The organism is Clostridioides sp. ZZV14-6154, from assembly GCF_020657785.1.
GTDB lineage: Bacteria > Bacillota > Clostridia > Peptostreptococcales > Peptostreptococcaceae > Clostridioides.
On the sequence record NZ_JAGWCY010000001.1, the window covers coordinates 748,452 to 806,122 of the forward strand.

General features: G+C 27.9%; 53 protein-coding genes, 2 pseudogenes, 1 riboswitch and 3 other annotated features (2 of these 59 cut by a window edge). Of the genes and pseudogenes, 9 read left to right on the plus strand and 46 right to left on the minus strand.

Annotated features, from left to right (window positions below):
- Both KGF45_RS03760 and KGF45_RS03765 read left to right on the plus strand, forming a co-directional pair.
- Nucleotides 1-503 carry the 3' portion of an ABC transporter ATP-binding protein gene (locus KGF45_RS03760; protein WP_227840905.1) on the plus strand. 460 nt of this gene lie to the left of the window's left edge, so 503 of the gene's 963 nt are visible here — the last part of the coding sequence; the start codon falls outside the window, past its left edge; it ends in the stop codon at nt 501-503.
- Nucleotides 497-1,246, plus strand: a complete 750-nt coding sequence (locus KGF45_RS03765; RefSeq protein WP_227840906.1) for an ABC transporter permease — start codon at nt 497-499, stop codon at nt 1,244-1,246. Before KGF45_RS03760 ends, KGF45_RS03765 begins: the two co-directional genes overlap by 7 nt.
- 195 nt (nt 1,247-1,441) lie before the next feature.
- Here the strand turns inward: KGF45_RS03765 and KGF45_RS03770 are convergent, their stop codons facing one another.
- The 11 genes from KGF45_RS03770 to KGF45_RS03820 all read right to left on the minus strand — a co-directional run bounded on the left by KGF45_RS03770 (nt 1,442) and on the right by KGF45_RS03820 (nt 11,879).
- On the minus strand, nt 1,442-2,497 hold the full coding sequence (locus KGF45_RS03770) for an SIS domain-containing protein (RefSeq protein ID WP_227827460.1): 1,056 nt from the start codon (nt 2,495-2,497) through the stop codon (nt 1,442-1,444).
- A gap of 48 nt (nt 2,498-2,545) precedes the next feature.
- Nucleotides 2,546-3,346 (minus strand): PTS system mannose/fructose/sorbose family transporter subunit IID, encoded by an 801-nt coding sequence (locus tag KGF45_RS03775; protein WP_227827459.1) that lies wholly within the window; start codon nt 3,344-3,346, stop codon nt 2,546-2,548.
- Nucleotides 3,339-4,130, minus strand: coding sequence for a PTS mannose/fructose/sorbose/N-acetylgalactosamine transporter subunit IIC (locus KGF45_RS03780; protein ID WP_227827458.1), 792 nt, complete (start codon nt 4,128-4,130; stop codon nt 3,339-3,341). Before KGF45_RS03780 ends, KGF45_RS03775 begins: the two co-directional genes overlap by 8 nt.
- A gap of 28 nt (nt 4,131-4,158) precedes the next feature.
- The gene (locus tag KGF45_RS03785; RefSeq protein WP_227827457.1) at nt 4,159-4,581 is read right to left on the minus strand and encodes a PTS sugar transporter subunit IIA; all 423 of its coding nucleotides are present in this window, start codon (nt 4,579-4,581) and stop codon (nt 4,159-4,161) included.
- Nucleotides 4,582-4,596: 15 nt separating this feature from the next.
- Nucleotides 4,597-5,076 carry a PTS sugar transporter subunit IIB gene (locus KGF45_RS03790; RefSeq protein WP_227827456.1) on the minus strand — a complete coding sequence of 160 codons (480 nt, stop codon included), beginning with the start codon at nt 5,074-5,076 and terminating at the stop codon, nt 4,597-4,599.
- 131 nt (nt 5,077-5,207) lie between these two features.
- Nucleotides 5,208-7,964 (minus strand): sigma 54-interacting transcriptional regulator, encoded by a 2,757-nt coding sequence (locus KGF45_RS03795; protein WP_227827455.1) that lies wholly within the window; start codon nt 7,962-7,964, stop codon nt 5,208-5,210.
- A 608-nt stretch (nt 7,965-8,572) separates the two neighbouring features.
- Nucleotides 8,573-8,875 (minus strand): PTS sugar transporter subunit IIB, encoded by a 303-nt coding sequence (locus KGF45_RS03800; RefSeq protein ID WP_227827454.1) that lies wholly within the window; start codon nt 8,873-8,875, stop codon nt 8,573-8,575.
- Nucleotides 8,876-9,011: 136 nt separating this feature from the next.
- Nucleotides 9,012-9,644, minus strand: coding sequence for a thiamine phosphate synthase (gene thiE, locus KGF45_RS03805; RefSeq protein WP_227827453.1), 633 nt, complete (start codon nt 9,642-9,644; stop codon nt 9,012-9,014).
- 21 nt (nt 9,645-9,665) lie between these two features.
- Complete coding sequence (thiM, locus tag KGF45_RS03810; RefSeq protein WP_227827452.1) at nt 9,666-10,457, minus strand: hydroxyethylthiazole kinase; 792 nt, start codon at nt 10,455-10,457, stop codon at nt 9,666-9,668.
- Nucleotides 10,458-10,483: 26 nt separating this feature from the next.
- Complete coding sequence (thiD, locus tag KGF45_RS03815) at nt 10,484-11,278, minus strand: bifunctional hydroxymethylpyrimidine kinase/phosphomethylpyrimidine kinase (RefSeq protein ID WP_227841877.1); 795 nt, start codon at nt 11,276-11,278, stop codon at nt 10,484-10,486.
- Nucleotides 11,279-11,381: 103 nt separating this feature from the next.
- A riboswitch (TPP riboswitch) is annotated at nt 11,382-11,474 on the minus strand.
- Nucleotides 11,475-11,567: 93 nt separating this feature from the next.
- Nucleotides 11,568-11,879: a GIY-YIG nuclease family protein gene (locus tag KGF45_RS03820; RefSeq protein WP_227827450.1), complete on the minus strand. Its 312-nt coding sequence runs from the start codon at nt 11,877-11,879 to the stop codon at nt 11,568-11,570.
- A 291-nt stretch (nt 11,880-12,170) separates the two neighbouring features.
- Here KGF45_RS03820 and KGF45_RS03825 point away from each other — a divergent pair, with 291 nt between their 5' ends.
- Together KGF45_RS03825 and KGF45_RS03830 are read left to right on the plus strand one after the other, a co-directional pair.
- Complete coding sequence (locus KGF45_RS03825) at nt 12,171-13,424, plus strand: anthrax toxin lethal factor-related metalloendopeptidase (RefSeq protein ID WP_227841878.1); 1,254 nt, start codon at nt 12,171-12,173, stop codon at nt 13,422-13,424.
- A 142-nt stretch (nt 13,425-13,566) separates the two neighbouring features.
- Nucleotides 13,567-14,436, plus strand: a complete 870-nt coding sequence (locus KGF45_RS03830) for a methionyl aminopeptidase (RefSeq protein WP_227841879.1) — start codon at nt 13,567-13,569, stop codon at nt 14,434-14,436.
- A gap of 50 nt (nt 14,437-14,486) precedes the next feature.
- Here KGF45_RS03830 and KGF45_RS03835 read toward each other — a convergent pair whose 3' ends face one another.
- The 9 genes and pseudogenes from KGF45_RS03835 to KGF45_RS03875 form a co-directional block, all read right to left on the minus strand.
- Nucleotides 14,487-14,678, minus strand: coding sequence for a ferredoxin (locus KGF45_RS03835; protein WP_227827447.1), 192 nt, complete (start codon nt 14,676-14,678; stop codon nt 14,487-14,489).
- Nucleotides 14,679-14,838: 160 nt separating this feature from the next.
- Nucleotides 14,839-15,429 carry a serine O-acetyltransferase EpsC gene (gene epsC / locus KGF45_RS03840; RefSeq protein ID WP_227827446.1) on the minus strand — a complete coding sequence of 197 codons (591 nt, stop codon included), beginning with the start codon at nt 15,427-15,429 and terminating at the stop codon, nt 14,839-14,841.
- A gap of 26 nt (nt 15,430-15,455) precedes the next feature.
- Nucleotides 15,456-16,364 (minus strand): cysteine synthase A, encoded by a 909-nt coding sequence (gene cysK, locus KGF45_RS03845; protein WP_227827445.1) that lies wholly within the window; start codon nt 16,362-16,364, stop codon nt 15,456-15,458.
- A gap of 236 nt (nt 16,365-16,600) precedes the next feature.
- On the minus strand, nt 16,601-17,227 hold the full coding sequence (locus tag KGF45_RS03850; protein WP_227827444.1) for a K(+)-transporting ATPase subunit C: 627 nt from the start codon (nt 17,225-17,227) through the stop codon (nt 16,601-16,603).
- Between the two features lie 18 nt (nt 17,228-17,245).
- On the minus strand, nt 17,246-19,303 hold the full coding sequence (gene kdpB / locus KGF45_RS03855; protein WP_227841880.1) for a potassium-transporting ATPase subunit KdpB: 2,058 nt from the start codon (nt 19,301-19,303) through the stop codon (nt 17,246-17,248).
- 24 nt (nt 19,304-19,327) lie between these two features.
- Nucleotides 19,328-21,004, minus strand: a complete 1,677-nt coding sequence (gene kdpA, locus KGF45_RS03860; RefSeq protein WP_255287884.1) for a potassium-transporting ATPase subunit KdpA — start codon at nt 21,002-21,004, stop codon at nt 19,328-19,330.
- 45 nt (nt 21,005-21,049) lie between these two features.
- On the minus strand, nt 21,050-21,142 hold the full coding sequence (gene kdpF, locus KGF45_RS20435) for a K(+)-transporting ATPase subunit F (RefSeq protein WP_413894737.1): 93 nt from the start codon (nt 21,140-21,142) through the stop codon (nt 21,050-21,052).
- Nucleotides 21,143-21,551: 409 nt separating this feature from the next.
- The gene (locus KGF45_RS03870; protein WP_227827442.1) at nt 21,552-22,184 is read right to left on the minus strand and encodes a YitT family protein; all 633 of its coding nucleotides are present in this window, start codon (nt 22,182-22,184) and stop codon (nt 21,552-21,554) included.
- A gap of 368 nt (nt 22,185-22,552) precedes the next feature.
- Nucleotides 22,553-22,912: pseudogene (locus KGF45_RS03875) on the minus strand (sugar ABC transporter substrate-binding protein); the annotation flags it as partial.
- A 377-nt stretch (nt 22,913-23,289) separates the two neighbouring features.
- On the opposite strand from KGF45_RS03875, the pseudogene KGF45_RS03880 reads away from it, so the two are divergent.
- Nucleotides 23,290-23,418, plus strand: a pseudogene (locus tag KGF45_RS03880) (helix-turn-helix domain-containing protein); the annotation flags it as partial.
- Nucleotides 23,419-23,507: 89 nt separating this feature from the next.
- Here KGF45_RS03880 and KGF45_RS03885 read toward each other — a convergent pair.
- From KGF45_RS03885 to KGF45_RS03935, 11 genes are all read right to left on the minus strand, one after another.
- Nucleotides 23,508-24,893 (minus strand): APC family permease, encoded by a 1,386-nt coding sequence (locus KGF45_RS03885; RefSeq protein WP_227827441.1) that lies wholly within the window; start codon nt 24,891-24,893, stop codon nt 23,508-23,510.
- Between the two features lie 323 nt (nt 24,894-25,216).
- Nucleotides 25,217-26,482, minus strand: a complete 1,266-nt coding sequence (gene hisD, locus KGF45_RS03890; RefSeq protein ID WP_227827440.1) for a histidinol dehydrogenase — start codon at nt 26,480-26,482, stop codon at nt 25,217-25,219.
- 224 nt (nt 26,483-26,706) lie between these two features.
- Nucleotides 26,707-27,309, minus strand: a complete 603-nt coding sequence (locus KGF45_RS03895) for a hypothetical protein (RefSeq protein ID WP_227841881.1) — start codon at nt 27,307-27,309, stop codon at nt 26,707-26,709.
- A gap of 113 nt (nt 27,310-27,422) precedes the next feature.
- Nucleotides 27,423-28,640: a homoserine dehydrogenase gene (locus KGF45_RS03900; protein WP_227433002.1), complete on the minus strand. Its 1,218-nt coding sequence runs from the start codon at nt 28,638-28,640 to the stop codon at nt 27,423-27,425.
- A gap of 84 nt (nt 28,641-28,724) precedes the next feature.
- Nucleotides 28,725-28,963 (minus strand) — a binding site (T-box leader).
- A gap of 69 nt (nt 28,964-29,032) precedes the next feature.
- Nucleotides 29,033-29,273, minus strand: a binding site (T-box leader).
- 81 nt (nt 29,274-29,354) lie between these two features.
- Nucleotides 29,355-31,190: an ATP-binding protein gene (locus KGF45_RS03905; protein ID WP_227827438.1), complete on the minus strand. Its 1,836-nt coding sequence runs from the start codon at nt 31,188-31,190 to the stop codon at nt 29,355-29,357.
- Between the two features lie 148 nt (nt 31,191-31,338).
- The gene (locus KGF45_RS03910; RefSeq protein ID WP_227841882.1) at nt 31,339-32,274 is read right to left on the minus strand and encodes a sugar-binding domain-containing protein; all 936 of its coding nucleotides are present in this window, start codon (nt 32,272-32,274) and stop codon (nt 31,339-31,341) included.
- 116 nt (nt 32,275-32,390) lie between these two features.
- On the minus strand, nt 32,391-32,702 hold the full coding sequence (locus KGF45_RS03915; protein WP_227827436.1) for a hypothetical protein: 312 nt from the start codon (nt 32,700-32,702) through the stop codon (nt 32,391-32,393).
- Nucleotides 32,703-32,751: 49 nt separating this feature from the next.
- Nucleotides 32,752-33,636 carry a 3-hydroxy-5-phosphonooxypentane-2,4-dione thiolase gene (gene lsrF, locus KGF45_RS03920; RefSeq protein ID WP_227827435.1) on the minus strand — a complete coding sequence of 295 codons (885 nt, stop codon included), beginning with the start codon at nt 33,634-33,636 and terminating at the stop codon, nt 32,752-32,754.
- Between the two features lie 23 nt (nt 33,637-33,659).
- Nucleotides 33,660-34,661: a dihydroxyacetone kinase subunit DhaK gene (locus KGF45_RS03925; protein ID WP_227827434.1), complete on the minus strand. Its 1,002-nt coding sequence runs from the start codon at nt 34,659-34,661 to the stop codon at nt 33,660-33,662.
- A 55-nt stretch (nt 34,662-34,716) separates the two neighbouring features.
- Entirely contained in the window at nt 34,717-35,337 is a 621-nt protein-coding gene (gene dhaL / locus KGF45_RS03930) for a dihydroxyacetone kinase subunit DhaL (protein WP_227827433.1), read from the minus strand.
- A gap of 116 nt (nt 35,338-35,453) precedes the next feature.
- Nucleotides 35,454-36,293 (minus strand): YihY/virulence factor BrkB family protein, encoded by an 840-nt coding sequence (locus KGF45_RS03935; RefSeq protein WP_227827432.1) that lies wholly within the window; start codon nt 36,291-36,293, stop codon nt 35,454-35,456.
- Between the two features lie 632 nt (nt 36,294-36,925).
- On the opposite strand from KGF45_RS03935, the gene KGF45_RS03940 reads away from it, so the two are divergent.
- Nucleotides 36,926-37,120, plus strand: a complete 195-nt coding sequence (locus tag KGF45_RS03940) for a DNA-directed RNA polymerase (RefSeq protein ID WP_227827431.1) — start codon at nt 36,926-36,928, stop codon at nt 37,118-37,120.
- Between the two features lie 135 nt (nt 37,121-37,255).
- On the opposite strand, the gene KGF45_RS03945 is transcribed toward KGF45_RS03940, so the two are convergent.
- Nucleotides 37,256-37,684: an HTH domain-containing protein gene (locus tag KGF45_RS03945; protein WP_227841883.1), complete on the minus strand. Its 429-nt coding sequence runs from the start codon at nt 37,682-37,684 to the stop codon at nt 37,256-37,258.
- Between the two features lie 255 nt (nt 37,685-37,939).
- Between KGF45_RS03945 and KGF45_RS03950 the strand changes: the two genes are divergently transcribed.
- Nucleotides 37,940-38,140, plus strand: coding sequence for a hypothetical protein (locus tag KGF45_RS03950; protein ID WP_227841884.1), 201 nt, complete (start codon nt 37,940-37,942; stop codon nt 38,138-38,140).
- Between the two features lie 71 nt (nt 38,141-38,211).
- Nucleotides 38,212-39,186, plus strand: a complete 975-nt coding sequence (locus KGF45_RS03955) for a type II CAAX endopeptidase family protein (protein ID WP_227841885.1) — start codon at nt 38,212-38,214, stop codon at nt 39,184-39,186.
- Between the two features lie 279 nt (nt 39,187-39,465).
- On the opposite strand, the gene KGF45_RS03960 is transcribed toward KGF45_RS03955, so the two are convergent.
- The 7 genes from KGF45_RS03960 to KGF45_RS03990 all read right to left on the minus strand — a co-directional run bounded on the left by KGF45_RS03960 (nt 39,466) and on the right by KGF45_RS03990 (nt 48,544).
- Entirely contained in the window at nt 39,466-41,163 is a 1,698-nt protein-coding gene (locus tag KGF45_RS03960; RefSeq protein WP_227827427.1) for a phospho-sugar mutase, read from the minus strand.
- Between the two features lie 62 nt (nt 41,164-41,225).
- Nucleotides 41,226-41,816: an SGNH/GDSL hydrolase family protein gene (locus tag KGF45_RS03965; protein ID WP_227827426.1), complete on the minus strand. Its 591-nt coding sequence runs from the start codon at nt 41,814-41,816 to the stop codon at nt 41,226-41,228.
- A 111-nt stretch (nt 41,817-41,927) separates the two neighbouring features.
- The gene (locus tag KGF45_RS03970) at nt 41,928-42,725 is read right to left on the minus strand and encodes a 3D domain-containing protein (RefSeq protein ID WP_227827425.1); all 798 of its coding nucleotides are present in this window, start codon (nt 42,723-42,725) and stop codon (nt 41,928-41,930) included.
- 304 nt (nt 42,726-43,029) lie between these two features.
- The gene (locus tag KGF45_RS03975; RefSeq protein WP_227841886.1) at nt 43,030-44,241 is read right to left on the minus strand and encodes a helix-turn-helix transcriptional regulator; all 1,212 of its coding nucleotides are present in this window, start codon (nt 44,239-44,241) and stop codon (nt 43,030-43,032) included.
- 225 nt (nt 44,242-44,466) lie between these two features.
- Complete coding sequence (locus KGF45_RS03980) at nt 44,467-46,545, minus strand: FtsX-like permease family protein (protein ID WP_227827423.1); 2,079 nt, start codon at nt 46,543-46,545, stop codon at nt 44,467-44,469.
- Nucleotides 46,535-47,302 carry an ABC transporter ATP-binding protein gene (locus KGF45_RS03985; RefSeq protein WP_227827422.1) on the minus strand — a complete coding sequence of 256 codons (768 nt, stop codon included), beginning with the start codon at nt 47,300-47,302 and terminating at the stop codon, nt 46,535-46,537. Before KGF45_RS03985 ends, KGF45_RS03980 begins: the two co-directional genes overlap by 11 nt.
- A gap of 306 nt (nt 47,303-47,608) precedes the next feature.
- Entirely contained in the window at nt 47,609-48,544 is a 936-nt protein-coding gene (locus tag KGF45_RS03990) for an alpha/beta hydrolase (RefSeq protein WP_227827421.1), read from the minus strand.
- Nucleotides 48,545-48,825: 281 nt separating this feature from the next.
- Here KGF45_RS03990 and KGF45_RS03995 point away from each other — a divergent pair, with 281 nt between their 5' ends.
- A complete protein-coding gene (locus KGF45_RS03995; protein ID WP_227827420.1) occupies nt 48,826-49,392 on the plus strand; it encodes a MarR family winged helix-turn-helix transcriptional regulator in 567 nt (188 codons plus the stop codon).
- Nucleotides 49,393-49,573: 181 nt separating this feature from the next.
- On the opposite strand, the gene KGF45_RS04000 is transcribed toward KGF45_RS03995, so the two are convergent.
- The 7 genes from KGF45_RS04000 to KGF45_RS04030 form a co-directional block, all read right to left on the minus strand.
- Nucleotides 49,574-51,610 carry a thioredoxin domain-containing protein gene (locus tag KGF45_RS04000; protein ID WP_227841887.1) on the minus strand — a complete coding sequence of 679 codons (2,037 nt, stop codon included), beginning with the start codon at nt 51,608-51,610 and terminating at the stop codon, nt 49,574-49,576.
- A gap of 177 nt (nt 51,611-51,787) precedes the next feature.
- A complete protein-coding gene (locus KGF45_RS04005; protein ID WP_227827418.1) occupies nt 51,788-52,465 on the minus strand; it encodes a manganese catalase family protein in 678 nt (225 codons plus the stop codon).
- 220 nt (nt 52,466-52,685) lie between these two features.
- On the minus strand, nt 52,686-54,374 hold the full coding sequence (ilvB, locus tag KGF45_RS04010; RefSeq protein WP_227842012.1) for a biosynthetic-type acetolactate synthase large subunit: 1,689 nt from the start codon (nt 54,372-54,374) through the stop codon (nt 52,686-52,688).
- Nucleotides 54,375-54,424: 50 nt separating this feature from the next.
- Nucleotides 54,425-55,444 (minus strand): ketol-acid reductoisomerase, encoded by a 1,020-nt coding sequence (gene ilvC, locus KGF45_RS04015; protein WP_304521577.1) that lies wholly within the window; start codon nt 55,442-55,444, stop codon nt 54,425-54,427.
- A 296-nt stretch (nt 55,445-55,740) separates the two neighbouring features.
- Complete coding sequence (locus tag KGF45_RS04020; RefSeq protein ID WP_227432962.1) at nt 55,741-55,980, minus strand: ACT domain-containing protein; 240 nt, start codon at nt 55,978-55,980, stop codon at nt 55,741-55,743.
- Nucleotides 55,981-56,084: 104 nt separating this feature from the next.
- Nucleotides 56,085-56,343: a binding site (T-box leader), on the minus strand.
- Nucleotides 56,344-56,503: 160 nt separating this feature from the next.
- The gene (locus tag KGF45_RS04025; RefSeq protein WP_227841888.1) at nt 56,504-57,265 is read right to left on the minus strand and encodes a SprT family zinc-dependent metalloprotease; all 762 of its coding nucleotides are present in this window, start codon (nt 57,263-57,265) and stop codon (nt 56,504-56,506) included.
- Nucleotides 57,265-57,671: the end of an XdhC family protein gene (locus KGF45_RS04030; RefSeq protein ID WP_227827415.1), read on the minus strand. It continues 421 nt past the right edge of the window; the window shows 407 of its 828 coding nt (coding positions 422-828); its start codon lies off the right edge, out of view — the gene reads right to left on this strand; its stop codon occupies nt 57,265-57,267. The genes KGF45_RS04025 and KGF45_RS04030 overlap by 1 nt, the downstream gene beginning before the upstream one ends.

A 57,671-nucleotide genomic window follows, 5' to 3' on the forward strand; every position in this document is an offset into this window, starting at 1 on the left:
CTAAAATTCTATTTTTAGATGAACCTACTGTTGGTATGGATGTAGATTCAAGAAAAGCTATGTGGGATATGCTACTAAAAATTAGAGATGAATATGGTACAACTATTTTTCTAACTACTCATTATCTTGAAGAAGCTGAACAACTAAGTGATAATATCTGTATTATGAAAAATGGAAAAGATTTGGCACAAGGAACACCATCTAGTTTGCGTAGTTATATTAAGCAAAACATACTTCGTATCGTATTTCATGATAATGAAGATATAAAAAAATATAAAAATGATATTAAAAATACTTGCTTAGTTAAATTTATGAATGTACGAGGAAATTCACTTTTTATAAGTGTAGAAGATAGTAGAACTGCACTTACTTCAATAAATAAATTTCTTTTAGAGCATAATATAAAGTTTGATGCAATAGAAATTGTAGAACCAAGTCTTGAAGATGTTTTTTTAGCATTAACAAGTTCTAAAAAGGATTCAAAGGAGGAATGGAAATGTTAAATATCTTATGGCGTAATATGAAATGGCGTTTTAAAAATCCAATTTCATTTGTAGTTACTATATTACAACCTCTTCTTTGGCTTGTACTTTATAGCTCTGTCGCAAACCAAACTATGAGTGATATGAATATTGATAATTATACAGCTTTTATACTTCCAGGTATAATTGTATTGGTTATCTTTTCATCATGTAGTAGTGGTGGTATCATCAATTTTATAATGAAAAATAGCGGAAGTTTTTATAGAGTTTTAATTGCACCTATTAGTAGATATTCCATTGTCTTTGGTCAGTTACTAGAAGCTATCCTAGTGTCTTTTATTGAAGTAGCAATTTTATGCATAGTAAGCATATTCTTTTCAGTAAAAATAGCATCTGGTATTGGTGGAATTGCTATAATGATAGTATTGATATTTATGACAGCCTTTTTTTTATCAAGTCTTGCTTATGCTATAAGCCTATTATTACCAAATGAAATAATTTATGAAACAATTATGACTGCCATTGTACTTCCTATTTTCTTTTTAAGCTCTGCTCTCTTCCCTGTTGAAGATTTATCTGGAGGATTAAAAATAGCAGTTATGCTCAATCCATTTACCCATGTTATTAATACTTTACGTAGCCTAATATTTGGTAAAACTATTCTGGTTGGAGATATACTACCTGTTATAGTGTTATTTTTAATATTATGTTGTGGAAGTTTCGCACTTGCTATGTGGAGACTAAAAAAAGAAATGGTAAGTTAATTTTTGAAGATAATGTGTGTAGATTTGTAAAAAACTAATCTATTATATATACACTAAAGATACACTAAAAAAGGTGGTGTTCCAAAATGATTAATTAAAATCATTTTGAGACACTACCTTTATAATTCATGCTACTTAAGTGTATATTTATAAATTTATACAAGAAACTATAAACTAAAGTACTTATATGTATAATTACTTATTAAACTTCTTACTACCTAACTTCATGTGGAACTTAGTATCTTTTGGAATGCTTGGGTTTATACCTCTTAATGTAGGTATTTCTCCACATATCAATTGTATAGGTACTATGAAGTTAAACGTTTGATAGTAAGGGTTATCTATAATATTTGCCTTTAAATTTTTGTCTTCTTCTGCAACATCTCTACCTATGACAAATACATTGTCTGTCCATCCAGAAAGTACTTCAACCATCTTAGTTACTCTAGGCTCTTTCCCTGTATCTAGTATAAATATAGTAGAATCACTATTTATAGCATTGTACACACCATGTATGAACTCTTCAAACTCATATCCAGTTACAGGTATTCTCATTGTCTCTAATAATTTTAATGCTGACTCTAATGTATCTCCATATATATCAGAGTTGCCTACTATTCTTATTTCTTTAGCGTTAACTAGCTTTTCTTTGTTTCTTTCAATCCATTGTTCAGATGATTTATATACTGATTCAAATCTATCTATTGCATCTAATATCTTATTTATCTCTTCATTGTACTTTTCACTAGATATTATTCCTTTTTCTCTAGCTATTTGAAGACCTAATAACATTAAATTTAACTTTGTGCAATAAAAGCCTTTTGTTTTCGCACCAGATTTTTCTTCACCACAATTCACTGTTAATATATAGTCAGAAATCTCATCTATCAGAGCATTTTTACAACCCGCCATAGATGCTATTTTACAACCTTTGTCTTCAGCTAACTTCATAGCATTATATACAGAATAACTACTTCCACCTTGAGATATTCCTACTACCAAAGTATTTTTATTATCAAATTTAAACGTATCTTCAGTTATCATAAATGGATACTTTTCTACAACATCTATGTCTAATAAATTTTGTAAATATGGTTGTACTTGCAATCCTGAGTGGTAACTAGTACCTGAACCTGTTATTATAATCTTTTTTATATCTTCTTTCTTAATTTCATTAAATAAATTATCTGCATTAGATATCATTTCTCTCATTTTAACTGGTGTTTCTAACATATAATCTTGTATTCTCATTTTGTATGCCTTCCTTATTCATATATTCAATAAATTATAATTTTGTTTCTATAATAATCCTATTGCATGTAAAGCAATTCCTCCCACTATAATGCCTAGAGTTAACTTTGTTACACTTACCTTTCGCTTTAACATGTAATATATTACAAATGCAAAAGTTAAAGGCAACATATTAGGTATTATTTTATCTAATATATCTTGTAAAACCACTTCTGCACCATTTAAATTAAATTTTAATGGAGTGGTTATACTTAACATTGTTGCAACCATTCCTCCTACAACAAATAAACCAACAGTTGTAGCCATAGACATTATTTTCTCCATAAGCCCTTCTCTTTGTATTCTTTCAAGGGAATTTACCCCGACTTTATATCCATATTTAAGTCCAAGTATTCTTAGAGCAAATGCTGGGATATTGTACAATAGTAAGAATAATAGTGGTCCAAATATATTTCCTTCTTTTGCAAGTGATACTCCTATTCCAGCCGCTATAATTCTAAATGTTCCCCAAAACAGCGAATCCCCAATTCCTGCAAGAGGTCCCATAAGAGCTGTTTTAACAGCACTAATTGAACTTTCATCAAATTCTGGATTATTAGCATTTTCCTCTTCCATAGCTGCTGTTATACCTAATATAGCAGGAACTACTACTGTGGTTGTATTAAACATCTCTAAATGTCTTTCTATTGCTTTTGCTTGATTTTCTTTTTTATTATATAACTTCTTTATTGCAGGTAACATTGCATAGCAGTAACCTAAGTTTTGCATTCTTTCATAATTGAATGCACCTTGAAGAGCAAATGAACGCCAAAACATACTTCTTAATTCTTTTTTTGTTAGTTTATTCAAAGTCAATCTCTCCTTCCGTTAAAATATTAGTTGCTACTTGAGGATTTTGACTATTTTCTTTGTTATTAATATAAAAGTTTAATATAACTGCTACACAGACTCCAAACAACGCTATTGCAGTTATATCTAGTCCAACATAAGATGCTAGGAGGAATCCTATAAAGAAAAATACAGACATCTTTTTTGAAAGTAACATATCCATAAGTAGTGCAAATCCTACTGCTGGTAACAATGTTCCTGCAACACCTAATCCGTCTAGTATAACTTTAGGTATTGCATTTATTAATGTTGTAACTTTATCAGCACCAATCATAATTGCTAAAAATGTTGGAACTGATGTACTTAAAAAGAATAATACTACTGGCACCCACATCATTATGGTAACCTTTTTAAAGTCAGCTTGTTTAGCATAGAAAACTGCCTTTTGAGAAAAATATGAGTTTACTATTCTAACTAATACTCCAAGAGATTGTGCTAAGACTGCTACTGGCACTGCTACAGCTAGAGCAACTTCTGCACCATTTCCTGATAATATAGCAAAAGCTGTACCTAATACACCACCTGTTACTACATCTGGAGGAGTAGCTGCACCTATTCCTGCAATTCCCATCCAAATTAATTCAAGTTGTGCACCAATCATAATTCCTGACTTTATATCTCCTAAAACTAATCCTACTAATGCCCCTGTAACTATTGGTCTATCAAACATAGATTGACCAAATATACGTCCATCTAATATACCAAAGCCTGCTATAATAGCTAACATAATAGCTTGTACTAACATAGTGAACCTCCCTCTTAATTTACATTAATTACATCACATTCTTGATTTCATTTTTATTTTCTAATAATTCATTTACATGAACAATTCCATTTCTCGCTTCCTCTAAACCCGATTTAGCTAATAGCTTTACATCCTCTTCTGGTGATAAAAGAATAGCCAAAAGCATTGGTAAATTTACTCCTGTTAATAACTCAAATTTAAACCCCTGCAAAAGTAAATTAGTACATATGTTTGCTACACTTCCACCAAATATATCTGTTAGTATGATAAGTTCTCCATTATCTTTGTTATTTGATAATATACTTATCATTTCTTTCTCAGCATCGTCTGCTGATTTATCTTTTGTCATACAAAAGTACTCAACATTACTTAATGAACCAATTATTAATTTACTTGTCTCAACAAGCTCCTTAGACAATTCTCCATGTGTTGCAATTAAAAAATTTTTCATTTTCTTTCTCCCAAATTATTTTATTAAGTCTGATAATTTTTTCTTTTTGTCTCTAGGTAACATTCTAAATTCTATATCAATTCCTAAATCAGCTATTTCTTTAAAATTTTTTATATCATTATCATCAACAGCAACTAAGTCTGTCAGCTTCTTCTTTCCTTCTTCGTATCTTAATCCACCTACATTTATTTCTTTTAAAACTCCTCCTGAGTTTTTAGCTACATCTAAAGCATCTTTTGTATTTTTTACCAATACTAATACATTACTTTTCTTTGAAGAAGCAAATTTTTCTACTATTTCTCCAGATTCCTCTATCCCCCTTATATATAAAGTTACATTACTAGGCTTAGCTAAATTTAATGACATGGCTTTCATTTGATCGTTTTTTGCTTCATCATTTGCAACTAATATTACATTTATACCTAGTGATGTTGTCCATCCATATGCCACCTGCCCATGTATTAGTCTGTCATCAATCCTCATTAAAGATATCATTTTCCTCAAATCCTCCATTATATATTAAAATTTTTATTTTTTATCCTCTTGTTTACTTATAAAAGCAAAAAGCATGCCAACTAGTGGCATACTTTTTTTAATTTTATTTATTTATTTTTTAATACTGTATTTTACTGAAGTGGTCCATAAATAATATTATAGATGTATCCTATTTCTGAAATAGATATATGCACACTATAACTCTTTTCTAGCACACTAAATGCATTTTTTATTAGTTTAACTTCACTGTGATGGTTTTTAATTAATAAATTCATATCAGTATACTCTTCAATCTCAGCTTGTCTAACTAATCTTTCAATCATACAACTTAAGTGAACATATAAAGCAATTTTTTTATCATTAGGAAGCTTTTTCTTTTGATTATTTTCTATAGCGTTGATTCCTTCTTCTATTCTCTCTATTATTTTTTTTGAGTCTAAAATAGTCAGACTATCTATTACTCTAGTCAAAGAAAAATTCTTTATGATAGAATCATTTATGTTTTTGATTTTTTCACTTTCTACTACTTTACTAAATATTCTAAAGACATCCTCTTCTCCTTTTCCTGATATTATATCCTCTAACAGTATGAAATCTACTCCATTTACATTTGGATTAGCAGTTCCTACTATGGCCAATACATCATACATCTTAAAAATTGGATCTTTACCTCCCATAAAAACAAGACTCTCATAATCATGAGGTATTATCTTAACATCGACTATACCAATTAAACTTTCTGAAAGTAGATGTTGGATTTTTATAGCAGTACCTATCCCAGTAAAACAAGAAGATACTATAGCATACTCCTTATTTTTTTGAGGATAATACAATTGTATATTGGGTTTAATTTCTTCATCCATAATTTCTGCAATATCTTCAATATTTTTACCTTGCATTAGTAAGTTGCCTACCTCTAATGCAGAAATAGTGGATATTTGGTCTATAAACAACATTGGACTATTTATTTTGCTCTTTAAATCTTCATATATCAGATTAAGAGAGCCCATATCAAATAACACAACTAGTCCATTTTTTATCCTATCTCCTTCCAAGTATCTAGACATTTGATTTGATACATCAGCAATTGTCGAATCTATTGGCATATCAATAGCTGTAAATACATTTTTACCCAACATACGATTACATACATTTGCCATACTACTAGCAGTAGCATACCCATGTGCTATAATCATTGCATTAACTTTATTAGACTTCATTCTTATAACGGTTGACTTAATAAATATAATCATTATAATTATATCTACATTATTAAGGTACATATCCAATCTATTTGCTATTAATGTCGATACTTTATTTACTATAGAGTATTCTTTGTAATTCTCTTTTTTTAAATATGTTAGTAATTTACTTTGTAAGATTTTACATTCATCAGACAATTGATAAGACTCATCCTTCAAATAAAGATACGAAGAAAATGCTAATACATTATTCCCATCATATTTTATATTGTTGTTAACTTCTAAATTTCTAAATATGTCCTGCATTATAGATATTATAAGCTCCATAAGTACATTTTTATTTTCATCATTATTTGAAAAAACTAAGTTATCCATTAATCTAATCATTAAGTTGGAGCTCTTTTCACTAAATAACTCTTTCGTTATTTCTTTTTTTTCTAGTCTATCAAAATAATCTAAACACTTTATAAGACTTTGATATATTATATTTCTTTTATTTCCTTCATTTGATGTCTCAATATTAAATTGTTTAGGAGAAAACACAATACTTTTGCTTTTAGCACTTTGGAACTGAAATATATCTACATTTTCTATATAAATATTTCTAGGAAGGTCTTGAAGTGTAACAAAAATATTTCCATTTCTTTTTTGATTTTTTGCATATGCCCTTCCACATGCATATTTTATTACATTTTTACATTCACCTATATTACCTTTGAATTTTATCTTTAAAATTGTATTTAATGTAATTTGAGTTATCTCTATGGGTAAACCAAGCACCTTACTTTCCTCATATATAAAATGTTCTATAATCTTCCTTTTTTCAATAGTTCCTCTTTCCTCTATATTTGGAACATAAATATTTATAGGTATTCTTCTTAAAAAAGTCTGCAAAAACTCAGATAAGCTTTCTGTTGTAGCAAATACTAGTCTTACCTTAGCACTTCTATTTACTCCATTCTCTCCAATTCTAGAAAATGTACCTGTATCCATAAATGTAAATAACTTTTCCTGACCTTCACTGTTTAATCTATGTACCTCATCTAAAAATAATATACCACCATCAGATTTCTCTATTAACCCAGCTCTAGATTCATTTGCTCCAGTATAAGCTCCCTTGACATGTCCAAATAGTATACTTGATAATAACTCTGGATTATTATAATATTGTGCACAGTTTAGTACATTATATGGAGAATTTTTTTCTAATATATTACTACTTACACTATATTTATATATTACCTTCGCTAAAAAAGTTTTACCTACACCACTTTCGCCTGTTAGCATTATTGTAAGTCCATCATTTGGATAAAGTACAGCGGTTTTTATTTGTTCTATTGCCTCTTTTAGGCTACTTTCATGACCTATAATACTGTTAAATACAATTTCCTGCTTTAATAATTTACACTCATTATTAAGTTCATCAACACTTTCATAAATACTTTTTTTTGTAGGACCTATTGCATCATTTATCTTATTTTTTGGTAGAAAGATAACAGGTCTACTATTTATCTTTATAAGATTATCAGACTTTACCAAGTCATTTAATAATCGACTTGATTGAGTTCTACTTAAATTAAATTTTTTTACTATATCTTCTGTTACTATACCACTCTGGTTTTTAAGTTCATCAAAATTGTTAAATAATACCTTTTCATTTATAAAACGTAAAATCTCATTCTTCATAATCAACCTCCAATATAAATGTCAATAATACCAATGTATCATTTATATATTAGTGCAAATTTAGGAATAAAGTACATATAAAAACAACTCTATCTTTTTTAAGTAAGAGTAAAATTTTAAAATACTATACACATAAATATTATAGATAATGATAACATCATATTCTCCTTTATTAATTTTTCATCTAGAAATAATTTTTTCTAAGTTAATTATATATTAAGAATCTATAAAGATGAATAATTTAAATCAGCCTTGTTGAAAATAAAAAATTAGAAAAAAATTTCGATATATTTTTTTATTAAGAATATTCTATTAGACTTAAATTAATGATTTTAAATTTTATTTAGTATATAATAAATAAAAAGAATATTAATAGTTGATTAGAAAAAATTTGTAAAATCTTAAATTTTGATAGAAATATAAAAAGCTATGATTTTTATAAGGATAATATTTGTAACCTTAACATTAATAAATTTCAATTCTTCAAATTTTAATTCGAATATTATATCAGGATGTTTAATTTTTTCTGTACTCCTTTCATCATTTATTTTTGCTAAAGAATATAAAAAGTGAACTCTATATCATAGAGTTCACTATAGATAATTGATTTAATTTAGTATTTCTAATACTGTATTTAATACAGCATGACCATTACAAGTACCATAGTTTACCATATCTATTATAGCTACTGGAGCCTTATCTCCAACTATAGACTTTACATCATCAAACATAAATCTAAGCTGTGGTCCAAGAAGTAAAATATCAAAATTACCAAGTTCTGATTTTATATTTCCTTCTCCAACTGCCCATATTTTACAGTCTATATCTCTTTTCTTTGCATCTTTCTCCATTTTATTTACTAATAAAGTAGAAGACATACCACCAACACACACTAATAATATCCTAATCATTTACATCTCCTTTTAATCAAATCTACATATATTTTGATTAAAAAGTATATGTAGAAAAGTTTACATTTATAACTTCCTGTATTTTACTTTTAAATTATATCAAATTTTACCAATTTTTTCACTACCATAACTCATTTTATATTTCTAATGTCCACTTTTCTACTTCTTTAGATATATTTTCAGATTTTAATATTGCAGATATTATAGCATATCCATCACTATTTAAACACTTAAGTTTATCTATATTATCTAGTTTTATCCCACCAATCAATACAAATGGTATATCTACCTTTTCTTTAATTTCTTTGACAGTTTCAAATGATGCAGATTTAGCATCTAATTTAGTAGATGTTGTAAATATAGCTCCTATACCTAAATAGTCTGCACCATCATTTTTTGCACAGATAGCTTCTTCTAAAGTTCTTGCTGATACACCTAGTATTTTATCCTTCCCTATAAGCTTTCTAACTTCCTTGGCATCAATGTCACTCTGTCCTACATGTACTCCATCTGCATCACAAATAATTGCTATATCTACTCTATCATTTATTATAAACTTAACACCATGTTTTCTAGTTATTTCCCTTAGCCTCATAGCCTTTTTTAAAAATTCTTTTCCAGAAGCATTTTTTTCTCTAAGTTGCACAGTTGTTATTCCAGAAGCTATTGCATCTTCAATACATTTATAAAAATCTCTACCTTCTAGCATTTCAGAATCAGTCACTAAATATAACTTTAAGTCTTTTTTTAAACATTCTTTATCTATCATTTACAGCCTCCTGTTGAGCATTTATTCATTTAAAAATTCAATATTAGAGTATTTACTTATAATCTCTTCGTCCATTTGATAAATAGAATTCATTAGCTTTTCTTTAAATGTACCTATTGGTGGATTATTTAAATTAGCCAGCTCTCCACTTAATGACATTGTAAGTACCCCCATTGTAGCTGCCTCTAATGTATTTTTAGTCACAGCCATAAAACTTGCAATCAAGCTAGCAGTCATACATCCTGTACCTGTAATACCTTTTAGTTTATCAGTTCCATTATTTATTTTATATGTATTCTTACTATCAGTTATTATATCTATTTTTCCAGTTGCGGCAACTATACATTCAAGCTTTTCAGAAACTTTTTTTATTATATCAGTAGAATCTTCTTCATCATCAAAGGAATCTACCCCCTTACCCATTACATCAAAACCACCTATAAATTTTATTTCTGCTATATTCCCTTTAACCACGTCAAATTTAACTTCATTTAGAAGCTTATTTGTAAGTTCTGCTCTGGCTTTACTTGCAAAGACTCCCACTGGGTCTAAGATAACAGGTTTATTGTATTTATTTGCAACCTTTCCAGCCAATAAAAACAAATCTAATATATTTGAATTCATGGTTCCTATATTTATAACTACAGCATTTGCTATACTTACCATTTCTTCTACTTCTTCATATGAAAAACTCATAAGAGGGCTTGCACCTATAGCTAAGGTTACATTAGCACAATCATTTATTGTTACATTATTAGTATAGTGAATTACTAATGGGTTTACTTTCTTTGCATCTTCAATTAAATTATACATATTCTACCTCCATAAAATTTTATTTACTATTCAAACTTATAAAAATGATGTACTGGACCTACTCCATGACCTATATCAAAACTATTTTTTATTGCTTCTGTTATATAAATTTTACTTAATTTTACTGCTTCTTTTATTTCATAACCTAATGCAAGGTAAGATGTTATTGCAGAAGATAATGTACATCCTGTTCCATGTGTATTTTTTTTATCAATTCTTTCACTTTTATACACTTCAAATATATTTTTACCAACTAAAATATCCACTGCTTCTCCATCTAAATGTCCGCCTTTCATAAGAACAAATTTAGGTCCAAGCTCTAATATTTTCTTTCCTACACTGTTCATATCATCTACATTATGTATTTTTATTCCTGTAATTTCTTCTGCTTCTGGAATATTTGGTGTAATTATATATGCAAGTGGTATTAAATATTTAATTAGATTCTCCTTTGCTTCTGGTTTTAATAAATAATATCCACTTTTAGATATCATTACGGGGTCTACTACTAAATATTCTGGATTGTATTTTTTTAAATTTTCAACTATTTCAAGTATAATTTCTGGGCTTGAAACCATTCCTATTTTTACTGCTCTTGGAGGTATATCATCAAATACTGCCTCTATTTGTTTTTTTATTATACTTTGACTTAAATCTTCTACCGCAAAAACACCTTGAGTATTTTGTGCCGTTATAGCTGTTATTACACTCATTCCATATGTGCCAATTGCACTAAAAGTTTTCAAATCAGATTGGATTCCAGCTCCTCCAGATGAATCTGAACCAGCTATTGTAAGTGTTGGTATTTTATAGTTACTCATTTATACCCTCCTAAAAATTTAATTTAAATAAATTAACTAAAAAAGCTATACCTACAATAGGTATAGCTTAGAAATTCGCATATATCACAAATAATACATACTTAAGTTTTATACTAAGCTTTCCTACGCTGGCATTATCCAGTTCAGGTGTAAGGGTCGGTATTCCTCTCAGCTCTTGGCTCCCCTAGCTATTTTAATTTATTATATTTATAACTTCATTATATTACAATAGTATTTATTGTCAAGTTTTTACACTATATACATTTATTTACTATGTAATTAAAGACACTTACTTCAGTTCTTTTATCTGTTCTCCAATAATATAATTTTCTTTATTGTCAATTGAATCTATAAGTATATTGGGATTTTTTATTATAGATAATTTTTTATCCCTAGTTAATTTTTTTATATAGTATTCTAATTTCATTGCATTACTTTTTGTATTTGTTACAAAGTAAACTTCTAACTTTTTAAATCCCTTTGCTCTTGTATACTTTGAATTAATTCCTAGCTTATGTTCATTCATTCTTCTTGCTATATTGCTAGTATATCCAGTATATAGAGAATCATCTTTACATCTTATAATATATGTAAAATACATCTTAATTCACATCCTTAAATTAAATATATAAACATTATATTATAAAATAAAAAAAACTGCTGTAAATTATATATATTAATCAGCTCTAACAATAACTCAAATGCAAATTAGTAAAGTAGATTCTAAGAGTATTTGACGCTAAATTTTGACATATTAATAACATATTTATTCTTCTAACAAAAAATTCACAAATATAAAAAATAAAATTTTCAAAAAAATTATAATTTTCAAAAAAATAAATTGACATATATAAAAAAATTATGATAACCTAATAAAAAGGGGGCAATGATTATGGAAAACAATTTAATTACAGCTAAAAGCAATAATATTGAATTATCACAAAAGAACTTATTTAAAGTCAATTTACAGATAGGTGTATACTTTACACTTTTGTCAAAATCACTTAAAGCCTTTTACAAAAAAGAAGAAGATTTTTATTGCATTGCTCTTGCACCATGCAATGTGTCTGATGAAAAAGCAAGTAAGAAGATAAATATTTCTGAGATGATAAAAGAAATTAATACTTTAATTGAAAGTGTAACTGATAAAAGCGAACTTTTAAGCGAAGAAATATTTACAAACAATCTATCAGAATTTTTTGACGAATCTTTAGATAACATTTATATAGAGTTAAGACAAGCATATCTATATCTTAAGAAGAACACAAACAATCTTGATATAGAAAACTCCATTGAATATGTATTCGATGTCAGTATAAGTAATGAAACAAAAATGAAAGAAAATCCACTGATTAACTTTAATTCACTTTCTTTAGTGGTATGGAGTGGTGAAACAAAAAATATTTTACATCAAATGAACATTTTAGATTTAGAAAATATTCACTCCTATCTTTCAGAAAACAATACAAATATGACTCTTTATCAAGATGATAATCTCAAATATGAAGTTAACGAAAACAGTGAAAATATAGGAGAAAGTAATATAGATATAATTGAACAAATGCTTATACTTCCAGATAATTCAGACTATGATAAAGATGAAGTTGAAAACATGAAAAACAGACTTTCAAACATAAATGGAAAATATCTACAAACACTTAAAGAAAAAGATATAGTTATAAAATTAATAAATTCAAATTTAACTGATGAACCAGAATTTAGTGATTTAAAACACCAATTACCTCCGTGTTGGGTAAGATCAGGTAAAACTTGGAAGGATGTACCTGGGGTATATAGAAACAACTCTATTGTAGCTAAAATAGGTTATAGTAACCCTAGTTATGCAAATGTTCATTCAGCTAAAAATTTGGAATTACATGAAACTGCACATGCCATAGATAAAAATGTCTTAGACAAAAAATCAAATTCAGAAGAATTTATGGAAGTGTTTACTCAAGAAAGATATAAACTTTATGACCCTAAACAAGTTGCACATGCATATATTAGTAAATTTCCAGAAGAATTTTTTGCGGAATCATTTGTCCATTATTATCTTGATGAAGACTCAAAAAATATATTGAAAGAAAATTGTCCTTTAACATATAATTTTCTTGAAGAATTAGAACTAAGCTATGAAATACATTAATACTTAATAATATATTTCTATTTAATAAATTACTCTTTATAAAAGACTTTTTGATATTTATGTTATAATATTTCTAATGGTTATATTTTAAAATAGTTTATGTAACCCATGATTTAAATAAATAATAAAAGGATGAAGAGTTATGAAATTAAACAGAAATGATACTTGTTGGTGTGGAAGTACTAAAAAATATAAAAAATGTCATATGGATATAGATAATAGAATAAATTCATTCGCTCAGCTAGGTCATATTGTACCTACTCATGACATCATAAAAAATGTAACACAAATTGAAGAAATAAAAAAAAGTGCTGTAATAAACACAAAGATTTTAGATTATATTTCGGATAAAATTAAAGTTGGAATGTCTACAGAAGATATAAATGAATTAGTTCACAACTTTACATTAGAAAATGGAGCTATTCCTGCACCACTAGATTATAATGGTTTTCCTAAAAGTGTATGTACATCAATAAACAATGAAGTTTGTCATGGTATCCCAAGTAAAGACATCATATTAAAGGATGGAGATATTATAAATGTAGATGTTTCTACTATTTTTAATGGATATTACTCAGATGCTTCAAGAATGTTTATGGTAGGAAATGTTAAAGAGAATGCAAAAAAATTGGTTCAAGTTACTAAAGAATGCATTCAAAAAGGTCTTGAGGCTGCTAAACCATGGGGATTCTTGGGTGATATAGGTGATGCTATTAATTCTTATGCAAAAGAAAATGGATATTCTGTTGTTAGGGAAATTGGTGGGCATGGAGTTGGACTAAATTTTCATGAAGACCCATTTGTAAGTTATGTTTCTAAAAAAGGAACTGAAATGTTATTGGTTCCTGGAATGATATTTACGATAGAACCTATGGTAAATGAAGGAACTCATGAGATTTTTGTTGATGAAGAAAATGATTGGACTATCTACACAAAAGATGGTAAATTATCTGCTCAATGGGAGTGCATGATTTTAGTTACAGAGACAGGAACTGAAATTTTAACTCAATAAAAAATAAAAGCCTATAAAGATTGAGTTTTCAATCTTTATAGGCTTTTATTTTATTCATGCACATCTATTGCATCAACTGGACAGCTTTCTCTAGCTTCTGCTGCTGATTCTTCAGCATCACTTGGTATTTCATCAACTATAACATGTGATTTTCCATCATCCTTCATATCAAATACTTCTGGACATATTGATGGACATAATCCACAACCTATACAAGTATCTTGATTAACATTTGCTTTCATAATAAAATCCTCCTAAACGTTACAAATTTAAAATTTTGTTTACCAAAGATTGGCGAACTAAAACTTTGACCTTCAGTTCTTTTTTATTATGTCCTCAAATTTGAAAATAATACCTTTTCAAAATAAATTTTATAAAATTTATTTTATAGTTGTGTTATGACTATATATAATATACATTGTCTAGCTCTTCGTATTCGTAGGATACTTCTCTTTTATTCTTTTTTACAGGTTCTAGATTTCTTATTTTCACTATTTTTGCTGGTATACCAACAACTGTGGCTCCATTAGGTACATCTTTAACAACAACTGAATTTGCACCAATTTTTGAATTAGAACCGATATTTAAAGGTCCTAGTATTTTTGTTCCAGCTCCAATTAATACATCATCGCCAACAGTTGGATGTCTCTTTCCAGTATCCTTTCCTGTAGCACCCAAAGTAGCTCCTTGATATATTGTTACTCTATTTCCCACTTCAGCTGTTTCACCAATTACAACACCCATTCCATGGTCTATCAAAATACCTTCTCCCATTTTAGCCCCAGGATGTATTTCTATACCAGTCATAAATCTGGATATCTGGGATATTAATCTAGCTGTAAAAAGCATCTTCTTCTTATAAAGAAAATGAGCTATTCTATGCATTATCATTGCATGCACTGATGGATATAGTAAAAAAACTTCTATCTTAGATCTAGCTGCTGGATCATTTTTCATTATATATTCAATATCTTTATTTATTTTTTTAAACAAAGTATTCACTCCCTCAAATAAAATTATTAAAATATTCCCATGGACATATATTTATCTACTCCATCTGGAGCTACTGTTACTATTTTTTTATTTGGATATTTTTTCGCCATTTCCATAGCACCAAATATATTTGCTCCAGAAGATATACCTACCAAAATCCCTTCTTTTGATGCAAGTAATTTAACTGTATCAAAAGCATCTTCATCATCCACTAATATTACTTCATCAACTACACTAGAATCATAATTTTCAGGAACAAAGTTAGCTCCTATTCCTTGTATTTTATGAGGTCCAGTTTTATTTTCTGATATAGCTGGAGATTTTTTTGGCTCAAGTGCAACTACTTTTATGTTTGGATTTTGCTCTTTTAAATATCTTGCAGTCCCTATTAAAGTACCACCTGTTCCAACTCCACATACAAATATATCTAAATCTTTAACATCATTCATAATCTCAACTGCTGTTGTTTTATAATGTGCATTTGGATTGTCTTTATTTTCAAATTGTTTCAAACTTTTATAATTTGGATTTTCTCTCAATAATTCGTTTGCTTTTTCTATAGAACCTGCCATTCCAGCTTTTCCATCTGTAAGTACTAAATTTGCTCCATAAGCCTTCATTAAATCTCGTCTCTCGATACTCATAGTCTCTGGCATTACTATTACTACTTCATATCCTTTTAATCTTCCTATCATGGATAATGCAATGCCAGTGTTTCCACTAGTTGCTTCTACTAGTACATCTCCCTTTTTTAATTCTCCTCTTTTTTCTAATCCTTCTAGCATTTCATAAACTGCTCTATCTTTTATACTTCCAGCTGGATTTACTTTTTCTAATTTTACATATATGTTAGAACACCCGTTAGTACATCCTAAATTATTCAATCTTACTACAGGTGTGTTTCCTATCAACTCTAATGCGTTATTATATAACATACTACTTCCTCCTATATGTCCAAATCTATTATCAAATTGATAACGATAAATATATTATAGTATTATCATTTTGATAATGCAACCTTTTTTTGGATTTTATCCCTACAATTGTTTTATTCCTAATATTAGTAATATTCAAACAAAAAAGTGAAAATCATTATCGATTTTCACTCTTCAAACTTCAAGCTTTATGCTAAGTCATACACAATACTCCACTACAAAAACTCTACAAAATACTATATAAGACCTAATATTTTTGCAACCTCTACATTAACCTTTAACACATTAACTCTATCTTCACCTAAAACTCCGAAAAGTTTTTTTGAAGTATTATCATCTACAATTTTTTGTAATTTACTCTCTGATATTCCTGATACTTTTGCTATAGCAGGTATCTGAACCTTTGCAGAAGCAGGGCTTATATTAGGGTCAAGTCCTGAACCTGATGCTGTAAGTAAATCTGTTGGTATATCTTCTTTTTTTACACCTGGATTATCTTTCAAAAACTTTTCAATATCTTTTTGAACTCTATCATGAAGCTCTGGATTAGTTGCTCCATAATTAAAAGAACCTGATGAAACACCGCCATAAACTGTATTTCCATCCTTATCTGGTATTAAATCTTCTTTTGTATAAGTATTATAGTTTACTGATGAAACTCTTCCCTTAAAAAATCTTGCATCTGTAAAACTTTGACCAATAAGCTCTGAACCAACCTTTACACCATTTACTTCTATCATACTTCCATTAGCTTTATCTTTAAATGCAACTTGACTTACCCCTGTTAAAACAAGTGGATATACAAGTCCGCAAACAAATAACAATACAATACTTACAAGCAATGCTGGTTTTAATGTTTTCATTTTTATATCCTCCATTTATTAACCTAAATTAAGAACCATTACTAAAGGTGTAATTAATAAATCAATTACTTTTATTCCTAAAAATGGTACTATAACCCCACCAAGACCAAAAATCAGCATATTTCTCATTAGCATAGCTTGTGATTTCATAGGTCTATATTTTACCCCTTTCATAGCAAGAGGTATTAAACATGGGATGATTATAGCATTAAATATTAAAGCTGATAATATCGCACTAAATGATGTAGAAAGTTTCATTATATTTAATATCTCCATTTGAGGTATTGCAAGGGTGAATATAGCTGGTATAATTGCAAAGTATTTTGCAACATCATTTGCTATACTGAATGTTGTTAAAGCACCACGTGTTATTAAAAGCTGTTTTCCTATTTCAACCACTTCTAATATTTTAGTTGGGTCTGAATCTAAATCTACCATGTTTGCTGCTTCCTTTGCAGATGTTGTACCACTATTCATAGCAAGACCCACATCCGCTTGAGCAAGTGCAGGAGCATCATTTGTTCCATCCCCTGTCATAGCAACTATTTTTCCTTCAGATTGTTCTTTTTTTATTACCTCTATCTTATCTTCTGGTTTACATTCTGCAATAAATCCATCCACACCAGCTTCTCTTGCAATTGTAGCTGCTGTTAAAGGATTATCTCCTGTACACATTATCGTCTTTATTCCTATCTCACGAAGTCTAGCAAATCTTTCTACAAGCCCTGATTTTACGGTGTCCTTTAAGTAGATAATACCGTATATCTCATTATTGACACACACTACTAGAGGTGTCCCTCCTAATTTTGCTACTCTATTTACACTTTCTTCTAAATCGTCTGGTACTAATCCACCAGAGGATTTTACTCGATTTATTATACTGTCATAAGCCCCTTTTCTAATAGCTGTTCCATCAGATAAATTTATACCACTCATTCTAGTTTGTGCAGAGAATTCTACAAACTCAGCTTCTTCAGCCTCTTTTGTTTTTCCTGTTGAACCTAGTTTTATCCCTAAATCAACTATAGATTTTCCTTCTGGTGTATCATCTTTTAATGAACACATAACAGCATAGTTTATTAAATCTTTTGAATCAGCATTTCCAACTGCTATAAATTCTGATGCAAGTCTATTTCCATAAGTAATAGTCCCTGTCTTATCCAAAATCATAGTATCAACATCACCACAAGCTTCTACTGCTTTTCCTGACATTGCAATGACATTGAATCTAGTTACTCTATCCATACCTGCAATTCCAATAGCTGATAATAATCCACCTATAGTAGTTGGTATTAAGCATACTAAAAGTGCTATCATAGTAGAAATTGGAATCTTAACACCTGCATAATTCGCCATTGGATAAAGAGATATTAAAACAACCATAAATATAAGTGTTAAGCCCACCAATAAAGTATTTAAAGCAATTTCATTTGGTGTTTTTTGTCTTGAAGCTCCTTCTACAAGAGCTATCATTTTATCTAAGAAGGATTCTCCTGGCTTTGTTGTGATTTTTATTTTTAGCCAATCACTTACAACTGTAGTTCCTCCTGTAACAGAAGCAAAATCTCCTCCAGATTCTCTCATAACAGGTGCAGATTCTCCAGTTATTGCTGACTCATCCACAGAGGCTATCCCTTCTATTACTTCTCCATCATTTGGAATAACTTCTCCTGCATTGACTAAAACAATATCTCCCAGTTTTAGCTCGCTTGCACTTATCATTTTTTCATTTCCTAATTTATCTAAAACTCTTGCCACTGTATCTTTTCTAGTTTTCTTTAATGTATCTGCTTGTGCTTTCCCTCTACCTTCAGCTACAGCTTCAGCAAAATTTGCAAAAAGAACAGTTATAAATAGTATTATTGTTACAATCCCATTATAAACTCTTAAGTTATTGCCTCCATCACCAAATAGACTAGGTACTATTGTAAGTATCAATGTTACTATAAATCCAATCTCTACAACAAACATAACTGGATTTTTCATCATATATTTAGGATTTAATTTTTTAAAAGCTTCTATAATGGAAGTTTTGAAAATATCTTTTGTAATAAACTTTGTTTTTTTAGTTTCCATAAAATTTTACTCCCTCCCAATTTTTTAGTGCCATAATACTAGATGCTCTGAAATAGGTCCAAGCGCTAAGGCTGGGAAAAATGTTAAAGCACCAACAATTAAAACAACCAATACTAAAATTATTGTAAATGTGAAATTATCTGTTCTAAGTGTTCCTATGCTTTCATTTACAGAGTTCTTAGATGCTAATAAACTTGATATTGCAAGTAATATTATAATAGATACATATCTTCCAAAAAACATAACTATACCTGTTGTTATATTCCAGAACATCGTATTATCTCCTAAACCTTCAAACCCTGAGCCATTATTAGCTGCTGAAGATGCAAACTCATATAAAACCTGTGATAATCCATGGAATCCAGGATTTGAAATTCCCTCAAGACCTGCTGGTATCGCTACTGAAAGTCCAGAGAACATAAGTATCAAAAGTGGATGTAATATAATAAGTAAAGCTATAAGCTTCATTTCTTTTCCTTCAATTTTCTTAGTTAAGAATTCTGGAGTTCTTCCTACCATCAATCCACATAAAAATACTGCTATTATAGCGTACATTAGCATATTCATAAGGCCTACACCTTTACCACCAAAAACAACATTAAGCATCATATTTAAAAGTGGTACTAATCCTCCCAAAGGAGTTAAAGTATCATGCATATTGTTAACTGTACCAGTTGTAAATGAAGTCGTCACTGTCGTAAACAATGCTGATTGAGCTATGCCAAATCTAACTTCTTTACCTTCCATACTTCCCATGCTTTGATTAAGTCCTAATTGTGATAAGATAGGATTTCCTGCACTTTCTGCTCTAAAGCAAACCATTAAACCTATTAAAAATATGATTGACATTGCACCAAATACAACCCAACCTTGTTTTTTGTTCTTTATCATATGTCCAAATGCAACAACACAAGCTCCTGGTAATATCATCATAGATAACATCTCTACTATATTTGATACTATTGTTGGATTTTCAAATGGATGTGATGAATTTGAACCAAAAAATCCTCCACCATTTGTTCCTAAGTGTTTGATTGATTCAAGTGCTGCTACAGGACCTTTAGCTATATCTTGAAGTTTTCCTTCTATAGTAGTTACTGTTTCTGTACCAGCAAAAGTCTGTGGTACTCCTTGTGTAACTAATATAATACCAATAATTAAAGCTCCTGGTAAAAGTACTCTTGTTGTTATTCTAATTAAATCTACATAAAAGTTGCCTAATGTTTTCTTTTTACCTACTAACCCTCTTACAAATGCCATGGCAGCTGCATATCCTGTCGCCGCTGATGTAAACATCATGTATATTATCACTGTCATTTGACTAAGATATGAAAGTCCTGATTCACCTGAGTAATGTTGAAGATTCGTGTTTGTCATAAAACTTATTATTGTATTAAATGATAAACTTTGTTCCATACCTTTAATTCCATTAGGATTAAAAATATGCATGCTCTGAGTTCTAAGTATTACATATCCTATAAACACCATGACTGCATTTGTAACTAATAAAGCTAAAGCATATTGCTTCCAATTCATTTCTTTGTTCTTATCTATGCTACATACCTTATATATACAATTATCTATTTTATCAAACACTTTATCTCCAAATGTTTTTTGATTAGTGGATATATGATATAAATATTTACCCATAGGTATTACTAAAATCATAAATATCGCCAATACTATTACTATCTGTACCATAAAAATTTTCCCCCCAATTCAACTTGCTTATTATCTCTATATTATTTAGAATTTTTCAGGATTAATAAGCGCATACACCAAATATACTATCAACATTACAATTACAACTGCCAGAAACCACATAGGTAATCCCTCCATATATTACATTATTTTTTTTCAGTTTGTTTCCCACACCAGCCAGCAAGCAACTTCATGGAAATAAATCCTATGGCCAATGATGCTATCATCACTATATCTAACATTTCGACTCCTCCATTTACTTTAGTTTATTTGATAAGTTTTGGTTTCATATTGCTACTTCATTTATCTTATCATTTTAGGTATAAAGATAGGGTTAAGATACATCTATTATTGATTAGTATTGCATAAATATAAATTTGAGGTTTTTAAATGAAATTCTAAAAATCGTATTCCCAGAAATTTTAATGTAATGTAGTAGTTTAAAATCATAAAAATTAAAATAAAATTATCTCTTCTATACTTAATTTAGACATAAAAAAAGGTGGCAAGTTTGCCACCTTTCAAAAATATTGTTATTTAATTTATATTAACATTCTGGAACTATGTCATTACTCATATCCATATCTAAATTTTTACCATGATAGTAAATAAAATCAATTACTTTACCACTAATCGTAACAGCAATCAAAGAATAAAAAATATCAAACGCTGATAGATAAAATAGTGATAACAACAATACAATAACATCCGTTGCTAGATAAACTTGCCCTATGTTCAAAGATGTAGTCTTAGAAATTACTAATGCTAAAGCATCGTCTCCTCCTGATGCACAACCTGCTTTTACTATTATCCCTACTCCTACTCCTACAGTTACACCTGCCAAAATAGTTGATAAAAGCATATTTTGTGATTGTGGTACAAGAGGTCCTATAGCCTCAAATAAATCATATAATACTGAAAAACTTATAGAAGCTACTATTGAATATATCAGGAATTTTTTACCGAAAAATTTATATCCTACTAAAAGTAGTAAACCATCAATTACAATATTTGCTATTGCTGGTTGTATGTTGAATAAATTTTTTAACAGTAGTAAAATACCTAACACTCCACCTTCTGTTATGTTGTTTAGATAGTAAAAATTATAAACTCCAAATGCTAATATTGCTGAACCTAATAATATAAGTCCAATCCTTTCTAAAAATAACCGCCTGGCCATATATATCCCTTCCTTTTTCTTAATTTATATATATTATATACAAAAGGATTGGCTTTGTATACCGCACTTTTTAAAACTTTAATTATACAAAATTTTTTTATTTTTTTCAATAGTTTTTTTATGTTTTTTCATGTTTTTTTAATAATTCTTTTGAACCTTAGTATTTTCAATGCCTTAAATGTTTTCTCATTTTACATAAGTTTATATTAATTTGACTTATAATTTAGTATAAATAAGTCTTTGTTTACATTAATTTTTTATTTGTTTAGAAATACTATCCAATAACTTATCACTAAGTTGTATTCAAATAAAGAGTTACTTTAGAAACTATATAAAGTAACTCTATAAATTTTGACATATGTAATCTTTTACCATTCACCCTTAAAGTCTGAGATATTATCCTTGTTGACCTCAACTTGTTTAATTTGTGTAACAGGCTCAACTTTTTCGCCTTTAAGGAAATTAGATGCCTTTTCTATGACTAATGCACCTTCTTCAACAGCAGACATATAAGTTGTACCATCTATTAACCCATCAGTTACAGCTTTTAATCCATCTTTACTTCCACCCAAGCCTATAACTTTAACTTTAAGACCAGCATCTTTTAAAGCTTGCCCTGCTCCTGTAGCAGAGTTATCATCTTGACATATTATAACATTAAAATCAGTTTTCTTTTGAATTAAATCTTCTGTTACCTTTAAGGCCTGCTCTTTCTCCCAATTTGAAGTTTGGTTATAAACTAAATGAAAATCCTATGAAATTGTATGAGTAAGAACAAATAAACCACCACCTTAATTTACATAAATAACTTTCTCTTACTATCTTCACTTCTTGTTTCCATAACAACACTCCTTTTATATTTATACTATAAACATACCTATATGCAATGTCAATAAACGTCACATACCCATTGAATTTCACGCTCTCCTTGTCCTTTATAAAAACATAGTCAATCAGTTCTGAATACTAGTCTTAGTTATCACTTCAAAGAAAATTTGCAAAGAAAGGGCATTCTTCAGATAGCTTTTGCTTAGCAAGCTAATCTGAGACGCCCTTTCTTTGATAAATGATATTGAATTTATAAACTGCTAAAAAAAAGCGTACCTTCTGTGGTATTTCACAGTCACAGCTTGCAAATGTTCTAGATATTTCCAGACAGAACCTCAATAAAATTGAAAACAGAAATGACAAAACTGAGCATACAGTAATGAAACGAAGACATACTACACTTTAAAATAATCTAAAATTATTGTGAAATGACTTTTCTATTTAAATAACTAATATATATTGTATTTTTGAATTGTGAATATGTAACTAAAATATTTAATCATAGTCTGGTGCTTTCTTTTCTGTATCACTATTTTTAGCCCAGAAAAAAAATACTACACCAAGAACTGACCATGCTATTAAAATTGCCCACTCATAAGGCCATAATAGAGATGCTGGAGCTCCTGGTAAATACATTAATCCTAAAAAAACACACATACATAATGATACGGCACCTACAAATTTATATCGTTTAACTTTATATGGTCTTATCATATTTGGTTCTTTATGTCTTAAAACAAGAAATGATATTGAAACCATCGAGTATGAAACTACGATTGAAGCTCCCCCAGCATCTGAAAGCCAAATCAACATATTTTCACCTAATAAAGGAACTATTGATGTAATTACTCCTATTAAAATAATTGCATTAGATGGAGTTTTATATTTTGGATGTAATTTAGCTAAAAATTTTGGTAGCATACCACAATTAGCCATGGAATATATGGCTCTGCTACCACCAACATAAAATGAATTCCAACTAGTAAGTATGCCTGCTATTCCACCAAGAATCAATATTTTAGATGCAATTTGGCTTCCTCCGTATACATTTCCCATAGCATCAGCAGTTACAAGTTGAGATGTCTGCATTTGTGAATCTGGCATTGCAAGTGATACTCCAAAAATTATCATTGCATACCACAAAACAGCCATAATCACAGATAGAATAAGTATATTACCTATTTTTTTGAAAGGGACATTCATCTCTTCTGCTGCTTGTGGTATAACATCAAATCCTACATACATAAAAGGTGTCATAACAGCAACTGTAAGTATTCCAGTTATACCATCTTTAAATAGTGGTTGAGCATTACCTAAGTCTCCATGAGTAAATGAACCAAACATAAGTGCTAATCCGATTAATGTAATCATAACAGTAAGTATACCCTGCAAAAATGCTGCTGTTTTTACTCCAAAATAGTTTACAACAGATATTACTATCGAACTTAAAACACCAACTATTACCCAAGTAAAATATACATCAAATCCTGCTACTTCATACAAAAATCCTTTAATATATCCAGGAAATATATATTGCAACACAGTAGGCAATGCGACTGCTTCAAAAGCTATAACAGAAACATAACCCAAAATAATAGCCCATGTACATACAAATGATGCATTTCTTCCTAGTGCTCTATAGCTAAACACTTGTTCTCCTCCACACTTTGGCATAGAAGATGTTAATTCAGCATAAACTTGTCCAACAAATAATACCATTACTCCTCCAATACCAAAAGCTATAATTGCTCCTAATGTACCAGCTCTTTGAATCCACTCACCAGATAAGACAACCCATCCCCACCCAATCATTGCTCCAAACGCTAATACAAAGACATCTCTTTTATTTAAAACCTTATCAAATTTACTATTGCTTTCCATAGGTTTTCCCCCTTTACAAATTAGTCTATAAATCTAATATTAATTTTTCTCAATATCTATCCCTCCAATATCAATTGATATCATTAAAAAATGACATAAAAATTTAGTATAAATACTTTCAAAATTTTCATTAATATTAGTTTAACATAAAATAACAATTCGTAAAACATTTTGAAGTTGTTTCTATGAAAAAGAAATAAATTTAAAGTAGATTATTTCTAAATTTATTTCTTTTAAAATCTAAACTATACATAAATAATTATTCCTAAAATACTATTTTTATCTCAATATCTGTTTTTACATTCATTAACCACTTTCTCTATCTACTTCTTAAATCTAACTTCAGCTGCCTTTGCATGTGCATATAGCCCTTCTTCTTTTGCTAGTTTTTCTGCAACAGGTGCTAATACTTTTATAGCCTTTTCATTCAGTATCTGCTTTGTACAAGTTTTTATAAAAGTACCAACCCAAACACCACCAGTATATCTTGATGCTTTAAGTGTTGGTAATGTATGATTTGTACCTGAAACATAATCACCAAATACCTCAGCAGACAAGTTACCAATAAATAGTGAGCCATAGTTAGTTAATTTATCACAAATTTCTTCGTATTTATTTACTGCTATTTCTAAGTGTTCAGGTGCATAAAAATTACTTATTTTTACTGCTTCATCTATATCATCAACCAGTATTATTTCACCATTATTTTTCCATGAATTATATGCAATATCTTTTGTTGGTAAATCTTCTAACATGATTTTTATATTTTTTTCAACCTCTTGTGCTATTTCTAAACTATCAGTTAATAATATACCCCTTGCATTTAAATCATGCTCACATTGTGCCAACAAGTCAGCCGCAATATAAACTGGATTTGAAGTTTCATCAGCTATTATAAGAACTTCACTTGGACCAGCTACAAAATCAATTCCAACTTGCCCATAACATTGTCTTTTTGCTTCTGTTACAAACTTATTTCCTGGCCCTACGATTATATCAACAGGTTTAATCTTTTCTGTACCATATGTAAATGCTGCTATAGCTTGAACTCCTCCAGTTGCATATATTTCATCAGCTCCTGCTATATCCATAGCTACTAATGTTTTAGGATTTATATTTTTAGTGTTTTTCATCGTTGGTGAACAAGCCACTATTCTTTTTACTCCTGCAATTTTTGCAGGTATTATAAGCATAAGAGCTGTTGAAAATAAAGGATATTGGCCACCTGGAACATATGCAAGGCATGATTCTATAGGAATATTAGTTTGACCTAAAATAACGCCTGGATAGATTTCTTTTTCAAAAGAATTTTCGAAACTAGCCTTTTGGGCTTTTGCAAATTCTCTTATATTTTTAGTAGCAATTTTCAAATTGTTTATAAATTCATCATCTACATGTTTATAGGCTTCTTTTATTTCTTCTTCAGTAATTCTGAATTCATCTCTTGTATTTTTATCAAACATTTCATTATATTTTTTCAAAGCAGTCTCTTTATTATTTCTTATATCTTCTATTATAGAACTTACTTGTTCTCTTAGTATTTTTTCATCTACCTTTTCTTTTATATTTGATTTTTTTATACTCTTCATCTTTTTCCTCCTAGTTTTATAATGTTATCATTCTAGCAATAAATAAAAACTCCCACCCTCTATCAATAACTAGAGGATAGGAGTTTAATCATATTGTACTCACCTCACTGACTGAGCACTATTTGTCTAATAACTATACTTATATTTCCGTTAATCTTTCTGAATTTTCTCTTTATTATACATAATATGATATATTTTAACTATTAATTTGTCAATGAAATTTTTTATCTTCTACAGCAATTGCAATTACATCTATCACATTTGCATCTGTCACAATTACACTTATGACATTTACATCTATCACAATTATGGTTATTATTGTTGTTTCCATTTCTTCTAGCTTCACATTCCATACCTTCGTCAAAGAATCTTCTAGACTCTTCTAGAGATTCTATACCTTGATAATTATAAGCTGAGTGTTCATTCCAAGATTTTTCTGCTTTTTCCCACATTTTTCTAGCTTCATTTTCAAATTTTCTTGCTTCTCTTCCTCTTTCTTCAGCTTCACAGAATGCTTCTCTTGCTTCTCTTTCTCTTTTTTCAGCTTCTCTTCTAAATCTATCACAATTTCTGTTTCTGTCTCTGTCACAGTCTCTATTTCTATCTCTATCACAATCTCTGTCTCTATCTCTATCTCTATCTCTGTCACAATCTCTATCTCTATCTCTGTCACAATCTCTATCTCTATCTCTGTCACAATCTCTATCTCTGTCACAATCTCTATTTCTATCTCTATCCCTATCACATGAATTATTCTCATCTTGGAACCATCTTGATGTAGAATAACTTCTTCTATACCAATCTCCTGAACATCTATTATTTCCCATATAGCATATCTCCTTTTAATTTTAATTTTTTATGAGATGTTTTGTTTCATCTCATAGTATATAGTATTAAAATTTTCAAAATATGTTACATAGAAACCTATATTATTTTCTTTTTAGCTTATTTTCAACATTTTATTCATTTTTTCACAATATCCTTTATCTTTTATTAGACATAAACTGTTATTTATTTCATACTCAGAGTCAGCATAAACCATAATAGCAAGCTCATCATCATCATTTAAAATATCATAATTTACTAAGCAATTCCCAACTATATTCAATATTTCATCTTTATTACATTTTTTAAATCTAAGAAGTGCTCCACACTTTTCTCTAACTATTTTATTTACTTGTATTCTATCTTTAGTAAAAGAGTCTATACTAGAAACTCTATTATCTATTATATCAATAACATCTGAGTAAACTGCACTTCCTGTTGCTAGACTTCCAGCTCCCTTACCTACAAAAGAAACTTCTCCTACTGAATCTCCATTTACTATGACAGCATTAAACTCATTGTCTATTCTAGCAAGTATGTTATCTTTTTCCACTAGAACAGGTCTAACAAATGCACTTACTTTGTCATTTTCATATTTGCTTTGACCAATTAATTTTATCTTACAATTTAATTTTTTTGCATATTCTATGTCTTTTTCATCTATATCTGTAATTCCTTCTAAATATACATCTTTCCAGTATACTCTATTATCATAAGCTAGAGTTGACAATATTGATAGTTTTCTAGCAGCATCATATCCTAAGACATCTGACTCTGGGTTTGCTTCAGCAAAACCTAATTCTTGAGCTTGTTTTAATGCCATGTCATAAGACAAATCCTCATCATACATTTTAGATAATATAAAGTTAGTAGTTCCATTCAAAATAGCATTTATGCTATCTATATTATTTCCTTCTAATGATTCTATTATAGGCTTTAATACTGGTATACCTCCAGCAACTGAAGCTTCAAATTTAATACTTACTTTATTTTCACTAGCTAATTTTGCAAGCTCATCTCCACATTCAGCTAGTAAATCTTTATTTGCTGTAACAACATGAATTTTATTATTTAATGCTTTTTTGATATAAGATAGTGTTGGTTCTAAACCACCCATAACTTCAACTAATATATCTATATCTTTCTCAAATATGTCATCTATATTATTAGTTATTATATTAGAGTATTTTTTTTCTTTATGTTTTTCTAAATTATTAACTAAAATCCCAACTATTTCTATATTTCTTTTCTCTTTATTATTATCTATTATATCTATAAGTCCACTTCCTACAGTTCCATATCCTAGTACTCCAATTTTCACTTTATTTTGCATTTTATTTTCCTCCTAAATTTATAATTTTCCGATTTTTTTTAATTTTCAATCTTTTATTGTAATAAAAATAGACCCATCCCTATATAAAGGGACGAGTCTATGCTCGCGGTTCCACCCAATTTGATTTTTGTCAATTATTGACAAAATCCACTTTGTACTTTAACGCAGTTAACGGTTAATCTTACTAAAACTCTTTTTAGAGTAACTTCAGATAACAGCTCCTAGGTAGTTTTCAATCCCTCTAATTTAAAAAGTCTTTCAGCCGATGGACTTTTCTCTCTGATAATCGAATTAGATTTACTCTTCCTATTCATCGCTTTTATAATTTTTTATAATTCCTTTTTATACTTTCAAATAATATTTTAAATAACAAAAAACTCCCATCCTTATAACATAAGGACGAGAGTATAATTCCCGCGGTTCCACCTAATTTAGTTTTCATTTTTTATGAAAACCCACTTTAAACTTTAACGTAGTTAACGACTATTCTTACTAAAATCTATTAATATAGATAACTTCAGAAAGTAGCTCCTAGGTAGTTTTCAATCTCTCTAATTTAAAAAGTCTTTCAGCCAGCGGACTTTTCTCTCTGATAATCGAATTAGATTTACTCTTCCTATTCATCGCTTTTTTATTTATTATATTGTAATTCATTTTAAACCCTTACAAATAAATTGTCAATAGTTTTTTTAAATTTTATTTTTTATACTTAATTTATAAATCCGAAAATTCTATTTCTAATTTCTTACTTAGCTCACTACTGATTTCTCTTTTATAATTGCATTTTTCACTATTATTTTTGCTTCTAACTGGCAACGAGACAATAAATTCACTTCCAACACCAAGTTGACTCTTTAAAGATATACTGCCATCATGCAATTCAACTAAAGATTTCACTAGTGAAAGCCCAATTCCACTGCCCTTAACTCTATAAGAAAGTTCATTGTCAATTTGTTCAAACCTATTAAATATTTTATCTATTTTTTCTTTTGGTATACCTATTCCACTATCAGATATTTTCATTTCAAACATATTATCTTTCACATATAAAAATATATTTATTTTCCCATTTTTTTTATTGTACTTAATTCCATTAGAAAGTAAATTCAATATTATTCTTTCCAATTTTTCTGAATCAAATAACATTGAAAATTCCTCTATTTCTGTGTCAAATGTAAGTTGTATATTATTTTGACTTGCAAAATCGGCTACAGACATACATATATCTTCCACAAATGATATTATATCAGACTCTTTTGGCCTAAAATCTAAGTATCCCGACTGCATTTTTGTAAAGTCTAGAACATTATTTACTAATCTCAATATTCTATTTCCATTTTGTTTTACTATACCTAGATTTCTTTTTAGAGTATCATTTGATTCTATTAAGTCTGCCTCTTTCTTTTCTATTACTTGTAATGAAGATGATATTAAATTTATAGGAGTTCTAAGTTCATGAGATAGATTTGCAAAAAACTCCATTCTATTTTTATCCATCTCTTCTTCTAATTTTTTTCTTCTACTTATATCCCTTGCTGTACCAATTATTCCAATGACACTACCATAACTATCAAAATACGGTCTTTTTGTAATCTCAATACACTTGTTTTCGTTATGTATAATCATATTTGATTCAAATGTAACAATCTTTTTATTTTCAACTACATCCTTATCACTTTTACATATCTTGTCTATTAGAGATTCTTCTGTTGATATTTTATGACTATTCTTACCTAGTAATTCTTCTTTATTCATACAGGCTAGATTCAAAAATCCTGAATTAAACCCAATATAATTTCCATATACATCTTTATAAAACATATTCTCTGGTATTGAGTGTTCAATCATTTTCATTAAGTTTTTTGAATCATAGTTTTTATTATTATATCCACTGTATATTACATTATCTATTATTCCTATAGTTCCTAAAAGTTCGTTTTCATCATATAAGAAATATTTTTCAACCATAAAAAATGTTTCTTCGTACTCAAATAATTTTTGTAAAAATCTTTTTTTACTAGATATTCCTTCTAAATAGTCATCCCTAAATAATTTTCCAGTTCGTTCTCCCCATACTTCTATATCATTTTTTCCAAATATATCTTTTGTAGTTTTAATTTTGTTATTTAATATTGATATTAAATTTTCACTACAATCTATATATATTCCTTCTTCATCTTTAACATAAGCTAGTTTTTCTTTTTTATCAAATGAATCGATTATCTGTCTATAATCGAATACAATTTTACTAAAATACAAAACTATGTACGTATCTCCAACTATTTGTTTTCTTATATTTATCCAATTTTTAAGTGCTGGAATATATCTTTTTATACAATCTACATTATCTGAGAACAACTCTTTGGAATATTTTTTTGCTCTAAATATAGGTAATACATCTAATATATTTTTATCACAAATTCCCTCTTCTAGTTTCAATACTTGACTCATACCTTTACTTATATATTCCACTCTATATTCTATATCTTCATGTTCTCTTATAATCTTACAGTATAAAAAAGGCACAGGTATATTTTTTATAAAATTCACATATTTATTATGGATTTCCATATCCTAACCACTACCTCTCAATGTTATTTATAATAATACTTCTTAAGTAATTATATGACATTTTTCTATTAATTATAACATATTTTATAACAAATATTTGTGAATAAATTTAATTTTATGTAATTTATTATTTGTTTATAATTATTTGTGTCGCTTTTTTTTCATCAGTAATGATATGTGTTATGTATCCAGTCTTCAATGCACCTGTTATTGAATCTATACTAGAATCTGAACATATAGCTATTACTTTTTTTGCCTTTTTTAATTTTTCAAGAGGTATTTGTATGACATAATCACTATCACTTTTAATTATTTCTCCATCTTTATTAAAATAATAAGATAAAAAGGAACCTATTGCTTTCTCTTTTGTAAGCTTCTTTCCAAATCTAATCGCAGTAGCTTGGTCTGGAACCTGAGGATAATTATCAACAGATAAAATTATTGTATCTATATTATCCCATTTTTTCTCCATACTTTGATAATTTTCAGTTTTCAAATAGATATTTCGTTCTTCACTACTAGTTGGAAATGCAGGCGCATATAAAAATACAGGACTAAATCCTGTACTATTTGAAAATACAGATATTAATTCATTAGGGTGATATCCTTTGTTTGGTATGTTAGCCATTCCAACCAATGGATATACTTCTCCTTTAAAAGTACAAGTATCCTCACTCTTTTGTATTTCTTCTATTATATTACCTATAGTATATCCCCATCCTATACCGACATTACTAACCTTAGGTAATTCTTCTTTTATATATTTTATTCCATGACTTAGTATAGTTTGTTGAGTTATATATTCGGTTTTAGCTTCTGGTACTATTAGTCCACCCCTAATGTTAAATATCTCTTTCACCTGATTCATCAGCAAATCATTACTAGAAAATAGTTCCCTAATCTCTATCTTTACTATTCCAATTTCTTTTGCTTTATTTAACATTTTACTTATTAATGGTCTTGACACGCCTAAAACTTTTGCAATCTCTGCTTGAGTTTTATTATCTTCATAATACATTTTTGATACTTCTACTAATTTCAACATTTCGTTTTCAATAGTCATATTTTCATCCTTTCAAAGCTGATTTTAAGATAAAATTATCTCATTAGATAAAATTTGTCAAGTTGTATAAAAAATTTAAAAAGCCCAGAAAAATTCTGGACTTTTTAGCTTAAATATTAACATTCTTGCATTAATTCAATTATAAAACCACCATTAATTATAAACGCACATTTTAAGTTATCTCCTACTTTAAAAGGTTCTAAAATTACTTCATTCTCATTTAGATATTTGTCCATGTTTTTTACTTTATAGGCAACATGAGGATTTTTTTGCATTATTTCTGGAAGTGGGCTTCCCTCAACAAATCTTAAATATTCATATTTGAAATCTGTGTATTTGGGGTCTGTTATATACACCTTCAATTCTTCATTAAACTCTTCATTCTCTTGTGGCTTATCTGTTATCACACCTATATGTACAAATTCCATAAATTCCCCTCCAATTATATTGAAACCTATATATTAAACTTGATTTATACTACTTATATTCTTCTTTTAATTCTTCAAATAACTTGTATGCTTGTTCTGGAGTATTATTTTCATGAACTACAGCCTTTATTGCCTTTATCATAGCTTTTGGGTTTTCTGATTGGAATACATTTCTTCCCATATCAACTCCTGCTGCTCCTTCATTTATAGCTCTATAAGCCATTTCTAACGCTTCTTTTTCTGGAACTTTTTTCCCTCCTGCTATGACTATTGGCACTGGACAAGCAGATGTTATTTTCTCAAAATCCTCACAATAATAAGTCTTTACTATACTTGCTCCAAATTCAGCTAACATCCTAGTGGCTAATAGAAAATATTTCGCAGTTCTTTCCATCTCCTTACCTACTGCAACGACACCCAAAACTGGTATTGAATATCTATTTCCCATATCTATTGTTTTGACTAAATTTTCTATAGCCTTACATTCACCTTCAGCCCCCATAAATGTCTGTATAGCTAAGCATGATGCATTCATTCTTATCGCATCTTCTATATCAACTCCTATAACTTCCCTACTCATATCCTCTCTAAGTACGGAGCTCCCAGCTGAACATCTAAGTGCTATAGCTTTATCTTGAGTGGGATTTATACACGTTCTTAAAGCCCCTCTTGTAGCCATAAGACAATCTGCATCTTCTATAAGGTCAGGGATTGAAAGGTCTAATCTTTCCAATCCTTGAGTAGGACCCATTATATATCCATGGTCAAAAGCTAGCATCAATGATTTTCCTGTTTTAGGATTAAATATCTTTGATAATCTATTTTTCATTCCCCAATCTACATTGTCCATTCCTTTTAAATAAAAACTCTGTTGAAGTGGTTTTATCCCTATTCCATAATCTTTTGGTAATATTATTCCATCTTTATCTGCCATTTTTTATCTCCCTTTAATTTAGTCTAATTTTTTTTAAAGTAAGGTGTATTGCATGGTGAATTGAAATATCTCAATAATTCATCATCCATTCTAGCTATAAATAGTTGGAATCCAGCTGTTTCTTGAGTAGTCAAAAGTTCTCCAACACAATTTGAAACTATTTCTATATTTTTTTCTTGTAATATTTTATGACACTTTCTATAAACTATTAACATTTCCATTAAAGTAGTAGCTCCTGAACCATTAACTACTAACATTACTTTTTCACCATCTTTGATATCCAAATCCTTTATTAAAGCCTGTGTCATTATTTCAGCAGTTTCATCAGCAGACTTCATTTCCATACGTCCACCTCCACCTTCTCCATGTTGCCCCATTCCTATTTCCATTTCATTTTCTCCAAGTTCAGAAATTACCATACCTGTAGATGGATGAGTTGCTCCTTTACATGCAACAGCTATAGTTGCCATATTATCAGCAAATTTTTGTGCTATTTCTGCAACTTCATCTAAAGATTTTCCTTCTTTAGCAGCCCCTGCAGCTATTTTATATAAAGGTATACATCCGACCAATCCTCTTCTATCATCACTATTTTCTCTTGGTGCATTTGCTATATCTTCTTGAGTAACAACTTTTCTAACATTTAATCCTTCTTTTTTAACTTGTTTCATAACAAGGTTTCCTGTCAACATATCTCCAGCATGATTAAGAACTACAAATAATACACCTTTCCCTTTGTCTGCCATCTTTATAGCCTCTAAACAAGAATTTGGTCCTGGAGCGGCAAATACATCTCCGACTACAGCTATATCAACCATTCCATCCCCAACAAATCCACTTAAAGCTGGTTCATGACCTGCTCCTCCTAAAGTAACTATTGTTACTCTGTCTTCTTCTTCCAACTTTTTGTTTATTACTAAATTTGAATCTGTAACTCTTAGTAAATCCGAATTTGAAAGTTCTAAACCTTCTAAAACTTCTCTAGCTAAATCTTCTGGTTGGTTAATAAATTTTTTCATTGACATGATAAATTCCCCCTATTAAATTTGTTATATTGATTAATTGCTTTGTTAATCTTTTTTATAATGCACTATATAAACCTTTAAACATTAATGATATAGAAACAGCACCTGGGTCCATATGCCCTAAACTTCTTTCTCCTATACTTTTTGCTCGTCCAAATTTTGCTATGTAAGTTTTAGTGTTTTCTGCGCCTTCTACTGCTTTCTCATAACTCACTTTAAAAACATCTTTTATGTTGTCACTTTCAGTATTATACATAGCATCTATTGCTGGGTATAATGCATCTACTAGTGTTTTTTGACCTACTTTAGCAGTAGAAATAAGAGATAAATTTTCTCTTGCTTCAATAAACATCTCTTTTACTTCTTCTATTTTAAGTTCTTTTTTATCTTCTATCCCTTCAGCCATTCCCTCAAATATAGTTCCCCATAAAGGACCTGCTGATCCCCCATTTACATTCATACATAAAGTACTCAAATCTTCATTAATTGATTTTATACTATCATCATCATGTTCTTCTAAAGCTCTTTTTCTCATACAATCCGCTATTCTATCTATAGTAACTCCATGGTCACCATCTCCAACTATACCATCTAGTTCACATAAATATATCTTATTTTCTTTTAATATTTCTGCTGCACTTATTAGCATTTTTCTCCATGTAGCTGTTGACAACATTGAATCATCTCCTTAGCAATATCTTAACTCAATATTATCATATGTAATAACAAATGTAAATTATTTTTAGAAAACGTTTTTACAAAATTTACATTTGCAATATTAAATACCAATTTTTATTTTAATATTTCATTTCTTATCTTTCTAAAATACAATCTTGAATTTAATTCATAGCCTACAACAATAACCCAACTACTAAAATATATCCATGTCATAAGTACAATTATTTCAGCTATACTTCCATATATTACTTCATAGTTAGCATAATAATTTGTATAATAAGAATAGAAAAATGATACTACAAACCAAGCAAATGTAGCAAAAATAGCACCTGGAGCAGATTCTTTCATAGTCAAACTCTTATTAGGTGTATACTTATATAAAAATGTAAATATTACTATTATTGTTGCAATACCTACAGTGTATCTTAGAATATCCCATATTTTTATGAATATCTCATCTAATCCTATAAAGTTAAAAATAAAGTAACCTATCTTCTCTCCATAAACCAAAAATATCATAGATAAAAAAATCAATACCAAAAGCATAATTGTAAATAAAAATGATATAGATAAAATTTTAAAAAAAGACCTAGTTTCTTTAACCTTATAAGCTCTATTCATTCCTTTAATAAGTGCTTTTACTGCTCTTGAAGATGTCCACATAGTAAGTACAAAACTGACAGCTAAAAAATTTAAACTTCTATTGTCTATTGCAGAAACTATAATTGAAGATAATACATCAAAAGCACTCTCTGGCATCATATTTCTAAATAAGGCTATATATTTATTTAAATGAAGAACTGGTATATATGCTATAGAACTTATTGTAAATATCAAAAAAGGAAATATAGACAACATTAAGAAAAAAGATACTTCTGCTGATTTTGAACTTAATTCACTGTAATTAGATTTTGCAACTATATACTCAATTAATTTTTTATCTATCCCAAACATAAATATCCCCTTTTCTCTAATATTAATTTCATTATACAATATTAATTATACTCAGATTCATGCCATAATATAATTATTTAAACAAAAATAACATAAATAAAAACTGAAAATAATAATTCTACTAACATTTTAATTTTCTAGGCAACGAAAGTAAAATTATAATCTTGAATTAAATAGATATTATTAGGTTATAATTATGATTATATACAAGCTTCTAGTGGTATTAATTTAAAAAGATGAAATTAGAGATGTATTTTCTAATTGAATTGACAACATAAAAGAGTTTTTAGCAACAACAAATAAAAATATTAAACAAACTAGTATTATCAGGGTGACTTTTAATTTTATTATCTTTTCTTCTTAAACAATTATTGATTATGTAAAATTATATCAAATCAATATTAATCTTATGTTTATAATTTAAGAAATATATAATAAATGTTAAATATTTATGGTTATAATGTTTATCTTTCGAATAAAATACATTATAATTAAAAGTAAAGTTACAAATTTGCTATAATTTTAACAAATTAATTTTCAGAATTATACAAATTTTACATTAATTGTTAATACAAAATCTATTTAAATAATATTTTTATACTCAAAAATAAATAAAGTGGAGGTCTTAAAATATGAGTAACTTTATAGTATGTAGTTATTGTGGAGAAAAGATGGATAAGTCTAAAAATAAGTATATAACTTACTCTGAAAAAGATAGTTGTAATGAAATAAATATTTGTACTAATTGTGCTTTAGATTTGTTTGAAAAAACTAATGAAAAATCAAAGATTAAATATGCAAAAGCTTTAACAAAACAAATAGGATAAAAACACAATATAAATTGGATAAATAAGAAAAGCACCTTTTAATTATAGGTGCTTTTTCTATGTATAGATAACCTATGTATAGATAACATCATAAGATATTTAGGTAGATTAATACAGATATTTATACTTATCTCTTTATATTTCCGTATTTTTAAATATTAAACTCAGATTCATAGCAGTAGCACATATACTATATTTTACTTCTGTTGGCAAGTAATCTACTCCATTCATAAAATCTACAACATATTGTTCTTCAACATGTGCAACTTTAGCTATAAATTCAACATTAAGTTCATATGTATCGATTAGTAAACTTAAAATACCTCTAATCCTAGAATCTGAATCAACATCTATAGTATATTCGAGTTGCAAAACAAAATTTATCCATTTTACCCATAAATCTAAATCTGCTGTAAATTCTTTTTCATATTTTTTATAATTTCTTAATTTTTCTGATTCTATTTTAATCAAATTTGATAAAATATTTTCATTTATGTAATATTCATCAATTAATTTATTAAGTAAAGGCTCTATGTAATTACTATCTATCTTTTTTACTTCCATATAAATTAAACTCCTATAAATAAAATTATTAAATGTATTTTTATTGTATCACACTTATATAGTTTTAAGTATAATAAAGCAATTCTAAAACCTTGAAATATAAACTTTTTTATTTCTTTATTTTTCATTGTAATATTTTAGTAACTCTTTATTCTTATTCTCTTGCTATACTTTGATTAAGAAAGTTAAATATAATTTACTGATTATTTTATGAAAAACATTTTGAAATATTAATATTTACGAGGAGGAAATACAATGAATAAAAGAGCAAAACAAGCATTTCTTCAAACAATCCCAAACTTAATAATTGTATTATTAGCAGTCATATTTACATTTTATACTAATACATTTGACCTTGATTTAAAAGTATTACTTTTATTACCTATAGTATATATTGCTTTATTTTTATATTATTATACAAAACTAAGAGAGATTAATAGTAGGTCTGAAAAATAAATCTATTTTTAAAACAAATGTCTTTAAAGTTTACATACTAAAAAAATATACTGTAAAGGAGGTTACTTTTATTGAATTCACAAGAAAAATTTATAAACTTATTAAATCCAATATATATTGAAAATGAAGTAAAAAGAAAGAAAATCCAAATTATAATATTTTTTTCTATAACTTTTGGACTTACTTATTTACTAGGTTTACTATTGTATTTTATGAAGTTTATTAAACCAGAAAATTTTGCATCATTCATGATGATTTTACCATTATCCTCAGTTGCCATTGCAAAATTTTACACTGAAGGGAAAACTAACGATAAGTATAAGTTTTATTCACTAATAATACTGTTTTTTCTTGCTTATTTTTTGTTATTTATTATTGAATCATTAAATTTAATAAATAATGATAAGTTAGAAATAATGAATCTTATATTAACTTTTTTAAGTAGTTTATGTGTTATTATTTATTCTTTTAAATCAAAAGATTTATATCTTCTAAAAAATTTTAAAATAAGTGCTTTATTAATTATTTACTTTATATTTTCTCAAATCATATTTGGATTGATGATAAGTAAAAACCAACTTAACTATAATGGAATTTTATATTATATGCTTACTCCCTTAACATCATTAATATCTATTTATCATTTTTTATGTGAAGAATATGGTTGGAGATATTATCTACAAAATCTCTTTTTTGATAAATTTTCTAAAAAAACAGGTGTCATAATGGTAGGTATTTGTTGGAGTTTATGGCATTTACCGCTACAATTTACATTATATAGCCCAGAAGCTCCAATAATTGGAAGTACAGTGCATTTGATATATGGAATTGGACTTTCTATATTTTTAGGTTATGTTTACATGAAAACTAAAAATATATGGGTTTGTTCTATAATTCATGTTTTAGTTAATAGCTTATCTCTTATAGTTCTTGACAGCGACGCTGAAACAATTTCTAGCTATTATAATATTGTAGAACGCCTAATATTTATATCTTTATTTTATATCCCGTTTCTGTTTACAAAAGAGTACAAACAAAATATATAAAAATTAATATCAATATATCTTATGACAATAATCTCATATTATTTAATTATCAAAAATATACAGTTGTATAGAATTTAATAAATCATTCATTACAAATATAACAAAAAAATATCAAAACAAATAATTAAAATAATAATTTTCGTAAAATACTTTTTAAATAAAAAACTGACTGTCAATTAAATGTCAGTCAGTTTTTTATAATGCTTTTATTTAAATACAAATAAAATTGCATCTTTTAATACTTATTTATTATTATTCTATGTAGCAATTTAGTCTGTTTTATTTTAATTTTGATACCATAATATCTATATATTCTTTTAAACCTCTAAGCTTTTCATCTGCTTCAACATCACTAGTTCCTTTTACAGCTATATAAAATTTCAGCTTTGGTTCTGTTCCTGATGGTCTTATAGCTACCCAAGACTCATCTTCCAAGAAATATTTTAAAACATCAGACTTAGGAAGATTATCTACACCATTTTTATAGTCTTTTTTATCAATTACCTTTATATTATTTATACAATCAATTTGATTTTCTCTAAAATAAGATATTATCTCTTTTATTTTTTCCACACCTTCTATACCTTTTAAAGTTAAAGATATAGTCTGTTCTTTAAAGAATCCATATTTCTTATACAGTTCTATTAAGCCTTCATATAAGCTCATACCTTTTGAATAGTAAAATGCTGCCATTTCAGATATTAATAATGATGAAACAACACCGTCTTTATCTCTTGCATGAGTTCCAACTAAATAACCATAACTTTCTTCATATCCAAATACATAATTTCTATCTTTATTTTCTTCAAATAATTTTATTTTTTCACCAATAAATTTAAAACCTGTAAGAACATTTAGTACATCAACATTATTTTCTTTTGCTATATCTGCTCCAAATTCTGATGTAACTATAGTTTTTATCATTGTAGGATTTTCTTTTAATTTGTTATTTTCTTTTAAGCCTTCTATTATATAGTGTGTCAACATTCCACCAATTTGATTTCCTGTAAGTAATACATATTCACCTGTAGTAGTTCTTACAGCTACACCTACTCTATCACAATCTGGGTCAGTTGCTATTACAAGGTCTGCTCCTTTTTCTTTTGCAAGTAATATTCCTCTATTTAAAGCTTTTTTTTCTTCTGGATTTGGGTAATCAAGCCCTGCAAAATTTGGGTCTGGATTTTCTTCTTCTGGAACCACTAATATGTTTTCAAATCCTACTTCTTTTAATGCTCTTCTTATTGGAATATTGCCAGTTCCACAAAGAGGTGTATAAACTATTTTAAAATTTTTACCTACGCTTTTTACTAAATCTTTTCTTATAACTTGACTTTTTACAGCTTCTATAAATTCAGTATCCTGTGTTTCGTCCAATAAGACTACTAAATTTTTATTAGCTTCACTTAAAGTTGGTATCATACTATAATCATGTATGCTATTTACTTTTTCTGTTATTGCATTTGCAATATCTGGCATAACTTGTGCCCCATCTTCCCAGTATACTTTGTATCCATTGTATTCAGGTGGATTATGGCTAGCTGTTATAACTATCCCTGCTATTGCATTTAGATTTCTAACAGCAAAAGACAATTCTGGAGTAGTTCTTAAACTATCAAATATATATGCCTTTATACCACACGCTGCTAATGTATTTGCAGATTCTATACAAAATTCTCTAGATTTATGTCTATTATCATGAGCTATTACTACACCCCTATTTTTTTCTTCCTCTGTAGTATTTTCTAGTATATAGTTTGCCAATCCAAAAGTAGCTCTTCTAACTGTGTACTTGTTGATTCTATTAGTCCCTGCTTCAATTACACCTCTAAGACCAGCAGTTCCAAATTCTAAATCCTTATAAAATCTATCTTCTATCTCTTTTTCATTATCTTTTATTTTATCTAATTCTAGTTTTGTATCTTCATCAAAATATGAACTCTTTACCCATTCTTCATAAGTTTTAGTATAATCCATAATAAAATCCTCCCTATTTTATCCATTTATTATAATTGCATAGATAAATCTTTTTTATACAATTATGACTCTTCTATATACTTATTAATTGACTTAATAAAAATATTTGCAATCATTCTATGACCTTCCTTAGTTGGATGTAATCCATCAAAATATAATTTTTTATATCCTTCCTTTTCCATACTTTTATTATATTCAGAATAAAAATCTACAAAATCAGTATTAAATGTCACACTAAATTTTTTTATCCAATAATTGTATGACTCTAACTTTTTTGATACTGTATTAAAATCCGTAAAGCTACTCCAGTCTTCCCTAACATTTGGAATATCTGGTTTAAGTGGTATACCTATTATTGGTATAATATTTTTAGCATATGCTTGATGTACCATAGCCATTATATTAGAATTAATAACTTCATTTCCTGCTCCAGCAATAAAATCATTAGTACCACCCATTATAAAAACTATATCGGGAGAATTCTGTAAAACATCTTCATTAAATCTAACTAACATACCACTTGTTGTATCACCATTTATACCCTTATTTATTATTTCTAATCTAGTCTCTTGACTCACAATGTTTGTCCATGAATTACTTCGTGATACACCAAATCCATATGTTAAACTGTCTCCTAAGCAGACTATTTTCATCTTATCCCCCCCTTAGCTATATTTTTTCTGTTTCAAGAATAATCTAACAGTTTAATTAATTCATATTTTATACTTTTTTTCCTTCTAAGTAAAGTTATTATATTCACTAAATTAATATACATATATATCTAAACTCTGTCTTCCCCAATTAGATGCTTTTCCTTCACTATTCATAAATATATCTATTCTGTTACCTTTAATTGCACCTCCACAGTCTTCTGCAACAAATGTCATGCCTAATCTAGGTATATATACTTTTGTTCCATATGGTATTATATTTGGGTCAACTGCAATTACTCCCCATCTTGGCGTTGTACCAGTAGATGTTATAGTATCTCCTGCATATGCAGTAGCAACCACTCTCATATGTTTTCTTCCTCTTGTATTTGCTCCTCTTGATGCAATTAAGACTTTTTCTTTAGTTCCATTTTTTATAATTTTTGCAGTTGGTTCTTTAGAAATTACTTCTTTTGATAAGACTTTTTTGACTAGCTCCCCATCATGGTAAGTTAAATTATAGACTAGTTTTTTCTCTCCTTCTATTCCCTCCTGATAGACTTTAGATTTTCCTTTTACTAAATTGCTATCATTCACATGTTTTGTGTCAAATGGTATTTTTTCAAATTCTTCTTTTTGATTTTTAGTTACTTTAACAACCTTAATTTTCATATTATCCTTTAATTCTGTATTCAAACTTGGATTAATTTTATCTTCAGAATTGTATTTCACTCCCTGTTCATCCAAAAGTTCTTCAACTGTCTTTTTAAATGAAGATACTTTTTGTTCTTGGCCTTTAACAGTTAGACTTATCTCTTCTTTATTTAATATAGAATATATGCTTACTAAACTCATTAAAATTGATACACTTAATAAAGATGATATTATTATTTTCTTTTCTCTTTTTTCCATAATATTTCCCCTTTCATGTTCAAATTTTAAATTAACTTATTTATTACAGTTTTAATCCTATATTATATATGTATATTATAACTTTCTAAATTTATGTAACTTTTTTGTAACTTCTAAATTTATTTTATTCATAATTTTTTTATATTCTACGGTTAATGACTTATTTCATACAAATTAAATTTCTATGTTTGATAACTTATTTTATAAAATAAAAAGCTAGAAATAAGATATTTACTTTATTAAGTATCCTACTTTCTAGCTTTTTATTTACTAAGTTTAGGTTGTCACACTAAATATTTATTCATTATTTATCTTTTAACATTTTCTCCAATTCTGAAACCCTTTCAATTATAGATTCAAAAATTGGTTCTTCTCTTAATTCATTAAAACTATTATCATTAAACATGATGAGTAAATTAGTATATACATTAAAAGTATATGAATTTTTAGATTTTACTTTATCAAAAAACGTCATTTGACTTGTATCTGAACTTTCATGTAGAGGATATTTTTCTAATATTTCTTTTAGACCATATAAAGCTTCTTTAGCTTCTTCTTTCATATTAAAAAATAAGAGATTTAAAGATAGCTCTATGTAGTCCATGTATATTCCAAAAAAAGCTCCCCTATTTTCACTAAATTTCTTCTTTATTTCTAAAGATACATTTGCATATCCTAATGACTTATTTTTTATATATTCCATTTCTTTATCTGCTGTTTTTTTGTCATAACTTCCATCATCTAACTCTTTTTTTAATTCTTTATATTTATTTTTACATACATTAATTAATCCTTTACAATCCAGAGTTGTATTAAATACATCGCTAAATAATTTATTTTGAAGTAATGTTTCTGCTTCATCTAGTCTATTTTGACTTAAATATATCATAGCTAAATTAACACTTGTGTCTCCTATTGGTTTATGTATCATATTTAAATATAACTCTGCCTTTTCATAATCATCTAACATATAATATGCATTTGATAAAATAATAAGTGCTGTTTCTTTAATCTGAATATCATCTGTATTTCTCACTATATCTTCAAGAATATTTGTTGTTTCTTTAATTTTACTATTGAATTTATCTTTACCAAATTTATATGAGTACATTTGATATAGCGAACTTATTTTTAACTTTAACAGATAACTTTGAGGATATTTCTCCATATACATATTAGCAAGTCTTTCTACAGATTCTAAATCTTCTTTAAATTCTTCTAGCGGTTCTTCTGTTGATAAATCAATTTCTACTTTAGCAAGAATTGCTTCTAGTTCTTTATAAACTTTCATTGCTTCTTCTTCACTTAAATCTACTTTATAGTTTAAAAGTTTGTCAACAGATACATTAAAAAAATCTGCTAATACTGGCAATAATTCTATATCTGGATAAGAATTTCCACTTTCCCATTTAGATACTGCTGGTGTTGACACTCCTATAAACTTTGCTAATTGTTCTTGTGTTAAACTTTTTTCTTTTCTCAGTGTTTGTATGACTTCACCTATTTTAATTCGCATATATACCTCCTTAATGTATATCTCTTAATTTAAGTATATTAAAAAAGCATTTATTAGTAAATTGAGGTAAAGTTAACAAAAGACTTATAATTTAACTATTGGTTAAATTATAAGTCAAAATCTTATCTTGCTAACCTAAAGTAGGTAAATCTATTAATTAAGTTTGTATAATCATAGCTTAATTAATAGATTTCCTTAGGTAGTCTATTCAAAAACTTAATTTATTTACATGCTTTCATTTATTATATTTAAACTTTCAAAGAAACTTGAGATAAAATAGATTCCATATATGATTAGGACAATACTCATTGTTAATAACATATTTGTGATAATTCCCATTCCTGTCATAATTGGTACTACGATAAATAACACTTTTGATATAAATAGAGCATTTATAATAGCTAACACTAAAGGAGTTGCAAATAATATAAATACTTGTGCAAATATAGCTTTTTTCATATCTTTTTTATTTACACCAAGCTTTCTTAATAATTTAAATCTTTCTTTATTGACTGTTGATTCCATAAGTTGTTGTAGTGCTAATATTGCACCTGCTGATACTAGAAGTATAACACCTATATATATTGCTACAAAGGAAAATGCAGTATTTAAAGCTTTTTTTTCTCCATCTATAACTGATTTATAGTCAATACTATAGTCATCAGAATTATTAACTTTACTTTGGAATTTATAGTATGCTTCCATAAATTTATTTTCTAGACTATTACTTTTTTCTTTATAATTAATATTTAATGTAACCATAGTAGGATTTAAGTTTTTTACTACAATATCAGGCACAATTAAAGTACCATTATCTAATGGAACTACATTTGTATTATAAGAATTAGTATATAGATTTGTCTGGTTTAAATTAAGCTTTACTCCATTTACTGTAATATATTTTGATTGACTATTAATATATTTTTCATAAAATGCTCTGTAGTCTTCTACAGCACAGCTTATTGCAAATTCATTTTTATTTAATTTTATTTCTTCTAATCCACTTTGTTTTCTGGTAGCATTATAATCACTAAGTGAAACAATAGCAAGTTTATTATTTTTCAATTCAGTTGTTTTTTCACTCTCATCAATTGCAAAATCATACTGACTTATATCTTTTAAAGAGTATATCCTTAAATCACTTGTACTAGATGAAAATGAAGATAAAGGTAATTTATTTGTTATTAAAGTATCTTTAAGTGAAGGTATTTCACTGTTTATATTACTTTTTTCTGTACTGTATTCAACAATATTATCTCCATCCATAAAAAGTCTAGATAATGTTACATCATAAGGAGTTGCTTCTTGTAAATCAGTTATTAAGTATTTACCAAATGATATACCAAAAGGTATCACTATCATAGAAGAAAATAATAGCAAACAAATTACAGTGATAGACATACTCATTGTCTTAATACGACTACTTATTTGACTTATTACAAATGGATTTAAATTTTTATAATATACACGTCTATGCTTCTTTATTTTTATCATTATAAAATCAGATACTGACATAAAAAAGAAATAAGTACCTACTAACATAAGAATTATACATATCCCTAATATAAATGTAGATGGTTTTACTTTTAATGGTAATATATATGATGTCACAATTAACACAATAGACAAAAAGAATAATATTAAGTTAGATTTTTTCCCTTTAGCAATAGAAACCTCATTCTTTTTATTTGCATTTAATAGGTCTATTAACTTATATTTGTTTATTGTTTTTTTATTAAATTTATTAACCAATAATAATACAATTCCAAAAAATACTACCGTTTTGACAGTTGTAAATATTGAGAAAGAAAATCCTGATGATGATACCCCTAACATTTTCAAAGCAACTATACTGAGTCCTTTTGAAATAAATACTCCAAACATGATGCCTGTTATTAAAGCAAATATACCTATTATCACTGTTTCCTTAAACATTAATTTATTTATATCTCTTTTATCCATTCCAAGAATCGTATATATACCAAACTCTTTTTTACGCTTTTTCATTAAGAAATTATTGGCATATACAATTAAAAAGCCAAATATCATACATACTACAATTGAAAAAACACCCACAATACCTCTAACTAATCCAATACTTGAACTCAGTAAAGCATTGCCACCAAGCATTGCTATATCATTGTCTAGAGAATTAAAAGTATATAAAATAGTAACTCCAAATGTAAGAGTTATAAAGTAAATCAGATAATTTTTCATACTCTTTTTTACATTATTTAGAGCTAATTTTTTAAATGCGCCACTTGATACTCTAGAGACATAGTCATTATTTTTATTAAAAAACATCTTTATCATCACCTCCAAGAAGTGATATTATTTTTATTATCCTATCAAAAAATTCTTGTCTTGTATTATTACCACGAACCAACTCATTGAATATCTTTCCATCTTTTATAAATAATATCCTTTTACAATAACTAGCTGTAAAAGCATCATGCGTAACCATTAATATTGTAGCTTTCAATTCTTCATTTAAAACTTCAAGATTCTCTAAAAACATTTTTGCTGACTTGGAATCCAAAGCACCTGTAGGCTCGTCCGCTAATATTAGTGATGGATTTGTTATTATAGCTCTTGCACATGCTATTCTTTGCTTTTGTCCACCAGACATTTCATATGGGTATTTATTAAGAATTTCATAAACCCCTAATCTATTTGCTATATCTTTTATTTTAGTATCTATTTTTTTTGGGTTAATTCCATTGATAGCCAAAGCCAAAGCTATATTATCATGTGCTGTAAGTGTATCTAATAAGTTAAAATCTTGAAATATAAACCCTAATTCTTCTCTACGAAATTTAGATAATTCATCTTCACCCATAGTAGTTATCTCTTGATTTCCTATATAAATACTACCTTCTGTTGCTTTATCTATGGTAGAAATACAATTCAGTAAAGTAGTCTTACCACTTCCAGAAGCTCCCATAATACCAATATACTCTCCACTTTCAACTTCAAAGCTAATGTTATCAAGAGCTTTTGTAGTATTCCCCCTACTTTTATAGTATTTTTTTATATTTTCTACACTTAATATTTTATTCATATCTACTACCTCCGTTAAACTCTGTTTTATTTCTTAAAAAAATTAAATATTTTTTATTCTTTTTATAGATTAACTTAATTTTCTTAAGAAAATATAGCTTTAAAACAAAAGATTTTCTTAAGATTTCGATATACTCATTACTTTAAAGTAAGAAAATAAAAGAGAGTATTTCATTTATGATAAAAAATCATTTTGAAATACTCTCTTTTTTGTTCTTTATATGCAAAAACTAGCTCATTCAAATAGCTATATAAAACTGAGTCTAATACTAATATTTTATTTATATATCATTCATATATTACTGCACTACAAAATTCCTATTTTTTCATTTAACCAACAAATAACATCTTCAAAAACTTCCTCTTTATTTATCTCATTCAATAATTCATGTCTTCCACCTTTATAGAGTTTACATGTTACATCTTTTACTCCTAGATTTATATATCTATCTCTAAGTCTCAAGACACCCTTACCATTTTTACCTATAGGGTCTTTATCTCCAGATATTATGTAAATAGGAATATCAAGTGGTATCTTTTTTAAGTTTTCTTTATCCTCTATTTCTTTTAATCCTTGTACTAAATCGTAAAAAAAGCCACAAGTACATACAACCCCACAAAATGGGTCATTTATATATTTTTCAACTTGTTCTTTATCTCTACTTAACCAATCAAATTTAGTATTTTTATTTCTTCTTATGCTTTCTCCTCCAAATATTAAATCATTTATTTTATTGCTTCGAGAATTTCTTCCATGCTTTTTAATCTCATGATTAATTATTAGGTGAGCAAAATTTAGAATGATACCTTGTTGTCCATTTGAACCACATAATATAAGACCAGATAAATTATCACTGTAATCCATTATGTATCTTTGGCTAGCAAATGACCCCATACTATGTCCAAACAAATAAATTGGCAAATCTTTATTTTCCTTTTTTATAATACTTGTTAAAGTATTCATATCTTCTACAAGACATCTAAAACCTTCTTCTTCAGCTAGATGCCCAACATTCTCTACTGTCTTTGCAGTTTTTCCATGTCCTCTATGGTCATTTATATACACTATATATCCATTTTTAGTAAGCTCTTTAGCAAAAACTTCATACCTTTGTGCAGTTTCTGCCATTCCATGGGCAATTTGTACAATTGCCTTTGGGTCTTCTATACTTTCATCTTCCCATTTATATGTATATATATCTAAATCTTCTTTTCCTTTGAAAGTAAAATTTGTACACTTCATAATTACTCCTCCAGCCTGAATTTATTCAACATATTAACTTATATACTATATTACTACAATTTTCAAGTCAAAAATGTTCTATATAAGTTTCTTACTTATTAATTATTAGTATAAATTGCTATACAAGTGTTTCTCTAAATAACTATATAATAATTTAGTTATTGAATATTAATTATTTAGAAAGAACATTTAACTATACTTGGACATCATATTGACATTATATTCAATTCGTGATATTCTGTTTTCGTCAAAATAATATCTAAATATAAAGGAGATATTTTATGGATTATTCAAATGAATTGAAAGAATTGTTTCTAATGAATCAAACATACGCAACTCTTTTTACTCTTACAAACAAAATACAAATAGAAGGTGATAAGTATTTTGATGTACTTACTTCAAGACAATATATGACTATTTTATCTATTCTTCACTTGCCAGAAGAAGAAACAACATTAAATAATATTGCACGAAAAATGGGTACAAGTAAACAAAATATAAATAGAATAGTTGCTAACCTTGAAAAAAACGGATATGTTCAAGTAATTCCAAGTCCAAATGATAAAAGAGCGATTAATGTAAAAGTTACAGATTTAGGAAAACAAGTTATGATAAAATGTGGTAAAGTTGGAATAAACTTTATGGCAGATGTATTTCATGAGTTTACTCAAGATGAATTGGAAACTTTGTGGAGTTTACTAAAAAAAATGTATCGTTTTAATGGCGAAGAACAAGATGGATTCGAAGAAGATGCTAACTTTGTAGAAGATGAAGAAATAGATAAAATTAAATCTGAAGCACTTAAAGAATTCTCAAAAAGAAGAAATAGAGTAAATAAAAAGGACTAATAACCTCTATAATTTAAAATAGGTATTAACTTTCTTAAGAGTAAAACAGAGTATTTATTTGTATAAAGTCTAAAAGTTACTTCATATTGATTTAAGGACTAAAGACAATTAAATTAATGCTTATTATTTATTAAAAGAACTCAGTATCAAGTATCAATACTGAGTTCTTTTAACATTACAATTAGTCTCTCATAGAAATTATATCATTTAGTTTTTGTGAATCATTAAATGGTTGACTACAACTATTATTCTGACATACATAGTAAGTAGTTTTGTCATTTTTTAATTTATAATTATTTAAAAAACCTATCTTAGTATTTTCTTCATTGTATTTTTTTACTAAAAAAGTTGCATTTGGTACAAAATTTTCACTTACTAAAGTCTTAAAACCAATCAAATCAGAGTTTTCCTTTAAAATACATATGATTTCCTTTGTAGGATAAAGTTCATACATTAATGAAAGCATATAGAAACTATATCCAGTTGGTGAATTTTTTACACTATCTGAATAAAGTTTTAATTGCTTATATGACAATTCTTCAAGTTTATTATCACCAGTAATCTTTGCAAGTCTTATAAGATTATATAATTGTACAGAGTTACCTGATGGAATAGCTCCATCATACAAATCTTTTGGTCTTGCTATTAAATTTTCACTATCTTTACCATATAGGTAAAATCCACTTTTTTCATAGTCCCAAAAAAGCTCAATACAATTTTCATTTAATTTTAATGCTTCTTCTAAATACTTTATATCAAATGTTGATTCATAAAGTTCTATATATGCCCATATTAAAAATGCATAATCATCCAAATACGCTAAATAATCAGCACTTCCATCTCTATATCTAGCTAATAATCTACCTGCTTTATTCACAAGATTATTATTTATAAAATCAAGACACATATTTGAATACTCCAAATATGTATCATTTTTTAGAGTCTTATAAGCCTTTGCTAAAGCTACTACCATCAATGCATTCCATGATGTCAGTATCTTATCATCTTTATGCAAAGAAGTTCTTTCTTTCCTATATTCAAATACCTTTTTACTCAAATTAGCTATTCTTTCATTATACTTATCGTATTCTTTATTTTTTATAAGATTAGGAATACTTTTTCCCTCAAAATTTCCACTATTAGTTATATCAAAGTAATCATTAAAGAATTTTCCATCTTCTTCACCTAATATATCAATTATTTCAAGTGGATTAAATGTATAAAATTTACCTTCCTCTCCCTCACTATCTGCATCTTGTGCTGAATAAAATCCACCTTCTTTATCTTGCATCTCTCTAATTACATAATCTATAGTTTTTATCGCGATTTCTTTATATAGCTCTTTCTTGGTTATCTTGTATGCATCTAAATAAGCAACTGTAAGCATAGCATTGTCATATAGCATCTTTTCAAAATGAGGTGCTAACCATTTTTTATCAGTGGAATATCTTGAAAAACCAAATCCAATATGGTCAAATAGACCTCCTCTGTACATTCCATCTAAAGTTTTTTCCACCATTTTTAATACATCTTCATCTTTTTCTATACTATAGTATTTCATCAAAAACATAAGATTTTGAGGACTTGGAAATTTAGGTGCATTCCCAAAACCACCATATTTATCATCATAAATAGCTTTAAATATTCCAACTGATGAACTTAACATATCTTTTGATAAATCACCATCTGTATTTTTTACTCCAAAATCATCTTTAAGAGCCTCTACTATTTCATTTCCAGATTTTATAAGCATATCTTTATTTTTATTCCATTTTTCAGATACATTTTCCAATAAATCTATAACGCCTGGTCTATTATATCTTGAGTATTTTGGAAAATAAGTTCCTGCAAAAAAAGGTTTTTTATCAGGAGTCATTATTATGGTCATTGGCCATCCACCACTACCTGTCATTGCTTGACAAACTGTCATATATACACTATCTATATCTGGTCTTTCTTCCTTGTCTACTTTTATTGCTATAAAGTTTTTGTTCATTATTTCAGCAACTTCTTCATCTTCAAAAGATTCATTTTCCATAACATGGCACCAGTGGCAAGTTGAGTATCCAATACTTAAAAATATCGGTTTATCTTCTTCCTTTGCCTTTTTAAAAGTTTCTTCGTTCCAACTGTACCAATTTATTGGATTATATGCATGTTGTAAAAGATATGGAGATTTCTCATTTATTAAATTATTAGGTTTTTTATTAGTTGACATAATACCACCTCATTTATTATTTTGTTATATGTTTTGCAATAAAAAAATAGATATACACTTATAATAAGTGTATACCCACTTTTAACTGTATATATTTAAGTTTTTATCTACTTAATTCCTCTAGGCAAATAATTTTTTAAATACCTACCAAAACAAAACAATACAAGAAATATCAAGCTATTTCTTTAAGGGTTTTTCAAAAGAAGGAGGATTGATATCTATCTTAGTATCATGATTTGGTCCTGGAGTTGATAAATCGAAATATAGCTTAGAATCTTCTGTAACTCCAAAATCCTTGTTTGAACCTGTATCTTTAACCTTATTTAAAGCATCTCTAAATAAAGCATTATGCGCTTCTTCTCTATTAAGCAAAAAGTCAATTGTTTCTTTTACATATTTATCATCAATTTGTCTATATAGATACTCATAAACTACCTTTGCTCTTTGTTCAGAAGCTATATTTGAAAGTAAATCAGCTACTAAATCTCCTGTAACTGTAACATAATCAGCAGTCCATGGAGCTCCTGATGAATTTATTAATACTGGTGATAATCCAGTTAAGACATGCGTTTCTATTTCCCCTGTATCAACTGCTTTGTAATCAACATCATGCCCATTTAATAAATTTATAGTTTGACCTACCATTTCCATATGACTAAGTTCTTCTGCTGCTATATCAAGAAATAAATCTTTTATTTGGGGGTCTTTTATTCTAAAACTTTGAGCTAAATATTGCATTGCTGCTTTTAATTCTCCATTTCCACCACCTAACTGTTCTTGCATCAAAACAGCATATTGAGGGTTTGGTCTTTCTACTTTTACTTCTTTTAATAAAGCTTTATCATGCTTAAACATATGAATACCTCCGTAAATTATTATTCAAAATTATTATTTACTTAAATTACATTATTATTCTAAATTACATTATTAATATTTAATCAATACTTTATCATACATGCATTAAATTATTACAAAACTAAAAAATATTAATCTATACTTAAGATTATTGCAAAATAAAAAACTGAATACCAATAAAATTTTAATAAAAAACTTTATCAATATTCAGTATCAAATTTTAATTACATATCAAATTTTCTAATGCATCATTAGGAGCTACAATAGGATAAACATCATAGTCTTTATCTATATCACATTGTAAAAATACAGGTTTATTAAAATCTATTGCATCCAAAGCTCTTTCTAATCCTTCCATATCACATGCCTTATATCCATCTATATTATAAGCATTTACAAGCTTAACATAGTCTACATTTTCATTAATATCAGTTTGAGAGTATCTTTGATTAGAAAATAATTTCTGCCATTGTCTTACCATTCCTAGAGTTCTGTTATTAAGCAACAAAATAAGCATAGGCACATTATAATTTGCAACTGTAGCTAACTCATTACAGTTCATTCTAAAGCTTCCATCACCAGTGACTAAAACTACATTTTTATCTAAGTTACCAACTTTAGTTCCAATAGCAGCTCCTAAACCAAATCCCATCGTTCCTAGACCTGCTGATGTTATAAAACTTTTATTTCCTTTAAAGTCCCAATACTTAGCAGACCACATTTGATGCTGACCAACATCAGTAACAACTACAGTTGGATTTCCCAATTGTTCATATTTCTCGTTTATTTTTCTAAGTATATTTTGTGGATGGAACTCTTTTTCCTCTACACCCTCACCTTTTCTAAAGGTCTTTATTTCCTCTTTCCAATTGCTATTGTCCTTACTTTCAACCCTTTCTAGTAGTAAACTAAGAACCATCTTTACATCTCCAACTAAAGATACATTGGACTTTATATTTTTACTTATTTCAGATGGGTCTATATCTATGTGTATTATTTTTGCATTTTTAGCAAATTCAGAACTTTTACTTATTACTCTATCACTAAATCTTGCACCTATTGCTATCACTAAATCTGAATTAGAAAGTGCCAAATTACTTTCTCTACTTCCATGCATTCCAACCATACCAAGAGATAGTTCATTTTTTCTATCTATATTTCCAAGCCCCATAAGTGTATTTAATACAGGTGTATCTATCTTCGTTGCAAATTTTACAAGAACTTCTTCACTATCTGAAGATTTAACTCCCCCACCAGCATAGATTATAGTTTTTTTGGACTCTTTTATTATATCTACTGCATCTTTTAAAAGCTTAAGGTTGTTTTCATCATCTAAGTCAAAATCATCCTTATAATCCATATACTCATCTATTTGACATAAATCATAATCCTCATCATTAAAATCCATTTCTGCTAAAAATAAATCCTTTGGAACATCTACAAGTACAGGTCCTTTTCTTCCTGAGTTTGCAACTCTAAAAGCTTCTTTTATTGTAGGTACTAACTCTTTAGTATTTCTAACTAGATAATTGTGCTTTGTCATAGATAGGGTTGCTCCAGTTATATCAATTTCTTGAAAAGAATCTTTACCCAATAAACTAGTTGGAACTTGACCTGAAATTACAACCATAGGAGAAGAATCCATAAAAGCTGTTGCTATACCAGTTATAGCATTCGTTGCTCCTGGCCCAGATGTTGTAAAACAAACCCCCACTGTATTAGTACTTCTTGCATATCCATCTGCTGCATGAACCAAACCTTGTTCATGTGAAGTCCTTATATGTTTAAAATCATCTAGATAATCATATAGAGCATCATAAAGAGGTATTACTGCTCCACCAGGATATCCAAATATTGTGTCAACGCCCTCTTTCTTCAAACATTCTAAAATTACCTTTGCTCCATTAATACGCACTACTATGCACCACTCTTTCCCTCAAACTAATCCATTTAATATATTTATTTCAAGAATGACATCATACTTCTTAGATTTCTACCAACTTCAGCTATTTCTGTAGTATATTCTGTTTCTCTAGTTTTTAGGAAGTTCTCACGCCCTTCTTCATTTTCTTTAATCCATGCCTTAGCAAATTTTCCATTTTGTATATCTTCTAATACATCTTGCATACCTTGTTTTGCTGCATCAGTTATTACTCTTTTACCAGATACATAATCTCCATATTCTGCTGTATCACTTATACTGTATCTCATTCTTTCAAATCCACCTTCATATATAAGGTCAACTATTAGTTTCATTTCATGTAGACATTCAAAATATGCTACTTCTTTTTGATACCCCGCATCTACAAGTGTCTTATATCCTAACTTTATAAGTTCACTTATACCACCACAAAGTACTGATTGCTCTCCAAATAAGTCAGTTTCTGTTTCTTCTTTAAAAGTAGTTTCTAAAACTCCTGCTCTTGTAGCTCCTATTCCTTTTGCATATGCCAAAACTGTCTCTGTGGCTTTTTTAGTGTAATCTTGATATACTGCAAACAATGCTGGAACTCCACTTCCTTTAGTAAATACATTTCTAACTAGGTGACCAGGTCCTTTAGGAGCTACCATTACAACATCAACAAATTCTGGTGGTTGTACTTGATTATAGTGTATATTGAATCCATGAGCAAATGCTAGTGTCTGACCTTCTTTTAAATTATCTCTAACACTTTCTTCATAAACTTTCTTTTGCTTTTCATCAGGCATTAACAACATTGTTAAATCACTTTCTCTCGTAGCTTCTGCCACACTCTTTACTTCAAATCCATCCTCTTTTGCTTTTTGCGCTGACTTACTTCCATCATAAAGCCCTATCACTACATCCACACCATTATCTCTAAGGTTTTGTGCATGTGCATGACCTTGACTACCATATCCTAAAACTGCAACCTTTTTATTTTTTAAAACCTCTAAATTTACATCATTTTCATAATACATCTTTGCCATCTTTACTTCCTCCCAATATTTTCTCTTAATTATTTTATGATATTTATTTTTATTAGAAATTTATACTCATTATCATTAGTTCTATATTACTTAACAAACTTTATTTTCTAATTTATAGAATTTTAATCTTTAGAATCTCAATACTTATAATTTTTAATAATCTTAATATTTATAATTTTAAGTTTTTTAAATTTGTAATTTCTTTATAATTTCAATGATAATCGTATTTTCAATCTAAGATTTTTCTCATTTAATATTTATCTTTAGTTTTTATTTAAACATTAGTTTCTTCATATTTGTTTTTAATTTTTATAAGTCATGTTTGATTAGTGTCTCACCTGTTCAACAGTTATTTCTCTTATATCATGTAGTTTCTTCATATGATTTAAGACACTATCTAGAGATGTCTTTTCTTCGTTTACTATCAATTTTATACCTGAATTATTCATATTATCTACAGTCATACTTATTGATTGTATATCAACTTCTCTTCTTCTCAGTGTCATTGCCACTCTTAAAAAAGAATCTATCCCTTGGTTTAATTTAGCATATACAGTATTTTCCATAAAAAACTCCTCCTTATTTTTTTATTATTATTTTATATGGATTAATCTTTTATATTGCTTAAATTAAAAAAACTTTCGTCTTTATAAGCAATATAAATATTACTTATAAGGACGAAAGTTAAATTCCGCGGTACCACCTTATTTGTAGATATAAAAAATACATCTACCTCTCTTTTTTCAGGTCGGGTAATTGATTACCTTAACCTTAGCCATATAACGTTGGCAGACGTTTGTACTTACTAAAATATATTCAGTACAAAAGCTCCAGAGTGATCATTATACTACTGTTAACACCAATTCTCAGCAACATTGGTTCTCTGTGGATAACTCCATTAGTATTGTTGTCTCTGTCATTGCTTTTATTTATTTAATTTTATTTTTTAACTTTGTTTTGCTGTTAATATAGATTATATTATCTATTTTTTATAATGTCAACGACTTTTTTTAAAATTTTCAGATTATTTATTTTCTTCAAAATAATCATTTTTCTATATTTTAAATCCATATTTTGAAATAATCGTTTTCATATTGTTATCTTATACTCATTTTTTTTAAGCCAATTTTCTTTATCTTTATAATCTGGCATAATATTTTTTACCAAATCATAAAATTTTTTTGAGTGATTCATATGTAATAAATGACTAAATTCATGTATTATTATATAATCAATGACATCTAACCTCGCCATAGATATTTTTGAATTTATATAAATATTTTTTTGAGATGTACAACTCCCCCACCTACTTTTTTGTTCTTTTACTTTTACATTAACTGGTGTTAGTTGCTTCATTATATCACAATTCGATTTAAGATAATCTATTCTTTCTGAGACGATTCTTTGACTTTCTTTTTTGTACCAGTACTTCAAAGATTTTTTAATAAAGTCTTTACTTGTATCGTTGGTTTGAACAATTATTTTAGATTCATCAATATTTATTTTACAATTACTTTTTTTAACACAAGCCTCCAAAGTTTCATTTATAATTAAACAATACTCTTCACCAAGATAGAGAAATTTATCCCCTGTCATGAATGTTTTTTCTCTATATACTTCTTCTCTATCTTTATATTCAGAAGATTTTTTAAGTATCCAATCTCCTTTTTTAAGTATTATGTCTCTTATTGTTTTTTTAGAAACTTTAGGAGGACTTATTACAATTACTTTACCAAATGAGTCTATTTTTATACAAATATTTTTTCTATTCTTATAAAATAAAGCTGCTTCTATTTCTTTATTTTTAAAACTAACATTTAGAATATCATAATCTTTACTTATCATGTTCATTAATTTCTTTTTTCCTTATTTGCCCTGCAATTTATAAGTTCAGCTGCTATACATACAGCTATTTCTGCTGGTGTCTGAGCATCTAATTTTATTCCTATTGGCGCATGTACTTTATTTAGTTCTTCCTTACTGAACCCATTTTTCATAAGTTTTTCATATGTCAATCCGATTTTTGTTCTACTTCCAATCATACCTATATAACAAGGATTCGTTTTAAGAGCCCATTCCAGTGAACTTGAATCATACAAGTGACCTCTTGTTAAAATAATTATATAGCTATTTTCATCAATTGGAAAATCTGGTATATTTTCAAAAGAATCTAAAACTACTACTTCTGAATCTGGAAATCTTTCAGAATTAGCAAATTCCTCTCTATCGTCTATTACTACTGTCCTAAATTCTAAAA

What these genes read in the sequence shown, in the direction of transcription:
- KGF45_RS03925 (WP_227827434.1), bottom strand. Translation starts at nt 34,661, where the DNA reads ATGTCAATGAAAAAATTTATTAACCAACCAGAAGATTTAGCTAGAGAA.
- KGF45_RS03915 (WP_227827436.1), bottom strand. Translation starts at nt 32,702, where the DNA reads ATGGAATTTGTACATATAGGTGTGATAACAGATAAGCCACAAGAGAAT.
- KGF45_RS03835 (WP_227827447.1), bottom strand. Translation starts at nt 14,678, where the DNA reads ATGAAAGCAAATGTTAATCAAGATACTTGTATAGGTTGTGGATTATGT.
- cysK (WP_227827445.1), bottom strand. Translation starts at nt 16,364, where the DNA reads ATGTTATATAATAACGCATTAGAGTTGATAGGAAACACACCTGTAGTA.
- KGF45_RS03940 (WP_227827431.1), top strand. Translation starts at nt 36,926, where the DNA reads ATGAGTAACTTTATAGTATGTAGTTATTGTGGAGAAAAGATGGATAAG.
- KGF45_RS03770 (WP_227827460.1), bottom strand. Translation starts at nt 2,497, where the DNA reads ATGAGAATACAAGATTATATGTTAGAAACACCAGTTAAAATGAGAGAA.
- thiM (WP_227827452.1), bottom strand. Translation starts at nt 10,457, where the DNA reads ATGTATAATTTAATTGAAGATGCAAAGAAAGTAAACCCATTAGTAATT.
- KGF45_RS04005 (WP_227827418.1), bottom strand. Translation starts at nt 52,465, where the DNA reads ATGTTTAAGCATGATAAAGCTTTATTAAAAGAAGTAAAAGTAGAAAGA.
- KGF45_RS03950 (WP_227841884.1), top strand. Translation starts at nt 37,940, where the DNA reads ATGAATAAAAGAGCAAAACAAGCATTTCTTCAAACAATCCCAAACTTA.
- thiD (WP_227841877.1), bottom strand. Translation starts at nt 11,278, where the DNA reads ATGAGTAACTATAAAATACCAACACTTACAATAGCTGGTTCAGATTCA.
- KGF45_RS03990 (WP_227827421.1), bottom strand. Translation starts at nt 48,544, where the DNA reads ATGAAGTGTACAAATTTTACTTTCAAAGGAAAAGAAGATTTAGATATA.
- KGF45_RS03900 (WP_227433002.1), bottom strand. Translation starts at nt 28,640, where the DNA reads ATGCAAAATAAAGTGAAAATTGGAGTACTAGGATATGGAACTGTAGGA.
- KGF45_RS03765 (WP_227840906.1), top strand. Translation starts at nt 497, where the DNA reads ATGTTAAATATCTTATGGCGTAATATGAAATGGCGTTTTAAAAATCCA.
- KGF45_RS03870 (WP_227827442.1), bottom strand. Translation starts at nt 22,184, where the DNA reads ATGGCCAGGCGGTTATTTTTAGAAAGGATTGGACTTATATTATTAGGT.
- thiE (WP_227827453.1), bottom strand. Translation starts at nt 9,644, where the DNA reads ATGATAGATAAAGAATGTTTAAAAAAAGACTTAAAGTTATATTTAGTG.
- hisD (WP_227827440.1), bottom strand. Translation starts at nt 26,482, where the DNA reads ATGAAGAGTATAAAAAAATCAAATATAAAAGAAAAGGTAGATGAAAAA.
- kdpA (WP_255287884.1), bottom strand. Translation starts at nt 21,004, where the DNA reads ATGGTACAGATAGTAATAGTATTGGCGATATTTATGATTTTAGTAATA.
- KGF45_RS04025 (WP_227841888.1), bottom strand. Translation starts at nt 57,265, where the DNA reads ATGAACATGATAAGTAAAGATTATGATATTCTAAATGTTAGTTTTAAA.
- KGF45_RS03790 (WP_227827456.1), bottom strand. Translation starts at nt 5,076, where the DNA reads ATGATATCTTTAATGAGGATTGATGACAGACTAATACATGGGCAGGTG.
- KGF45_RS03975 (WP_227841886.1), bottom strand. Translation starts at nt 44,241, where the DNA reads ATGCGAATTAAAATAGGTGAAGTCATACAAACACTGAGAAAAGAAAAA.
- dhaL (WP_227827433.1), bottom strand. Translation starts at nt 35,337, where the DNA reads ATGTTGTCAACAGCTACATGGAGAAAAATGCTAATAAGTGCAGCAGAA.
- KGF45_RS03970 (WP_227827425.1), bottom strand. Translation starts at nt 42,725, where the DNA reads ATGGAAAAAAGAGAAAAGAAAATAATAATATCATCTTTATTAAGTGTA.
- KGF45_RS03825 (WP_227841878.1), top strand. Translation starts at nt 12,171, where the DNA reads ATGGAAAACAATTTAATTACAGCTAAAAGCAATAATATTGAATTATCA.
- KGF45_RS03785 (WP_227827457.1), bottom strand. Translation starts at nt 4,581, where the DNA reads ATGAAAAATTTTTTAATTGCAACACATGGAGAATTGTCTAAGGAGCTT.
- KGF45_RS03945 (WP_227841883.1), bottom strand. Translation starts at nt 37,684, where the DNA reads ATGGAAGTAAAAAAGATAGATAGTAATTACATAGAGCCTTTACTTAAT.
- KGF45_RS03885 (WP_227827441.1), bottom strand. Translation starts at nt 24,893, where the DNA reads ATGGAAAGCAATAGTAAATTTGATAAGGTTTTAAATAAAAGAGATGTC.
- KGF45_RS03965 (WP_227827426.1), bottom strand. Translation starts at nt 41,816, where the DNA reads ATGAAAATAGTCTGCTTAGGAGACAGTTTAACATATGGATTTGGTGTA.
- KGF45_RS03980 (WP_227827423.1), bottom strand. Translation starts at nt 46,545, where the DNA reads ATGTTTTTTAATAAAAATAATGACTATGTCTCTAGAGTATCAAGTGGC.
- KGF45_RS03800 (WP_227827454.1), bottom strand. Translation starts at nt 8,875, where the DNA reads ATGATTAGGATATTATTAGTGTGTGTTGGTGGTATGTCTTCTACTTTA.
- KGF45_RS03935 (WP_227827432.1), bottom strand. Translation starts at nt 36,293, where the DNA reads ATGTTTGGGATAGATAAAAAATTAATTGAGTATATAGTTGCAAAATCT.
- KGF45_RS04020 (WP_227432962.1), bottom strand. Translation starts at nt 55,980, where the DNA reads ATGGAAAATACTGTATATGCTAAATTAAACCAAGGGATAGATTCTTTT.
- kdpF (WP_413894737.1), bottom strand. Translation starts at nt 21,142, where the DNA reads ATGGAGGGATTACCTATGTGGTTTCTGGCAGTTGTAATTGTAATGTTG.
- KGF45_RS03960 (WP_227827427.1), bottom strand. Translation starts at nt 41,163, where the DNA reads ATGGATTATACTAAAACTTATGAAGAATGGGTAAAGAGTTCATATTTT.
- lsrF (WP_227827435.1), bottom strand. Translation starts at nt 33,636, where the DNA reads ATGGCAGATAAAGATGGAATAATATTACCAAAAGATTATGGAATAGGG.
- KGF45_RS03780 (WP_227827458.1), bottom strand. Translation starts at nt 4,130, where the DNA reads ATGTTAGTACAAGCTATTATGTTAGCTATTATAGCAGGCTTTGGTATA.
- KGF45_RS03995 (WP_227827420.1), top strand. Translation starts at nt 48,826, where the DNA reads ATGGATTATTCAAATGAATTGAAAGAATTGTTTCTAATGAATCAAACA.
- KGF45_RS03910 (WP_227841882.1), bottom strand. Translation starts at nt 32,274, where the DNA reads ATGACTATTGAAAACGAAATGTTGAAATTAGTAGAAGTATCAAAAATG.
- KGF45_RS03830 (WP_227841879.1), top strand. Translation starts at nt 13,567, where the DNA reads ATGAAATTAAACAGAAATGATACTTGTTGGTGTGGAAGTACTAAAAAA.
- KGF45_RS03850 (WP_227827444.1), bottom strand. Translation starts at nt 17,227, where the DNA reads ATGAAAACATTAAAACCAGCATTGCTTGTAAGTATTGTATTGTTATTT.
- KGF45_RS03985 (WP_227827422.1), bottom strand. Translation starts at nt 47,302, where the DNA reads ATGAATAAAATATTAAGTGTAGAAAATATAAAAAAATACTATAAAAGT.
- kdpB (WP_227841880.1), bottom strand. Translation starts at nt 19,303, where the DNA reads ATGGAAACTAAAAAAACAAAGTTTATTACAAAAGATATTTTCAAAACT.
- KGF45_RS03795 (WP_227827455.1), bottom strand. Translation starts at nt 7,964, where the DNA reads ATGAAGAATGAGATTTTACGTTTTATAAATGAAAAGGTATTATTTAAC.
- KGF45_RS03820 (WP_227827450.1), bottom strand. Translation starts at nt 11,879, where the DNA reads ATGTATTTTACATATATTATAAGATGTAAAGATGATTCTCTATATACT.
- KGF45_RS03895 (WP_227841881.1), bottom strand. Translation starts at nt 27,309, where the DNA reads ATGGGAAATAATAGATGTTCAGGAGATTGGTATAGAAGAAGTTATTCT.
- KGF45_RS04000 (WP_227841887.1), bottom strand. Translation starts at nt 51,610, where the DNA reads ATGTCAACTAATAAAAAACCTAATAATTTAATAAATGAGAAATCTCCA.